The organism is Gilliamella sp. ESL0232, from assembly GCF_013346885.1.
In the GTDB taxonomy this organism is placed as follows: domain Bacteria; phylum Pseudomonadota; class Gammaproteobacteria; order Enterobacterales; family Orbaceae; genus Gilliamella; species Gilliamella bombi.
Map to the genome: position 1 here is coordinate 1 of NZ_JAAEDW010000009.1, position 57671 is coordinate 57671.

At 34.4% G+C, this 57671-nt stretch carries 55 protein-coding genes, 3 tRNA genes and 3 pseudogenes (1 of these 61 running past the window's edge); 28 read left to right on the top strand and 33 right to left on the bottom strand.

Translation table 11 applies throughout. From position 1 onward, the window contains the following. Nucleotides 1-594: 594 nt before the first annotated feature. Nucleotides 595-1053 (top strand): annotated as a pseudogene (locus GYW75_RS12810) (DUF4184 family protein); the annotation flags it as partial. Between the two features lie 221 nt (nucleotides 1054-1274). On the opposite strand, the gene gmhB reads toward GYW75_RS12810, so the two are convergent. Further along, complete coding sequence (gene gmhB, locus GYW75_RS09725) at nucleotides 1275-1811, bottom strand: D-glycero-beta-D-manno-heptose 1,7-bisphosphate 7-phosphatase (protein WP_174799254.1); 537 nt, start codon at nucleotides 1809-1811, stop codon at nucleotides 1275-1277. 118 nt (nucleotides 1812-1929) lie between these two features. Between gmhB and metN the strand changes: the two genes are divergently transcribed. From metN to tsaA, 4 genes are all read left to right on the top strand, one after another. Beyond that, the gene (gene metN / locus GYW75_RS09730; protein ID WP_065590426.1) at nucleotides 1930-2961 is read left to right on the top strand and encodes a methionine ABC transporter ATP-binding protein MetN; all 1032 of its coding nucleotides are present in this window, start codon (nucleotides 1930-1932) and stop codon (nucleotides 2959-2961) included. Between the two features lie 112 nt (nucleotides 2962-3073). After that, a complete protein-coding gene (locus GYW75_RS09735) occupies nucleotides 3074-3715 on the top strand; it encodes a methionine ABC transporter permease (RefSeq protein WP_174799305.1) in 642 nt (213 codons plus the stop codon). 14 nt (nucleotides 3716-3729) lie between these two features. Then, nucleotides 3730-4632 (top strand): MetQ/NlpA family lipoprotein, encoded by a 903-nt coding sequence (locus GYW75_RS09740; protein ID WP_065590425.1) that lies wholly within the window; start codon nucleotides 3730-3732, stop codon nucleotides 4630-4632. 122 nt (nucleotides 4633-4754) lie between these two features. Next, on the top strand, nucleotides 4755-5468 hold the full coding sequence (tsaA, locus tag GYW75_RS09745; protein ID WP_411578423.1) for a tRNA (N6-threonylcarbamoyladenosine(37)-N6)-methyltransferase TrmO: 714 nt from the start codon (nucleotides 4755-4757) through the stop codon (nucleotides 5466-5468). Between the two features lie 221 nt (nucleotides 5469-5689). Here tsaA and hslO read toward each other — a convergent pair whose 3' ends face one another. The 3 genes from hslO to GYW75_RS09760 all read right to left on the bottom strand — a co-directional run bounded on the left by hslO (nucleotide 5690) and on the right by GYW75_RS09760 (nucleotide 8596). Continuing rightward, nucleotides 5690-6562: an Hsp33 family molecular chaperone HslO gene (gene hslO / locus GYW75_RS09750; RefSeq protein ID WP_174799307.1), complete on the bottom strand. Its 873-nt coding sequence runs from the start codon at nucleotides 6560-6562 to the stop codon at nucleotides 5690-5692. After that, nucleotides 6555-6950 carry a ribosome-associated heat shock protein Hsp15 gene (gene hslR / locus GYW75_RS09755; RefSeq protein WP_296301292.1) on the bottom strand — a complete coding sequence of 132 codons (396 nt, stop codon included), beginning with the start codon at nucleotides 6948-6950 and terminating at the stop codon, nucleotides 6555-6557. The genes hslO and hslR overlap by 8 nt, the downstream gene beginning before the upstream one ends. 101 nt (nucleotides 6951-7051) lie before the next feature. Beyond that, nucleotides 7052-8596 (bottom strand): hypothetical protein, encoded by a 1545-nt coding sequence (locus GYW75_RS09760; protein ID WP_174799256.1) that lies wholly within the window; start codon nucleotides 8594-8596, stop codon nucleotides 7052-7054. 304 nt (nucleotides 8597-8900) lie between these two features. On the opposite strand from GYW75_RS09760, the gene greA reads away from it, so the two are divergent. After that, nucleotides 8901-9377, top strand: a complete 477-nt coding sequence (greA, locus tag GYW75_RS09765; RefSeq protein WP_034910774.1) for a transcription elongation factor GreA — start codon at nucleotides 8901-8903, stop codon at nucleotides 9375-9377. A 62-nt stretch (nucleotides 9378-9439) separates the two neighbouring features. On the opposite strand, the gene yhbY is transcribed toward greA, so the two are convergent. Further along, nucleotides 9440-9733, bottom strand: a complete 294-nt coding sequence (gene yhbY / locus GYW75_RS09770) for a ribosome assembly RNA-binding protein YhbY (RefSeq protein WP_174799257.1) — start codon at nucleotides 9731-9733, stop codon at nucleotides 9440-9442. 96 nt (nucleotides 9734-9829) lie between these two features. On the opposite strand from yhbY, the gene rlmE reads away from it, so the two are divergent. The 5 genes from rlmE to GYW75_RS09795 all read left to right on the top strand — a co-directional run bounded on the left by rlmE (nucleotide 9830) and on the right by GYW75_RS09795 (nucleotide 14467). Further along, nucleotides 9830-10456, top strand: a complete 627-nt coding sequence (rlmE, locus tag GYW75_RS09775) for a 23S rRNA (uridine(2552)-2'-O)-methyltransferase RlmE (RefSeq protein WP_174799258.1) — start codon at nucleotides 9830-9832, stop codon at nucleotides 10454-10456. 76 nt (nucleotides 10457-10532) lie between these two features. Then, a complete protein-coding gene (gene ftsH / locus GYW75_RS09780; protein WP_065590421.1) occupies nucleotides 10533-12398 on the top strand; it encodes an ATP-dependent zinc metalloprotease FtsH in 1866 nt (621 codons plus the stop codon). A 187-nt stretch (nucleotides 12399-12585) separates the two neighbouring features. Next, a complete protein-coding gene (gene folP / locus GYW75_RS09785; protein ID WP_174799259.1) occupies nucleotides 12586-13428 on the top strand; it encodes a dihydropteroate synthase in 843 nt (280 codons plus the stop codon). Nucleotides 13429-13672: 244 nt separating this feature from the next. Continuing rightward, complete coding sequence (locus GYW75_RS09790) at nucleotides 13673-14245, top strand: DUF2975 domain-containing protein (protein WP_065590420.1); 573 nt, start codon at nucleotides 13673-13675, stop codon at nucleotides 14243-14245. A 12-nt stretch (nucleotides 14246-14257) separates the two neighbouring features. Further along, on the top strand, nucleotides 14258-14467 hold the full coding sequence (locus GYW75_RS09795; protein WP_034910784.1) for a helix-turn-helix domain-containing protein: 210 nt from the start codon (nucleotides 14258-14260) through the stop codon (nucleotides 14465-14467). 4 nt (nucleotides 14468-14471) lie between these two features. Here GYW75_RS09795 and GYW75_RS09800 read toward each other — a convergent pair whose 3' ends face one another. Further along, nucleotides 14472-15161 (bottom strand): aspartate/glutamate racemase family protein, encoded by a 690-nt coding sequence (locus GYW75_RS09800; protein ID WP_174799260.1) that lies wholly within the window; start codon nucleotides 15159-15161, stop codon nucleotides 14472-14474. A 582-nt stretch (nucleotides 15162-15743) separates the two neighbouring features. Then, nucleotides 15744-16127 (bottom strand): autonomous glycyl radical cofactor GrcA, encoded by a 384-nt coding sequence (gene grcA, locus GYW75_RS09805; RefSeq protein WP_034910787.1) that lies wholly within the window; start codon nucleotides 16125-16127, stop codon nucleotides 15744-15746. 204 nt (nucleotides 16128-16331) lie between these two features. Between grcA and ung the strand changes: the two genes are divergently transcribed. Together ung and gntR are read left to right on the top strand one after the other, a co-directional pair. Next, nucleotides 16332-17021: a uracil-DNA glycosylase gene (gene ung, locus GYW75_RS09810; protein WP_065590418.1), complete on the top strand. Its 690-nt coding sequence runs from the start codon at nucleotides 16332-16334 to the stop codon at nucleotides 17019-17021. After that, on the top strand, nucleotides 17018-18022 hold the full coding sequence (gene gntR, locus GYW75_RS09815; RefSeq protein ID WP_174799261.1) for a gluconate operon transcriptional repressor GntR: 1005 nt from the start codon (nucleotides 17018-17020) through the stop codon (nucleotides 18020-18022). Before ung ends, gntR begins: the two co-directional genes overlap by 4 nt. 68 nt (nucleotides 18023-18090) lie before the next feature. On the opposite strand, the gene GYW75_RS09820 is transcribed toward gntR, so the two are convergent. After that, nucleotides 18091-18441 (bottom strand): DUF805 domain-containing protein, encoded by a 351-nt coding sequence (locus GYW75_RS09820; RefSeq protein ID WP_174799262.1) that lies wholly within the window; start codon nucleotides 18439-18441, stop codon nucleotides 18091-18093. Between the two features lie 248 nt (nucleotides 18442-18689). Between GYW75_RS09820 and upp the strand changes: the two genes are divergently transcribed. Continuing rightward, the gene (gene upp, locus GYW75_RS09825; protein ID WP_174799263.1) at nucleotides 18690-19316 is read left to right on the top strand and encodes a uracil phosphoribosyltransferase; all 627 of its coding nucleotides are present in this window, start codon (nucleotides 18690-18692) and stop codon (nucleotides 19314-19316) included. A 102-nt stretch (nucleotides 19317-19418) separates the two neighbouring features. Then, nucleotides 19419-20678 carry a uracil-xanthine permease family protein gene (locus GYW75_RS09830; protein ID WP_411578422.1) on the top strand — a complete coding sequence of 420 codons (1260 nt, stop codon included), beginning with the start codon at nucleotides 19419-19421 and terminating at the stop codon, nucleotides 20676-20678. A 315-nt stretch (nucleotides 20679-20993) separates the two neighbouring features. On the opposite strand, the gene lysS is transcribed toward GYW75_RS09830, so the two are convergent. From lysS to recC, 13 genes are all read right to left on the bottom strand, one after another. Further along, a complete protein-coding gene (gene lysS, locus GYW75_RS09835) occupies nucleotides 20994-22511 on the bottom strand; it encodes a lysine--tRNA ligase (RefSeq protein ID WP_065561673.1) in 1518 nt (505 codons plus the stop codon). 30 nt (nucleotides 22512-22541) lie between these two features. Beyond that, nucleotides 22542-23640 (bottom strand): peptide chain release factor 2 gene (gene prfB, locus GYW75_RS09840; RefSeq protein ID WP_174799264.1). Its coding sequence is split into 2 segments (ribosomal slippage): nucleotides 22542-23564 and nucleotides 23566-23640, totalling 1098 coding nucleotides; the frame shifts between segments, so codons are not numbered across the junction. A gap of 189 nt (nucleotides 23641-23829) precedes the next feature. Further along, nucleotides 23830-24456 carry a Fe-Mn family superoxide dismutase gene (locus GYW75_RS09845; protein ID WP_174799265.1) on the bottom strand — a complete coding sequence of 209 codons (627 nt, stop codon included), beginning with the start codon at nucleotides 24454-24456 and terminating at the stop codon, nucleotides 23830-23832. 121 nt (nucleotides 24457-24577) lie between these two features. Further along, nucleotides 24578-25420, bottom strand: a complete 843-nt coding sequence (locus tag GYW75_RS09850; protein ID WP_065590684.1) for a VanW family protein — start codon at nucleotides 25418-25420, stop codon at nucleotides 24578-24580. 34 nt (nucleotides 25421-25454) lie between these two features. Next, complete coding sequence (locus GYW75_RS09855) at nucleotides 25455-26183, bottom strand: type 1 glutamine amidotransferase (protein ID WP_174799266.1); 729 nt, start codon at nucleotides 26181-26183, stop codon at nucleotides 25455-25457. 211 nt (nucleotides 26184-26394) lie between these two features. Continuing rightward, nucleotides 26395-26470: transfer RNA gene (locus tag GYW75_RS09860), tRNA-Asn, on the bottom strand. Nucleotides 26471-26567: 97 nt separating this feature from the next. Next, entirely contained in the window at nucleotides 26568-27143 is a 576-nt protein-coding gene (locus tag GYW75_RS09865) for a YiiX/YebB-like N1pC/P60 family cysteine hydrolase (RefSeq protein ID WP_174799267.1), read from the bottom strand. Further along, nucleotides 27127-27714: a biotin transporter BioY gene (locus GYW75_RS09870; RefSeq protein WP_174799268.1), complete on the bottom strand. Its 588-nt coding sequence runs from the start codon at nucleotides 27712-27714 to the stop codon at nucleotides 27127-27129. The genes GYW75_RS09865 and GYW75_RS09870 overlap by 17 nt, the downstream gene beginning before the upstream one ends. A 156-nt stretch (nucleotides 27715-27870) precedes the next feature. Next, a complete protein-coding gene (locus tag GYW75_RS09875) occupies nucleotides 27871-28503 on the bottom strand; it encodes an MBL fold metallo-hydrolase (protein WP_065561679.1) in 633 nt (210 codons plus the stop codon). A gap of 4 nt (nucleotides 28504-28507) precedes the next feature. Then, complete coding sequence (locus tag GYW75_RS09880) at nucleotides 28508-29911, bottom strand: DHA2 family efflux MFS transporter permease subunit (RefSeq protein WP_174799269.1); 1404 nt, start codon at nucleotides 29909-29911, stop codon at nucleotides 28508-28510. 128 nt (nucleotides 29912-30039) lie between these two features. Beyond that, on the bottom strand, nucleotides 30040-31005 hold the full coding sequence (gene panS, locus GYW75_RS09885; RefSeq protein ID WP_174799270.1) for a ketopantoate/pantoate/pantothenate transporter PanS: 966 nt from the start codon (nucleotides 31003-31005) through the stop codon (nucleotides 30040-30042). 67 nt (nucleotides 31006-31072) lie between these two features. Beyond that, complete coding sequence (locus GYW75_RS09890; RefSeq protein WP_174799271.1) at nucleotides 31073-31852, bottom strand: TatD family hydrolase; 780 nt, start codon at nucleotides 31850-31852, stop codon at nucleotides 31073-31075. A gap of 14 nt (nucleotides 31853-31866) precedes the next feature. Then, the gene (gene recC, locus GYW75_RS09895; protein ID WP_174799272.1) at nucleotides 31867-35076 is read right to left on the bottom strand and encodes an exodeoxyribonuclease V subunit gamma; all 3210 of its coding nucleotides are present in this window, start codon (nucleotides 35074-35076) and stop codon (nucleotides 31867-31869) included. Between the two features lie 159 nt (nucleotides 35077-35235). On the opposite strand from recC, the pseudogene GYW75_RS12815 reads away from it, so the two are divergent. After that, nucleotides 35236-35693 (top strand): annotated as a pseudogene (locus GYW75_RS12815) (transposase); the annotation flags it as partial. Nucleotides 35694-35941: 248 nt separating this feature from the next. On the opposite strand, the gene rnhB reads toward GYW75_RS12815, so the two are convergent. Genes rnhB through fabZ form a run of 4 tightly spaced genes read right to left on the bottom strand, consistent with a single transcriptional unit; the run spans nucleotide 35942 to nucleotide 38978 of the window. After that, nucleotides 35942-36532: a ribonuclease HII gene (gene rnhB, locus GYW75_RS09905; RefSeq protein WP_174799273.1), complete on the bottom strand. Its 591-nt coding sequence runs from the start codon at nucleotides 36530-36532 to the stop codon at nucleotides 35942-35944. Nucleotides 36533-36565: 33 nt separating this feature from the next. After that, nucleotides 36566-37708: a lipid-A-disaccharide synthase gene (gene lpxB, locus GYW75_RS09910; protein ID WP_174799274.1), complete on the bottom strand. Its 1143-nt coding sequence runs from the start codon at nucleotides 37706-37708 to the stop codon at nucleotides 36566-36568. Then, nucleotides 37708-38487, bottom strand: a complete 780-nt coding sequence (lpxA, locus tag GYW75_RS09915) for an acyl-ACP--UDP-N-acetylglucosamine O-acyltransferase (protein WP_174799275.1) — start codon at nucleotides 38485-38487, stop codon at nucleotides 37708-37710. The genes lpxB and lpxA overlap by 1 nt, the downstream gene beginning before the upstream one ends. Nucleotides 38488-38531: 44 nt before the next feature. Further along, the gene (gene fabZ, locus GYW75_RS09920) at nucleotides 38532-38978 is read right to left on the bottom strand and encodes a 3-hydroxyacyl-ACP dehydratase FabZ (RefSeq protein WP_174799276.1); all 447 of its coding nucleotides are present in this window, start codon (nucleotides 38976-38978) and stop codon (nucleotides 38532-38534) included. A 228-nt stretch (nucleotides 38979-39206) separates the two neighbouring features. Here fabZ and fkpA point away from each other — a divergent pair, with 228 nt between their 5' ends. Genes fkpA through tusC form a run of 3 tightly spaced genes read left to right on the top strand, consistent with a single transcriptional unit; the run spans nucleotide 39207 to nucleotide 40733 of the window. Next, nucleotides 39207-39995: an FKBP-type peptidyl-prolyl cis-trans isomerase gene (fkpA, locus tag GYW75_RS09925; protein WP_174799277.1), complete on the top strand. Its 789-nt coding sequence runs from the start codon at nucleotides 39207-39209 to the stop codon at nucleotides 39993-39995. 4 nt (nucleotides 39996-39999) lie between these two features. Beyond that, complete coding sequence (gene tusD, locus GYW75_RS09930; protein ID WP_366941233.1) at nucleotides 40000-40365, top strand: sulfurtransferase complex subunit TusD; 366 nt, start codon at nucleotides 40000-40002, stop codon at nucleotides 40363-40365. Nucleotides 40366-40379: 14 nt separating this feature from the next. Further along, complete coding sequence (tusC, locus tag GYW75_RS09935; protein WP_174799278.1) at nucleotides 40380-40733, top strand: sulfurtransferase complex subunit TusC; 354 nt, start codon at nucleotides 40380-40382, stop codon at nucleotides 40731-40733. A 255-nt stretch (nucleotides 40734-40988) separates the two neighbouring features. On the opposite strand, the gene nagE is transcribed toward tusC, so the two are convergent. Beyond that, nucleotides 40989-42479, bottom strand: a complete 1491-nt coding sequence (gene nagE / locus GYW75_RS09940) for an N-acetylglucosamine-specific PTS transporter subunit IIBC (RefSeq protein ID WP_174799279.1) — start codon at nucleotides 42477-42479, stop codon at nucleotides 40989-40991. Nucleotides 42480-42728: 249 nt separating this feature from the next. Between nagE and nagB the strand changes: the two genes are divergently transcribed. From nagB to GYW75_RS09960, 4 genes are all read left to right on the top strand, one after another. After that, a complete protein-coding gene (gene nagB / locus GYW75_RS09945) occupies nucleotides 42729-43535 on the top strand; it encodes a glucosamine-6-phosphate deaminase (protein WP_034910836.1) in 807 nt (268 codons plus the stop codon). An 11-nt stretch (nucleotides 43536-43546) separates the two neighbouring features. Next, nucleotides 43547-44689 carry an N-acetylglucosamine-6-phosphate deacetylase gene (nagA, locus tag GYW75_RS09950; RefSeq protein ID WP_065590749.1) on the top strand — a complete coding sequence of 381 codons (1143 nt, stop codon included), beginning with the start codon at nucleotides 43547-43549 and terminating at the stop codon, nucleotides 44687-44689. Nucleotides 44690-44725: 36 nt separating this feature from the next. Beyond that, on the top strand, nucleotides 44726-45955 hold the full coding sequence (locus tag GYW75_RS09955) for an ROK family protein (protein ID WP_065561627.1): 1230 nt from the start codon (nucleotides 44726-44728) through the stop codon (nucleotides 45953-45955). A 117-nt stretch (nucleotides 45956-46072) separates the two neighbouring features. Then, a protein-coding gene (locus GYW75_RS09960) for an IS1182 family transposase (RefSeq protein WP_238786467.1) occupies nucleotides 46073-47532 on the top strand; the annotation gives its coding sequence in 2 pieces (ribosomal slippage) (nucleotides 46073-46646 and nucleotides 46646-47532; 1461 coding nt in all). 39 nt (nucleotides 47533-47571) lie between these two features. Here GYW75_RS09960 and asd read toward each other — a convergent pair. The 5 genes and pseudogenes from asd to GYW75_RS12820 form a co-directional block, all read right to left on the bottom strand. Beyond that, nucleotides 47572-48675 (bottom strand): aspartate-semialdehyde dehydrogenase, encoded by a 1104-nt coding sequence (gene asd / locus GYW75_RS09965; protein WP_085165501.1) that lies wholly within the window; start codon nucleotides 48673-48675, stop codon nucleotides 47572-47574. A 377-nt stretch (nucleotides 48676-49052) separates the two neighbouring features. After that, nucleotides 49053-49129: transfer RNA gene (locus tag GYW75_RS09970), tRNA-Pro, on the bottom strand. A 22-nt stretch (nucleotides 49130-49151) separates the two neighbouring features. Continuing rightward, a tRNA-His gene (locus GYW75_RS09975) sits at nucleotides 49152-49227 on the bottom strand. A gap of 133 nt (nucleotides 49228-49360) precedes the next feature. Next, the gene (locus GYW75_RS09980; RefSeq protein WP_238786468.1) at nucleotides 49361-49570 is read right to left on the bottom strand and encodes an L-serine ammonia-lyase, iron-sulfur-dependent, subunit alpha; all 210 of its coding nucleotides are present in this window, start codon (nucleotides 49568-49570) and stop codon (nucleotides 49361-49363) included. A gap of 22 nt (nucleotides 49571-49592) precedes the next feature. Then, nucleotides 49593-49845 (bottom strand): annotated as a pseudogene (locus GYW75_RS12820) (serine dehydratase subunit alpha family protein); the annotation flags it as partial. A gap of 329 nt (nucleotides 49846-50174) precedes the next feature. Here GYW75_RS12820 and GYW75_RS09990 point away from each other — a divergent pair. Together GYW75_RS09990 and GYW75_RS09995 are read left to right on the top strand one after the other, a co-directional pair. Further along, the gene (locus GYW75_RS09990) at nucleotides 50175-50855 is read left to right on the top strand and encodes a response regulator transcription factor (RefSeq protein ID WP_034910896.1); all 681 of its coding nucleotides are present in this window, start codon (nucleotides 50175-50177) and stop codon (nucleotides 50853-50855) included. 18 nt (nucleotides 50856-50873) lie between these two features. After that, nucleotides 50874-52169: an ATP-binding protein gene (locus GYW75_RS09995; protein WP_174799280.1), complete on the top strand. Its 1296-nt coding sequence runs from the start codon at nucleotides 50874-50876 to the stop codon at nucleotides 52167-52169. Between the two features lie 13 nt (nucleotides 52170-52182). On the opposite strand, the gene GYW75_RS10000 is transcribed toward GYW75_RS09995, so the two are convergent. Continuing rightward, nucleotides 52183-52917: a M15 family metallopeptidase gene (locus tag GYW75_RS10000; protein WP_238786469.1), complete on the bottom strand. Its 735-nt coding sequence runs from the start codon at nucleotides 52915-52917 to the stop codon at nucleotides 52183-52185. Between the two features lie 175 nt (nucleotides 52918-53092). Between GYW75_RS10000 and GYW75_RS10005 the strand changes: the two genes are divergently transcribed. From GYW75_RS10005 to GYW75_RS10015, 3 genes are all read left to right on the top strand, one after another. Continuing rightward, a complete protein-coding gene (locus tag GYW75_RS10005; protein WP_034910857.1) occupies nucleotides 53093-54226 on the top strand; it encodes a bifunctional tRNA (adenosine(37)-C2)-methyltransferase TrmG/ribosomal RNA large subunit methyltransferase RlmN in 1134 nt (377 codons plus the stop codon). Between the two features lie 29 nt (nucleotides 54227-54255). Beyond that, on the top strand, nucleotides 54256-54870 hold the full coding sequence (locus tag GYW75_RS10010) for a hypothetical protein (RefSeq protein ID WP_065560204.1): 615 nt from the start codon (nucleotides 54256-54258) through the stop codon (nucleotides 54868-54870). A gap of 61 nt (nucleotides 54871-54931) precedes the next feature. Continuing rightward, nucleotides 54932-55507: a manganese efflux pump MntP gene (locus GYW75_RS10015; RefSeq protein WP_065560205.1), complete on the top strand. Its 576-nt coding sequence runs from the start codon at nucleotides 54932-54934 to the stop codon at nucleotides 55505-55507. Nucleotides 55508-55650: 143 nt separating this feature from the next. On the opposite strand, the gene GYW75_RS10020 is transcribed toward GYW75_RS10015, so the two are convergent. Then, a protein-coding gene (locus GYW75_RS10020) for an AAA family ATPase (protein WP_065560206.1) crosses the window boundary here: on the bottom strand, nucleotides 55651-57671 show its 3' portion. It continues 109 nt past the right edge of the window; 2021 of the gene's 2130 nt are visible here — the last part of the coding sequence; the start codon falls outside the window, past its right edge — the gene reads right to left on this strand; the stop codon is at nucleotides 55651-55653.

Below are 57671 nucleotides of genomic sequence, written 5' to 3' on the forward strand. Positions count from 1 at the left end.
TTAAGCCTGCCGCCAGCGTTCAATCTGAGCCATGATCAAACTCTTCAATTTAAAGTTTGATGCTCAATAACTGTCTCTGACATATTCAAATGAATCTTCAGTGTCACTTATCAAGACTTAATTTTTTAGTCCGTAGACTTTAATCTTTCGTCTCGCAAGTGCCCACACAGATTGTCTGTTTCTTCTTTTTAAAGAGCTAACAGCTTATATCCCTCATCAACCTTCGTTGATTTAGTTCGCTGTCTCAAGGGTTGCGTATACTACGCTAACCTTTTTTATTCGTCAAGATCTTTTTTAAAATTTTTGATCTCACTTAATCACCAACTCTTCGTCTGCTTGTCGCTGACTGCGTGTCAGTGGATGCGTATTATAGGGGTTTAAAAAAATTATACAAGAGATCATTACGCATTTTTTCTTGTTTGCATTTTTTTTGCTCAAGACGAGCTAAAAACAAACTAAGTTGAATTGTTGTAAAACCAAATTCTAATATTTAATATCTTTGGTAGGTCGATTATATTTCTTATAACAAACAAAATAGCTTTAAATTAAACACTCTTTATTAAGTTAGAATAAAAAGTACTTTTTACATTCGCTCATCCAGCTATCATATTACCTTTATATAAGAAACCTCATCTTTCTATGACGGCTTTGATTATTGATAGTATGGCTCTTGATTTTGAGTACTTCTTAATAATGGAGGTAAAAAGTGCTTTAAGTCATAGTCTAGCTGGTATTTTTCTATTTGATTTACCAATGACTTTAGTTATTGCTTATATTTTTCATTTTATCATTCGAAATGTTTTAATTAAAAATTTACCTAATTTCTTTTATAAGTGATTTGCTAATTATTTAACTTTCAACTGGAATAAATATTGCTGTTAGCATTGGTTAAGTTTTTTAACATCGGCAATTATTGGCATAATTTCTCATATTAGGTGGGACTCTTTTACTCATCCGTCAGGTTGTTTTGTTCAACTTTTTAGTTTATTACAACATGGTAGTTCATTAATTGGTATGAGTTTTGTGGGACTATTTATTATTTACCGATTGTAACATCTAAACAAAATAAAATTGGTTTTCCATACTGGAGCTTAGTAACACTTATTACTTTGCTTATTTTTGGCAACTATTCTTTTTCTACAAATCAGCTAGATATAACTGTTGTTACTTTTATTAGTGCCTGTTTTATTGGATTAACCATTACTCCACTGATACTTAAAAGTATAACTTTAATACAGCGTTTAATCTAAACACTGTATTAGTTAAAACAACAATCAAGATTGGTTTTTTATTCTTTTTGGTAGATCAGCCAAACTATCAATAATCAAATCAGCTTGTTCTAATGCCTCTTCTGTTATGGTATCACCCGTTTTTACTAACACAGTTTTTTTAACGCCAGCTTTTTTACCCGATAATAGGTCAGACACTCTATCTCCAACCATATAGGAATTAGCAATATCAATTTTTAGTTCTTTAGCTGCTGTTTGAATCATACCTGGACTTGGTTTGCGACATTCACAAGTATCCATTAACGGATCGTGAGGGCAATAATAGACACCATCTAAATCAACACCACGATCTTGCAAAGACCAATCCATCCATTCAGTCAAAGTATGAAATTGTTCTTCTGTAAATATATTTCTAGCAATACCTGATTGATTGGTTGTAATGACTAATAAAAAACCCATTTTCTTGAGCTCTTGCATTGCCTCAATAACACCGTCAATAAAGTGGAACTTATCAATTGTATGTACATAATTATAATCTATATTAATAGTACCATCTCGATCTAAAAAAATTGCTGGCTTCATATTTACTTTTTTTCCTTTTAATTTTAGATATTACTCTAATTCATATAGCATATTATTGATTGACTTAGATGTCTAGACGTCTTAATATTCATTTATTCATCTTTTGTTTTTATATATTATGATACAACTACAACATATTTCGAAAACATTTGAGCATAATAAAACCCCAATTTATGCTTTAAAAGACATTAATATCCATGTTCCCCAAGGGGGAATTTACGGTGTTATTGGCAAATCAGGGGCTGGGAAAAGCACACTTATTCGCTGCATTAACCTACTAGAAAAGCCGACTAGTGGGAAGATCTTCTTTGATAATCAAGAGATCACTAATCTATCTAATAGAAAATTAATTGAAATACGCCGAAAAATTAGTATGATTTTTCAACATTTCAATTTACTTTCCTCACGTACTGTATTTGATAATATCGCTTTCCCTCTAGAACTCAATAAAACGCCTAAAATAGCAATTAAGCAGAAAGTAAATGAGCTTATGGAATTAGTCGGATTGACAGAGAAAGCGAATGTTTATCCAACTAATTTATCTGGAGGACAAAAACAACGTGTTGCTATTGCGAGAGCTTTGGCAAGTGACCCCAAAGTATTATTATGTGATGAAGCAACCAGTGCGCTTGATCCTGAAACAACACGTTCAATTTTGTCATTACTAAAAGATATTAACCAAAAATTAGGATTAACAATTTTATTAATTACTCATGAAATGGATGTAGTAAAACAAATTTGTGATCAAGTAGCTGTTATAAGTGATGGCGAACTAGTTGAACAGTCATCAGTAGGCGAAATGTTTTCTCATGCTAAAACAGATATTGCACGACAATTTATTCAATCAACCTTACACCTTAGTATTCCAAATGATTATTTAATAAGGCTATCATCTGAACACAAAGAAGGACTCAATCCGCTATTACGTTTAGAATTTACAGGAGTCTCCGTTGATTTACCATTATTATCTCAAATCGCTAAAGAATTCGAAATTGATAGTAACATTATCAGTGCACAAATGGATTATGCTGGAGGAGTCAAATTTGGCTTAATGTTAGCAGAAATGAAAGGAAAACAAAAAAGTATGGCATCAGCAATTCAATTCTTAGAAAAAAATAATACTAAAGTAGAGGTGCTCGGCTATGTTTGATTTTATTCCTTCATTTAAACCTTTTGAATCATTATTTCGATATTTAACTCAATATAATTTTTGGGCTGACTTTGTTGCTTTTTGTTCATCATTTAATGGTTTTAATGAAGCAATGCTGTTCAAAATGGCACAAGCAACAGATGAAACTCTATTTATGGTCATCTTATCAGGTTTTTGGGGAACGATAATTGGATTACCCGTTGGTATATTACTTTATACGACGCGTAAAGGACAAATATTGGATTGTTATGTCGCTAATAGCATTATTTCTTTTATTACTAATGTATTTCGTTCAATCCCTTTTATCATATTAATTGTATGGATTATTCCTTTCACCACAATTTTAATGGGCACCTTTATAGGTAAACAAGCTGCAGTGGTACCATTAAGTATTGGTGTATCGCCATTAATTGCACGTATGATAGAAAATGCATTATTAGATGTTCCCAAAGGATTAATAGAGGCTGCACGCTCAATGGGTGCAACACCACTACAAATTATATATAAAGTTTTATTACCTGAGTCATTGCCTATAATTGTCAATAGTATGACAATTACTTTAATTACTTTGACAGGATATATTGCAATGGCTGGAGCTGTTGGCGCAGGAGGCCTTGGGCAACTTGCTATTCAATATGGTTACAACGGCTACAAGCCAGCTATAATGAATACTGTTTTAGTTATATTAATTATTATTGTCTTTATTATTCAATTTATTGGCAATATGATTGTTAAACGCGTCACGCATCATTAATTTTGGAGAAATATATGTCTATTAAAAAGCTAGCACTTATTACCACATTGGTAAGTGCATTTTTTCTAACTGGCTGTGATAATAATAAACAAACAGCCACAACAGATAACAAACCAACAGAACCAACTAAAGTAAACGTTCTAAAAGTCGGAGTAATTTCAGGCCCTGAACAAGAAGTTGCTGAAGTAGTTAAACAACAAGCAAAAGATCTTTATAATCTAGATGTTGAACTAGTTATTTTTAACGATTACGTAACCCCAAATCAAGCATTAAATGATGGCTTAATTGATGTAAATGCTTTCCAACATAAACCTTATTTAGATGAACAAATGAAAGAACGTGGCTATAAATTAGCTGTAGTAGGTAATTCATTTGTTTATCCTATTGCAAGCTATTCTCATAAACTAAAACCAATTGATGAATCAATAGAAACAGGCGAAGGCGTAAAAGTCACTTCACCACGCGGTGAAGCGTTTTTCATTCCAGCTAACTCAACGATTGCTATTCCTAATGACCCTACAAACTTAGGACGTGCATTACTATTATTACAACATGAAGGGATGATTACGGTTGATAAATCTAAAGGTTTACTACCAACTGTACTTGATATTACAAGTAACCCTTATAACTACAATATTTTAGAACTTGAAGCTCCAATGTTACCTCGTTCATTGGATGATGCCCAAGTTGATCTTGCAATCATCAATAACGCATTTGCAGGACAAGCAAACCTAACACCAAGTAAAGATGGTATTTTTGTTGAGGATAAAGAATCACCATATGTCAACATTATTGTTTCGCGTGAAACGGATAAAGATAATGAAAATGTGAAAAATTTTGTAAAAGCATACCAAACCGAAGCTGTTGCACAAAAAGCTGACCAAATTTTTAATGGTGGAGCTATTCGCGGTTGGTAATAATTTATAAATAGATATTAGCCTAATATTAAATCCGCCGATCTTTGTATCGATCGGCGGAAATAGAGATAGTAATTAAATGACTTAACAAAACTGCTACTCATAAACAAAATTATCGACCAATAATGACATATCAAATTGAACCAATCGGTATTATCCGCTCACCGTATAGTGAAAAATTTGCCGTTCCAAGACAACCCAATCTAGTTAGTGCAGGACAAGGGGAACTTTATTTATTAGCACCTTATAATGACCCTATCAGTGTAAAAGGATTAGAACAATTTTCACATTTATGGCTATTATTCCTATTTCACCATGTTGCCCCTGAAAAATGGAGATTAACCGTTCGCCCTCCTCGTTTAGGCGGTAATAAAACAATGGGGGTGTTTGCTACACGATCGCCATTTAGACCTAATCATATTGGGCTTTCAGCAGTAGAGTTAAAAGATATCATCATAGAAAATAAGCAAGTAGTCTTAAAATTAGGAAGTCTCGACTTAGTCGATGGCACACCAATTATTGATATCAAGCCTTATCTCCCTTATTCCGATAGCTACTCAGAAGCACTTGCAGGATACGCACAATCTACTCCTGAAAAAAAAATAACAGTAGAGTTCTCACAAAAAGCACGATTATCTTTGGATTTACAAAAACAAAGTTATCCTCAACTCGCCGAATTAATTACACAAGTAATATCCCAAGATCCAAGACCAGCCTATAAACAAAAAAACATTAATGAACAAGCATACGGACTTGCACTTTACCATTTTAATATTAAATGGAGAATCGTAAATCAACATGCCATTGTTGAAGATATTTATGTAGAAAGTAAATGAAAATAATTTTTATGAATTTCAAAAAGTTAAGGCTAAAAAATTTTTTATTAATTTCAATGTAAAATAGTTTTGTAAATTTACTTTACAAAATTTTTATATAAAACCGATAAAATAAATTGGTATCTTTTTTCTATTCTGTTAAATTGAATACGGGTTTAATTCCCTATATTTCACTTTACCACTAAGGTGTTAATAACCTTAGTGGTATTTTTCTATTAAGATCAATGATAATGTAGGTTACTTGTACTTCTAATTTCAGCAATATCAATTGCATCAAACAGATAATGCTTTCCACAATAATCACAATGGATATCAATCTTTCCCTCGTTTTCCTTTAGGATTTCATCAATCTCATTAGCTGGTAAAGTCATTAAACTATCTTCACAACGTTGACGTGAACATCCACACTTAAAAGTAATATCATGCGTTTCAAAAAGACGTACTTCTTCTTGATTATATAAACGATATAAAATCTCATCAGTAGAAAGTTGAAATAACTCATCACTAGTGATTGTCTCAGTTAAAGTGCTAACATGCTCAAATGATTCAACTGTATTTTCATTAGCAGGTAAAACTTGCAATAAAATACCTGCTGCTATTGGTTTATTATCATGTACACCTATTTTTACAAATAGACGAGTAGGGAGCTGTTCTGATTGTATAAAGTAATTTTCGATACAACCAATAAGTGTATCTTTTTCCAGACCAACGATACCTTGATAACGCTCACCATTTTTAGGGGTAATAGTAATAACGACATAGCCATTACCCACCATCTCTTTAAGTGTTGCATTATCAGCGATTTCACCGCTAACCCGAGCAACACCGCGTAGCTGCTGTTGATCATTACCATTAACAACCGCTAAAGATAACGCTCCATCACCTTGTAACTGAACAGCAATATCGCCTTCAAATTTTAGTGTTGCAGTTAATAAACTAGTTACAACCAATAATTCACCAAGCAATTTTTGCACTGCTATTGGATAAGTATGATTATCTAAAATCGCTTGATATGTCTGTTCCAGTCGGGTAATTTCACCACGAATAGGGTGATTATCAAATAAAAAACGGTTCAAAGTATCCATATTAATCATTGCCATCTTTTTGCCTATCATATTTAAATTTAATCAAATTACGCCGTTCCTTTTTATCAGGCCGTCTATCTGGATGCGGCATTGTCAATGCATTAAGTTTACGCGCTTGCGCTATTTTTTCTCGTTTTGTAATACTGTCAGGAGTTTCTTGATAAAGTTGCTGGGCTTCAATGGCAGTTTTTCGTTGTTCACTAATGGCTAAAACCCGAACTGTTTTTTGATCAGAGCCTTGGCGAAGCGTTAAGATTGCACCGACTTCAACAAGCTTACTTGGTTTGGTACGTTGGCCATTATAATGCACTTTGCCACCATCAACCATTTCTCGTGCTAACGATCGAGACTTATAAAATCTTGCCGCCCAAAGCCATTTATCTAATCTTATAAGCACTATTACTACCTCATATTACTTATTATTGAGTTTTTTAAGCTCAAATGAACATAATAACTTAAACATCTTAACGATGTTATATAAGGATGCTTTTGTAAAAATCAATGCGCAAGATTAATGATATACTCATTCCCATTTGCCGAAAATTTACCTGAGAAATTAAATGGTTGTAATTTACCATGTAAATTAGCTGAGTAATTCGTAGCATTTGGCGGTTGTTTTATCAATTTCCAATTTTCTAGTAGTGAACTTGTTACACCATAAGCATCAAATTGCAAAGATAGCGGTTCATTTTGCGATAAATCAACTTTTGCTCTCGACTCAATTATTCCTCCATTAGTTAAAGAACTAAAAGTTAATGAAGGATGGTTATCAGAATCAAATTTGAGAACAAGATCTGGATAACGAATATCTATTCGATTTAACGAAGCTTTTTCAGATTTCAAAAAAACAGTTCCTGAAAATAGTCCTAATTTTTGCGCTTTTGCTAAAGTGATATCTTTACCTGAAGCTTGAAAATTATATAAACTAAAAGGAAAATCGCTCTGCTTTCTAATTATCAAACTCTGAAAAACATTCAGCTTATCAAGCTTAATATTTCTAAAAATATTAGGTAACAGAGTCTGTCCCAAATTTTCAGGAATCTCATAGACAATATCCGCTAACATTAATTGATCTAGATGTAAGGTATTATCTTTCCACTTACCAGAAAAATTTATACTACCTTTATTCCATTTTGCTAATACTTTTTGAATTGTCGCTTCTTGGTTTTGAAATGATAATTGTGCTAATACCGACGAAAATAACTGATTATGCCAAACTAGTTCCTCGGCAGTAAAAATAAAGGAGCCCTGTTCGAAATGCCATTGCCCATCATAACGAAGATTCGTCGCTTCAATATTGCCTTTTTCCATTAAAAAACTAGGCAACTGAATACTACTTTCCTGTATTGATAGTTGTTTGATTGTTAGCTTTGGCAGGACATGAGAATCTTTATCAAAAAAATCATCATCGGTTGATTGAAAATGTATATTATGCAACTTTAATTGTTCGATATCTAAAATATTGTCGGCCTGTATTTTTAATTTACTGACAAAAAATCCGTCTTTAATATTTCCACCTAAATTAGTAATCGTAGTAATACCATCTCGATGGAAACCTTGAATAAGCAAGGATTTCATTGGTATTTGATTTACCAAAGCTTCTTGAGAAGTAAAATCAAATTGATATTTATCTCCCCCTGATGAAAAAAAAGGTTGAATCCCTCCATTGATTTTGAAGAAAGAAAGTTTGTCTTTTCCATTATTAGCCAGAATATTAATGGTTGAATTAACAAATTTTAGTGTGTTTGTTGAAAAAGCATATTGACTAGATTGAGTATTATTAATAGTGCCATTAATAACAGTAATATATTTAAAATGATTCAATTGCCATAAATCACTTTTATCAAGCCCTACAACTAATTTAGGGACATTAACAATCTCTTGATTATTATCATTGACAACAACATCATCAAAAACCAATTCATAAAAATTTGAAAAAGAGTGATGAACACTGCCGATTGAGATTGTATATGAACTTAATTTAGATAACTGATAACTAACTAATTTTGCTCCGAACGAAGTTTGTAAAACAAAATAAGACAACAATAAAAAAAACCAAACGATGGACAGAGAAATGATTATATAAAATCGGAATTGCCGCATAAATAAATGTAATTATTATAATGAACTACTAAATAGTTATATTACGATAACCGATTTTTATAAAAATATCATCTCATTTTCAGTATAAATAATTTGTTATTAAACTAACTTTACAGTTAATATATAAATATTCACTTTAACGTTTTTAAATAAACAAAAAACAATTAACTTTCTCTTTCTTTTGATTAAGATAAGGGATAATTATTTTTATTTACTAAAATAAGTAAAAACGGGAGATACCTAGATGAAACAAATCCCAATGACAGTAAAGGGAGCTGAACTATTACGAGCCGAATTAGAAGAGTTAAAGAATGTCAAAAGACCACAAATAACGGCAGCAATAGCAGAGGCAAGAGCTCATGGCGATTTAAAGGAAAACGCTGAATACCATGCAGCAAGAGAACAGCAAGGTTTTTGTGAGGGTCGTATTCAAGAAATCGAAGGTAAATTATCACAAGCTCAAATTATTGATATTACCAAAGTAAAAAATACTGGTCGTATTATTTTTGGTGCTACAGTAACAGTAATAAATATTGAAACGGACGAAGAGACAACATATCGCATAGTGGGTGATGATGAAGCTGACTACAGACAAAATCTTATTTCAGTCAACTCACCTATTGCCAGAGGGTTAATTGGCAAAGAAGATGGTGATACAGTACAAATTAAAACCCCAGGGGGTGATGTAGAATTTGATATTGTTAAAGTTGAATATATCTAATTATTAAATAAACCACTTACAAAAGCAGATGATAAATGCAACAGGGCTAAGCCCTGTTACATTTATTTAGGTAGGGAAATTTTCTTATCTTCGCTTGGTCTAAAAATAGTGAAATTAGAACCAACCAATTGCACTGCTAACGCTTTTGTTTCGCGTACAATTGCATCACAAATAAGCTTTTTTGTTTCACGATCTTCAGCAGAAACCTTAATTTTAATCAACTCATGGAAATTTAAAGCGTTGTCAATCTCGGCAAGTACACCCTCGGTAAATCCATTAGCCCCAATCATCACTATAGGTTTTAAATGATGAGCTTCACTTTTTAAATACTGTTTTTGTTTATTCGATAAATTCATTAAATTTTTATCACATTAAGTTGTAATTTTGCTATTCTACCCTTATATATGTTTGTAATCAATGAAGTGACCTTTTACATTAAGGATTTATTAGTTGTGAGTAATAAAAAACGCTCAGCAAGTTCAACGCGCTGGCTCAATGAGCATTTTAATGATCGCTTTGTACAACAAGCACACAAAAAAGGGCTCCGATCTAGAGCTTGGTTCAAACTTGAAGAAATTCAAAAAAGTGACAAATTATTTAAGCCCGGAATAACGGTTGTTGATTTAGGTGCAGCCCCAGGAGGTTGGTCACAATATGTCGCATCGCTTATCGGCAATAAAGGGCGTATTATTGCCTGTGACTTACTTCCCATGGATCCCATTGTTGGCGTTGACTTTCTTCAAGGCGATTTTCGGGATGACGCAGTTTTAAAAGCATTACTTGAACGAGTTGGCGAAGAAAAAGTCCAAGTTGTCATGTCAGACATGGCGCCCAACATGAGCGGTCAACCTGCAGTTGATATACCTAGAGCAATGTATTTAGTTGAACTAGCGTTAGATATGTGTAAAGACGTACTTGCTCTTAATGGTAATTTTATTGTTAAAGTGTTTCAGGGCGAAGGATTTGAAGAGTACCTAAAGCAAGTCCGTTCAATATTTAAAACGGTCAAAATTCGTAAGCCTGAAGCCTCACGAACACGATCTCGAGAAGTTTATATTGTTGCAATGGGTATGAAGTAGCCAGTTGTATAATTTTGTAGTACCATACTTTGTTAAATTTAGTCGTAACTGTTAATTTTTATGAGAGGTTTTTCTTTTGAACGACATGATAAAGAATTTACTGATCTGGGGAATTATCGCTGTAGCATTGATTGTTGGATTTAGCCAATTCAGCTCAATATCTAATAGTGGACCTCAAGTCAATTATACCCAATTTAATTCCGATATCGCAGCTGGTAATCTCCAAGAAGTGCATATTAACGGACGAGAAATTGTTGCCACAACTAAAAATAAAGGCAATTACACTACATATATCCCTTACCTTGATGGAAAATTAATGGATGATTTATTGGCCAATAAAGTACCTGTTTATGGTAAACCCGATGAAAGACCAAACTTAATCACCAGCATTCTTATCTCTTGGTTTCCTATGATTTTGCTTATTGGTTTTTGGCTCTTTATGATGCGTCAAATGCAAGGTGGTGGTAAAGGTGGACCAATGTCAGTTGGTAAAAGTAAAGCAAAAATGCTAACGCCAGACCAAGTCAAAACAAAATTTACCGATGTTGCCGGAAGTGAAGAAGCAAAACAAGAAGTCACCGAAGTTGTCGACTTTTTACGCGATCCAGGCAAATATCAAAAACTGGGAGGACGCATACCAAAAGGGATTTTAATGGTAGGACCTCCAGGAACAGGTAAAACTTTACTAGCAAGAGCTATTGCAGGTGAAGCCAATGTGCCTTTTTTTAGCATTTCAGGTTCTGACTTTGTTGAGATGTTTGTGGGAGTGGGGGCTTCGCGAGTGCGAGATCTCTTTGAACAAGCACGTAAGCACGCACCTTGTATTATCTTTATTGACGAAATTGATGCCGTCGGACGCAAGCGTGGTGCTGGCTCAATGGGAGGTCATGATGAACGAGAACAAACATTAAACCAAATGTTGGTTGAAATGGATGGGTTTGAGGCTAATAGCGGCATTATTATCATCGCAGCAACTAACCGAGTTGATATTTTAGATTCGGCGTTACTCCGTCCTGGTCGTTTTGACCGCCAAGTGCAAATTGGTTTACCAGACATGAAAGGCCGTGAACAAATTCTTGCCGTTCATGTACGCAAAGTTCCGTTAGGTTCTGATGTCAACTTATCGGTATTAGCTCGTGGCACACCAAATTACTCTGGTGCAGAACTTGCTAATTTAGTTAACGAAGCAGCTTTATTTGCTGCACGTCGAAACAAACGAGTAGTTACCATGGAAGAATTTGAGGAAGCCAAAGACAAAATCAATATGGGAACTCAACGCCGTTCATTATCTATGACGAAAGAACAATTAACTAATACTGCTTATCACGAAGCTGGACATGCGATTGTTGGCTATCTTGTGCCAGATCATGATCCACTTCATAAAGTAACTATTATCCCTCGTGGGCGCGCATTAGGTGTAGCATTCTTTTTACCTGAAGGTGACCAAATTAGCCAAAGCCGAACTCAATTAGAATCAAAAATTTCTACCGCTTATGCAGGCCGAATTGCTGAAGGATTAGTCTTTGGTGAAGATAAAATTACGTCGGGGGCATCAAGTGATATTCAATATGCATCTAATGTTGCTCGAGCAATGGTAACCCAATGGGGATTCTCAGAACGTTTACCACCTGTATTATTTGAGTACGAAGAATCATCTTATGGGCCATTGAAAAAAATCTCAGATAGTACAGCTCAAATTATTGATGAAGAAGTTGACGCTATTATTCAACGTAACTATCAACGTGCAAAAACGATCCTAACTGAAAATATTGATATTCTTCACGCTATGAAAGATGCACTATTAAAATATGAAACAATCAATAAACAACAAATTGATGAACTTATGAATCGTCAACCGGTCACACCACCTGATGATTGGACGGAAAGCGATGAAAAAGCAGCAAATGGAGGTAGTGATACACCACTACAATCAAAAAGTTAATTTGCTTTAATAAAATATAACGCGCTTACAGCGCGTTTTTTATCGGTAAACTAAAAATAGCTTATCAATAAATTTGCAGGAATAAAGCAACGATTATATTGAAAATTTTACTTTAATTATGCTTAATAATTTTGAAGATCATTTAAACAACTGCATCATTAATTTTAATCAAATAAGGCTTTTAATCATGGAAATACATTTTCAAAATCATGTGATGGATCTTTCATTCCCACAAGTGATGGGCATCGTTAATATGACGCCAGATTCATTTTCTGACGGTGGTAATTATAACAACCTTGATGATGCTATGCGTCGAGTTGACAGTATGATCCAAGCTGGTGCAACATTTATTGATGTCGGCGGCGAATCAACACGCCCTGGTGCAACTGAAGTGTCTGTCGATGAAGAGCTTAACCGTGTTATTCCATTAGTTGAAAAAATTGCCCATTATTTTGATGTTTGGATTTCGGTTGATACATCAAAACCACAAGTCATGACCGAATCTGCCAAAGCAGGAGCCCATCTAATTAATGATATTAGAGCTTTAACAGAACCAGGTGCGGTTGAAGCAGCTGCACAAACAGGATTACCTGTTTGCATTATGCATATGCAAGGCGCTCCTAAAACTATGCAAAATGCGCCATACTATGAGCTAGATATCTATCAAGAAGTCGATAATTTTTTTACAAAACAGATCCAACGTTGCATAAACGAAGGCATTGACCGTCAAAAAATCATACTCGACCCTGGTTTTGGGTTTGGTAAAACACTAATGCACAATTACCGGCTATTAGCAACACTTGAACGGTTTCACCACTTAAACCTTCCTTTATTAGTAGGCATGTCCCGAAAATCCATGATAGGACAAGTATTAAATGTACCACCGCAAGAACGTACACTCGGTAGTATTACATGTGCAGTAATTGCGGCAATGAAAGGAGCAAAAATTATTCGCGTACACGATGTAAAGGAAACTTTCAATGCACTAAGGATTGTACAAGCAACCCTTGCAGAACAAGATTCCTTTTGAGATTGTAAAATCGTTGTATTTTTTCGAACAAGCTTTTTCATATATAACATTGATTTTAATTAATTTATATCTAATTATTTTTTAGTGAAATCAAATGATTATAAAGTAATTTTATTTAATATTTAGTTTTTATAATTAAAAATAATAAAATAAAAAATTATCGTTTTACTTTAATTTTTTATTGTTTAATTAATTTCCCAATGCTATACTGTGTTCACTTTTTATAAAACGAAAGGATTTAAAAATGAACACAGATACGACTAAAACACATTCTCGATTGAATCAATATTGTCGAATTATGGCATTACTAACATTAATTCCAATTCTAATTTTGTTAATTGGCGCAATATCTCCATTCTTATATTATTTTTTTGATAGACAAGATATTGGACTTGTAGGGTTTACTTTCTCCTCTGGTGGGTGGGAGAATGTTGATCCTGTATCTTTATCTGGATGGCAAGCGGCTATTGCAACATTAATGGATACTTCATTAATACTTCTTTTAGTTTATGCGTTTTATCAACTTAGACTACTGTTTATCAATTACAGTCAATCCGAATATTTCTCAGTAAAATCAGCCAACCATTGTTACATCTTTGGCAAATTGCTTGTTTGTTGGGTGGTTATAAGTTTTTTATCTGAACCGTTATTAACAACGATCTTAACTTATAATCAAGAGGAATCAGCACGTTACTTTTCTATTTCTTTTTCTAGTGATGAAATTATAACGTTATTTCTTGCGATTAGTATTATGCTCATTGGTCAAATACTAAAAAAGGCCTGCCAACTAGCTGAAGAAAATAAACAATTTATTTAAAAGGAGTCATATGTGCCAATTATAATAAATTTAGACGTAATGCTTGCTAAACGTAAAGTTAAATCAAAAGATCTAGCGGTAGCAGTTGGTATTACAGAACAAAATTTATCATTACTTAAGCAAGGTAAAGTAAAAGGATTTAGACTAGCAACACTCGAAGCAATCTGCAAACATCTAGATTGCCAACCAGGTGATATACTAGAATATACCAACGAAGAATAACTTATTAACTTATTGCAAGTAATGCTGCCTCTTGCGCGTGAATTAAGGCTGTATCAAAAAAAGGGATATTACGATCGGATTGAGAGATTAATAACCCAATTTCCGTACAGCCTAAAATAACACCTTCTGCGCCATTTTTAATGAGTTTATCAACAATATTAAGATAGGCTTGCTTAGAATCAGGCTGAATAATACCTTTGCAAAGTTCATCATAAATGATCTCATTAATAATATTTCTGTCTTGAGATTCAGGAATAAGCACATTTAAATTTTTATCGATCAGTTTAGATTTATAAAAGTCCTGCTCCATTGTATATTTAGTACCTAACAAAGCGACCGATTTAATATTTTGTGCGAGTAAATGTTTAGCTGTCACATCGGCAATATGAATAATCGGAATATTAATTGCTTTTTGAATTTGATCTGCAACTTTATGCATAGTATTGGTACAAATAACAATAAAATCTGCACCAGCTAATTCAACTCTTTTAGCCGCATCAATTAAAATTTCTGCGCTTTTGTTCCACTCATTATTAGCTTGGCAACTTTCAATTTCTTGAAAATCAACGCTATATAAAATCGTTTTTGCTGAATGCAGGCCTCCTAATGATTTAGCAATAGTTTGATTAATAACTTGATAATAAGTTGTTGTACTTTCCCAACTCATACCCCCGATTAAACCAATTGTTTTCATTCTAAAAATTCCTTATAGAAAGTTTATGATTTTTGATATTAAAATAATTTTATTCTTAACTATATTGTAGAATGTGTAAAGTTATTTCAATTGTGGTAGAGTTAGGTGGAATTTAATTAGTACTTGTTTAAGCAATCAATGGTTAATTATCGCTATGAAGGTATTGTGTTTTTACTTAGCAAGCAAAAACATCTACTAAATTTTATCTTTAGAAAAAAATTTTATTAACAAAATAAAGAAATATTGTTCAATATAAAACAGTTTAAGGAATAAAAAGTACGGTTGGTAGCGTAAACACATCCACCAATACCTAACTTAAGTAACCTGCTATGACTTTAATGGCGATAATAGCTACAATAGCAACTATTTATATTCTTGAGCAAGAAAATTCTTTTTCTTATATTCATGTCAACTACATAAAAAGGACTAACGCATCGAAATTAACTGAAGTATTGCTGAAATGTTTAACATCACTAGGATAAAATAGTTAATCTGATAAGATGAAAAATTAAATTCGGAATAAATATCTTATTTATTATAAAAAACCCAGCAAATGCTGGGTTAAAAACTTTTGTTATTTTATTAAATTTTAGTTGTAAACGTACGAGCAATAACATCACGTTGTTGTTCTGCTGTTAATGAGTTAAAACGTACTGCATAACCAGAAACACGAATTGTTAATTGTGGGTATTTTTCTGGGTGTTTTACAGCGTCTTCTAAAGTTTCACGACGAAGAACGTTCACATTTAAATGTTGACCACCTTCAACTTTTACAGTTGGAGCAACATCTAATGGAACTTCGCGATATTCGAATTGACCAAGTTCTGCAGTAGGAATGATTTGATCTTCTTTATAAACTGATTTAGCAGCTACACAACGAGCTTCTTTTGTAGAGTCGTCTAATAACCAGAAAGAGTTTAGAAGTGCTGAGTTGTCTGCTTTAGTAATTTGGATACCTGTAATCATTTTAAATCCTCCTAACGGGGCCTTATTGCCCTAAAATAATTATGGTTAATATAGCACTTTAAAAATTTGATAAAAGTCAAAAAAAACTATTGCTTCGATAAGTAATACCTTTAATTTCTATTTTCTTTTGTGATAGGTTATTATGTAGAAATATATTAGTTATTGCCCAGAAACACTGGCATTATTGATGAGTGATATCAAAATATGACAACAAAATTGACTTGGCATGAAGTTATTGGTGCAGAAAAACAAAAACTTTATTTTCAACAAATAATGCAATTTGTAAAGACTGAGCGTGCTAATGGCAAGATAATTTACCCGCCTCAGCATGATGTGTTTAATGCGTTTCGTTTTACACCATTTGATCAAATCAAAGTGGTGATTTTAGGGCAAGATCCTTATCATGGTCCTAATCAAGCTCACGGTCTTTCTTTTTCTGTTTTACCCGGAGTTAAGACACCACCATCGTTAGTTAATATTTATAAAGAACTGGCAACCGATATTGATGGTTTTACAATTCCTTCTCATGGCTATTTAGCTTCTTGGGCTGCTCAAGGTGTATTACTATTAAATAATGTATTGACTGTTGAAGCGGGGCAAGCGCATTCTCATGCAAAAATAGGTTGGGAAACTTTTACTGATAATGTGATAGCAGCAATCGATGAGTATCTTGAAGGTGTGGTTTTTTTATTGTGGGGATCTCCTGCACAAAAAAAGGGACAGTTTATTAATCGCCAAAAACATCATGTATTAACATCGGTGCATCCATCACCATTATCAGCTCATCGTGGATTTTTTGGCTGTAAGCACTTTTCCAAAGCGAATGATCTTATTATGCAACAAGGTAAAAAAGCAATAGATTGGCAACCAAGACTAGCGGAAAAACAAACATGAGTAATAATAAAAGACGCCGAACAAGTTTGCAGGAAATTGCAAATTTAATCGGGATTAGTAAAATGACAGTGAGTCGTTTTTTACGCGATCCCAATCTTGTATCTAAACCACTTCAATTACAAATTTCAGCCGCAATAGATAAGTTAGGATATATTCCTAATAAAGCTCCCGATATGCTGTCTAACGCTAAAAGTAATGCCATTGGTATTGTGTTCCCTTCTTTAACCAATCAGGTTTTCGCCGATATTTTAAAAGGTATTGAGATGGTGACTGATATAAGAGGATATCAAACCATGATCACTCATACCGGATACAGTGCTGACAAAGAAGAGTTACGCTTACGCTCATTACTTTCTTATAATATTGACGGATTAATTTTAACGGAAAGAACGCATACTCCAGCAACATTAAAGATGATTGAAATTTCGGGTGTTCCTGTGGTTGAAATTATGGACAGTGTTTCGCCTTGTCTTGATATGGCTGTAGGATTTGATAATTTTACTGCAACCAGAAATATGATTCATCGTATGATAGATAGAGGTCGTCGTAATATTGTCTATTTTAGTGCAAGACAAGATCAACGAAGTATTATTCGTCAAAAAGGGTATGAAAAGGCTATGGAAGAAGCTAGATTGACACCTCGGACGCTAGCGACTAAAGAAGCATCATCTTATGAATTAGGGGCAAGATTTTTACATCAAATTTTAAAAGAGTTTCCTTGTGTTGATGGTATTTTTAGTACCAATGATGATTTGGCTTTAGGGGTATTACTTGAATGCCAACGGGTGGGGATTGAAGTGCCAAAACAGATAGCGATTGTTGGATTTCATGGACACCAAATTGGTCAATTTATGAATCCCAAATTGGCATCTATACAAACACCGAGAATTGAAATGGGAAAAATTGCAGCGGAGCTGTTATTAAAACGGATTAATGGTGAACAAATTGATAAAAAAGTGATTGATTTACCTGTTGAGTATTTAAACGGAGAAAGTATTTAATAAAGTAGAAGATGACATTGATAATGATTTAACCTTACCACGTTTAGTGATAAGGTTATTAGTAATAATTACAACCCTTTAGGGTTTTCACCGTATTGGTTGCTGCCTGGTGTTGAGTCCATTACGCAGAATACTAATATAATAATACCACCAATGTATGGAATAAATTGTAACAAAATCCACCAACCTGATTTACTTATATCATGTAAGCGGCGTACAGTAACAGCTAAACTAGGAAGGAATAATGCCAACACTAAGATAGCGGTTATAGCTAAGGGACTTCCAATCATTTTATCAATGATTATCGTGATGAAAGTTAAAATAATATAGAATAAAACGAACATCCAATATTCTTTACGACGAGCTCGACCATTAAAATTTGCATAATTTTTTGTAATACAATCAATAAACCAATTCATTCCTATATTCCTTTTTTTAATTAATTACTGAAATAAATTATTTGGGGCCGCTATTTTAATGAAAAAAAAACGAAAATAAAACTGATTTTTATCGTTAAATTTTTTTATTTTTATTTTTTATCAATATTTACATTGCCTATAAGGCTGTTGATTTCAGGTTTTCATAAAGTGATAACTATGTTAGAATTATCGCTCAGTGGTTATTTATACCAGCTAACAGATTATAGAAAATAACACTGAGGCCATCCATGAAAATAGTTGAAGTAAAACACCCTCTTGTACGCCATAAAATTGGATTAATGCGTGAACACGATATTAGTACCAAAGAATTTCGTGCTCTTGCCAGCGAAGTTGGCAGTTTATTAACTTATGAAGCAACTGCTGATCTACCTACCGAAACAGTAACAATAGATGGTTGGTGTGGACCTGTTCAAGTAGAACGTATTAAGGGTAAAAAAATTACGGTTGTACCTATTTTGCGTGCTGGCTTAGGTATGATGGATGGTGTGCTTGAGCATGTGCCAAGTGCCCGTATTAGCGTTGTTGGTTTTTACCGTAACGAAGAAACGTTAGAACCTGTTCCTTATTTTCAAAAACTAACCTCGGATATTGAAGATCGAATGGCTTTAGTTGTTGATCCAATGTTAGCTACAGGTGGCTCAATGGTGGCGACAATCGATTTGCTTAAAAAAGCAGGTTGTAAAAATATTAAAGTATTAGTTTTAGTTGCTGCACCAGAAGGTATTAAAGTGCTTGAACAAGCTCACCCTGATGTTGAACTTTATACTGCATCGATTGATGAGAGGTTGAACGAAAAAGGCTACATACTACCTGGACTGGGTGATGCTGGAGACAAAATCTTCGGCACAAAATAAAATCTCAAAATTTAGACCGGTTAATCCGGTTTTTTTATGCCTGTTAATCAGGCAAGTTATACAATAAATTTCGTTAAGTAAGAGAGGCGAGATGTGAGCAATATCACAACAGATAAAACAAAAAATATAACATCACTGCATAAACATTCTTGGCAAGATATTTTTACTGGAGCGCAAATGTTATTTGTCGCATTTGGTGCATTGGTGTTAGTTCCACTATTAACAGGGTTAAACCCAAATGTAGCTCTTTTTACTGCTGGAGTAGGTACTTTATTATTTCAATTGACAACTAAAGGTAAAGTTCCTGTATTTTTAGCTTCGTCATTTGCTTTTATTGCTCCTATCTCATTTGGTGTTGCTCAATGGGGGATTCCTGCTACTTTAGGCGGTTTAATAGCTGCGGGATTTGTATTTATGTTTTTTTCTTTTTTAGTAAAAATAAATGGTAAACATGTTATTGATAGTATCTTACCGCCAGTTGTAACTGGACCAATTATTATGGTTATTGGTTTATCATTGGCGCCTGTTACTATAGGTATGGCAATGGGTAAAAACAGTGGACTGCAAGCTGAAAATTATCAATTGATTATTATTTCAATGGTATCATTATTAACAACTTTAGTGGTTGCCATTTGGGCAAAAGGTTTTTTAAAATTATTACCTATTATTTCGGGTATTGTAGTTGGTTATACGCTCTCTTGCATGTTTGGTATTGTCAATTTCCAGCCTATTATTGACGCACCATGGTTTAAAGTTCCCGATTTCACTTTTCCTGAATTTCACTGGCAAGCCATTTTGTATATGATCCCGATTGTAATTGCGCCAACCATTGAACATGTTGGTGATATTATGGCGATTGGTTCGGTAACAGGTAAAGACTATACACGCGATCCCGGTTTACAGCGTACATTACTTGGTGATGGGCTAGCAACTTCGATGGCAGGATTTTTTGGTGGACCACCGTGTATTACTTATGCAGAAGTGATTGGTGCAGTAACGCTAACTCGCAATTTCAAAACTCGAGTAATGACATGGGCAGCTTTTTGGGCAATTTTAATGTCTTTTATCGGAAAAATTGGTGCATTTTTAAGTTCAATTCCAACTGTAGTAATGGGGGGGATTATGGTATTACTGTTTGGTTCTATTGCATCAGTGGGCATTAATATCTTAGTGAAACATAAAGTCGATCTATCTGTACCGCGTAATATGTGTATTGTTTCATTAGTTTTAGTTTTTGGTATTGGAGGGATGATCTTTGATTTTGGCTCTTATACACTGCAAGGTATTAGTTTGTGCGGTATTTTAGCTATTGTGTTAAATCTTATCTTGCCACATCAAGTCAAATCAACTAATAGCCACTAAATTAACTGCTATATCGTTGGTTATTTTTATAGCCAACGATATTTATAATATAACTGTATTAATCTATCACTCTTTTTAGCCTTTCTATTTTTTTGGTGGTAAACCTATTTTTGCATTTTTAATCAATACGGTGGTTATCAAACTTCACAGTTAGCTCAAAATCCATGTATAGAATTATGCAGTATTTATATTCAATGGATTTTTTGTTTTTATATGCTTATCGCTGTTTTTTGTCAAAAAGTTTCAGGTAAGCATGTGTTTGAGTATAAAAACACACTTATCCAAAAATAAATGTGTTTTTAATGATAAACCGTTTTATTTGATTGGACGCATGGTTGGGAATAAAATTACGTCACGAATTGTATGGCTGTTGGTAAATAGCATCACCGTACGGTCAATACCAATCCCAAGTCCTGCTGTAGGCGGTAAACCGTGCTCCAGCGCTGTAATATAATCTTCATCATAAAACATCGCTTCATCATCACCCGCATCTTTTTGTGATACTTGATCAGCAAAGCGTTGAGCTTGATCTTCAGCATCATTAAGCTCTGAGAATCCATTGCCAATTTCACGACCACCAATAAAAAACTCGAATCTGTCTGTTACAAATGGATTTTCGTCGTTACGGCGAGCAAGCGGTGATACTTCTGCTGGGTATTCGGTAATAAAAGTTGGTTGAATTAAGTTCGATTCAGCCACTTCTTCAAAAATTTCAGTCACAACACGACCAAGTCCCCAACCTTTTTCAATTTTAATGCCAATTGACTGTGCAATAGCACAAGCTTTATCAAAATCATCTAAGTCTGCATTATTGGTTTCAGGGCGGTAATGGCAAATGGCTTCACGCATGGTCATTTTGATAAATGGTTTACCAAAATCAAACGTATGTTCACCATATTGCACAACAGCATCACCTGTTACCGCAATAGCTAAACGACGGAATAATGTTTCTGTTAATACGATCAGATCTTTGTAATCAGCATAAGCCATGTACATTTCCATCATGGTAAATTCTGGATTATGTCTTGGTGATACGCCTTCATTTCGGAAGTTGCGATTAATTTCAAATACCCGCTCAAAGCCGCCTACAACTAATCGTTTTAGATAAAGTTCTGGCGCAATACGCATATACATATCTAAATCAAGCGCATTGTGATGCGTAATAAATGGTTTAGCTGATGCACCACCCGGAATTACCTGCATCATTGGTGTTTCGACTTCCATAAAGTGGTTTTCAATCATAAAGTTGCGGATTTCACTGACAACTTTGGAACGCGCTTTAAAAGTCTCTCTTGATTCTTGATTTGTGATAAGATCCAAGTAACGTTGACGGTAACGCATTTCTTGATCGGCAAGTCCATGAAACTTATCAGGTAATGGGCGAAGAGCTTTAGTTAATAAACGAATTTCTTCACAGTGGATAGAAAGCTCACCAGTTTTAGTCTTAAATAGGTAACCTTTAGCGCCGACAATATCTCCCAAATCCCATTTTTTAAATTGCTCGTTATAAAAACCTTCAGGGAGATCATCACGAGTAACATAAAGTTGGATTTGTCCAGCAACATCTTGTAGAGAAACAAACGAAGCTTTACCCATTATACGACGCATCATCATACGGCCAGCCACAGTTACAATAATTTTCTTTTCAATCAGTTCTTCGTTAGTTTTATCGCCATATTGTTTATGGAGATCACTAGAAATCGCATCACGGCGAAAATCATTAGGGAAAGCAATACCTTGTTCGCGAAGATGAGCGAGCTTTTCGCGACGTACTTTTAGTTCATTATTTAACTCTTCAATTTGGTTTTGTTGATCTTGCTGCTCTGTTGACATAGTTTTACCTTTTATTTATAACCAAGCGGTTTATAAACCTGCTTTTAAGCTTTCTTCAATAAATTGATCTAAATCGCCATCTAATACGGCCTGTGTATTACGAGTTTCAACGCCAGTACGCAAATCCTTGATACGCGAATCATCAAGTACGTAAGAGCGAATTTGGCTTCCCCAACCAATATCAGATTTAGTCTCTTCCATTTGTTGTTTTTCAGCATTCTTTTTTTGCATCTCAAGCTCATACAGTTTTGCTTTTAACTGTTTCATTGCTTGATCTTTATTGCTGTGTTGTGAACGGTTATTTTGACATTGAGTAACAATACCCGTAGGAATATGAGTGATTCGTACAGCAGACTCAGTTTTATTTACATGTTGACCACCAGCGCCTGACGCACGGTATACATCGATACGGAGATCGGCAGGGTTAATGTCGATATCAATATCATCATCAATTTCAGGATAAACAAATACAGAAGCAAACGAGGTATGGCGTCGATTGCCTGAGTCAAATGGACTTTTGCGAACTAGGCGGTGTACTCCAGTTTCTGTGCGTAACCAACCGTAAGCATAATCACCCGATACTTTAATCGTTGCCGATTTGATACCAGCAACATCACCATCCGATACTTCCATCACTTCAGTTGCAAAACCTTTTGATTCAGCCCAGCGTAAATACATCCTAAGTAACATTTCTGCCCAATCTTGTGCTTCAGTTCCCCCTGAGCCTGATTGGATATCTAAATAACAATCTGCACTATCATATTTACCAGAAAACATTCGTCGGAATTCAAGTCCAGCCAGTTTTTTCTCTAACTGTTCAAGTTCAAAATTAGTTTCATCGAAAGTATCTTGATCTTCAGCTTCAATAGCAAGTTCAAGCAAGCCTTCAACATCGTCAAGACCTTGAGTTAATGAATGAATGGTATTGATTATTTCATCAAGTGCAACGCGTTCTTTACCTAACGCTTGTGCTTTTTCTGGATCGGCCCATACTTCGGATTGCTCTAGCTCGGCATTGACTTCTTCGAGCCGTTCTTTTTTTAGATCATAGTCAAAGATACCCCCGAATCACGGCTGTGCGTTCGGTAAGTTCTGCTATCTTTAATTTAACTGGATTAATTTCAAACATGATTTAAATGGAGTTGCTCTGTTTTATGATTTATTAAACAAGCGTCCATTGTAGCGGATTTGGGCATAATTTAGCAATTGCCAATTACTATTTTTGACTTTGACTCAGTAAATAAAGCATTGCTCAAAAAGAAAAGATGGCGCACTAGGCGCCACTTTTTAAGATGAAAAGGATATGAGTACAATCGAGTTATTTTTTTGCTTCAGCGTATAGCTCAGCAACTTTATCCCAATTAACTACATTCCAAAATGCACCAATGTAATCAACACGGCGATTTTGATATTTCAAATAATAAGCATGTTCCCAAACATCTAGTGTTAAAATCGGCGTACCAGAAACACCAGCAAATTTTTCGCCCATTATCGGTGAATCTTGATTGGCTGTAGAAACGACTTCAAGTTTACCATTTTGTAATACTAACCAAGCCCAACCTGAACCAAATCGAGTTGCTGCCGCTGCTGCAAATTTTTCTTTAAATGCATCAACTGAACCAAAATCTTTTTCGATGGCCGCTTTTAGGTCGCCTTTTAGTTTAGTACCAACTTTTAATAGTTCCCAGAAAAGAGTGTGATTAACATGACCACCTACGTTATTTTTAATACCCGTAATTTTGTCAGCAGGTACTTTATCTAAATTTTTTAACAAAGTGCTAGGGCAAAGTTCTTTTAATTCAGCTGGCAAAGTTTCAAGAATGGCATTTGCATTGTTCACATAGGTTTGATGATGTTTATCGTGATGCAGATGCATAGTTTCAGAATCAATATAAGGTTCTAATGCATCATAAGCATAAGGTAATGGAGGTAAAGTATAAGCCATGAAATTTGCTCCTTTCATATATTAGGTATTATTAACTACTTTATTTCATGAGTATACGGGCTATTAGTATAGCTCTCAAACTATCACTTAGATAGCTAGTGACTATCTGTTATCAGAATGACTATTGCTTTTTCAATTCGTCTTCATTATTTGCTATAAATGGGGTATACATCATAATTGCGTGGTTTTCGCTGATGAGCTTTTCTTCAACATGGTTATCAATTAAATGTGTTTTACGTTGCCATATTTTATTATGTCTGGTATAACCTCCCCACCATTGTTGTTCAATACGATGATCGGTTTCTAGGATTTCATAATGATTACTTAAGGGGGTATCAGCAAGTAATTCGCCATGTAAATATTGATCATCAAGCCAAAGATTAAGCCGGTAAGTGCTATTGGTTTTATTGATTAACTGTAAATCTACATAGTTATAAGATAAGGTGGCGCCACAAGCAAAAGGAATCGTTCGATTAATATCGGGAAAAACATCAAAACTATGACGCCAACGTTCTATGATTGTAAGATCGGAGTGTAATACAATCCAATAAATCAAATTACCTAATTGGCATAATCCTCCACCAATATCTTTGCCTATCTGTCCATTATGTAATGATAGTCCTTCTAAAAATCCCCTTTTTTTGGATGGGCGTCCTACTTTTTGCCAGATCGAAAAACGTTGATTAGGCTTAATGATTGAACCATTAAGTTTTTCAATTGCTAATCTAAGATTAGTGATTTTGTTATATTGTAAATACATATCAACATCTTTTAGTTGTCTTAATAAAACAGACTGATGTTTTTTGTGTGAATAACAACATGTATTATTATTTATGTCGACAGTGCAATATGCGTTACGATGTCGCCACCAATCAAATTTTCGTTTTAAGATAAAATATTCTTTGCCTAATTTTAGCCTTAATTTACTGCGTTTTATCGGTTTATCGATAATAATATCCTGCATATTTTCCATTCCCTTATCGACAAGATATAATCAGTTATTTTTCTAAAGGTGACAGATAGCGTTGGCTTAACTTGTCGAGAAAAGTGAAAAGTTTTTGATTCATTTCAGTGTAATCATGAGAGCGAAGCTTATCAGGTGTATCGACAAAGCGGTATTTTTCTGCTTGGCTAAGTTCCTTTTGTGAATGGGTAATTAATAATTCGACTACTTCAGGTGTTAACTCCATATGGCATTGGAAACCATAAACAAATTTACTGTATGCAATGATTTGACGAGGACACCCTTCACTATACGCAATAATTTGAGCATCTTTGGTTAAACCTGGCATATCATTGTGCCAATGACCGACTTCTAATGTACTACCAAAATCAGTAAACAAAGGATTTGTTTTACCGATTTGAGTTAACATAATAGGGAATTTGCCAATTTCTTTTTCTGGGCTGTTGCTATAATTTGCCCCTAGAGCTTCGCCGATTAATTGTGAACCAAGACATACACCAATGACTACTCTCTCTGCTTTTATTGCTGATAAAATAATGGCTTGTTCTGCTTTAGAATCAAAATGAGCACATTCTTGTTTGGTCGTTGATGGTGACTGTGGACCGCCCATAACAATAAGAAAGTCGATATCATCAATGCTATTAGGAAGTGGTTCATTAAGGTAAACGCGAGAATAAGTTATAGTGTGATGATTATTTATCGCCCATTGTTCATAAGCTCCGGGCGCTTCAAAATCCTCATGAATAATAAAATGTATATGCATTAATAACTCCTCCTTGTCTATAAATATCATTATTAACATTATGATTTGATAAAATTTATATCAAAGGATATAAATTTATTTTTGAGTTATTATGAATAATTTATTTGCAATTGCAATACAGAATTTTGAACTAACACGATAAAAAATAGGTAAAAAGAAATCACTTAAAATATGAAACAACAGGGAAAGATAAATATGAAAATCTGAAAGTTGGCTCCTCCAACAGGACTTGAACCTGTGACATACGGATTAACAGTCCGCCGTTCTACCGACTGAACTATGGAGGAACCGAAATGTAGCGCGCATATTATAGATTTAATGGCGCTATGTCAATAGTTAAATTATTTTAAATGTTTTTTTGTGTAAAATTTCCTCCTTTTATTATCATTCAAGTGTTAGGATTGTCTTGAATAAATGGCGTTGTCTAAGTAATTGCTGTGGGTGCGATCCTAGTTCATGTTGTGGAATAATCTGATTTAGATCGCGATAATAATCAACCCAATAAGATAAAATCTCATTTGTCGCTAAATCTTTAAAATTCATTGGATATAATGCGAAATAATTATTACCTTGCTCAGTTTTAAAGGCATAAGTAATTAGTTCACTGCAATAAAACCCATCTGCATTGGGATGAAAGCTGTGATTGTAAGGTGAACCCAAGCATTTCTTTACCCGTCTTAATGCATTTTGAATAACAACTAAATCATGGATTCTACCAATGATATTGTGCTTAGCTGCACAAATAAAATTAGTAAACGATTGTTCAATCACGCCATAGTTTTGCGTTGCTTCAATAACGGTATTATTTCCAATATATAAACCAACATGATTAATACTTTTGGTTATTTCATCTATCTTTGACAATGCACCTGAAAGGCTTACAGCGCCATTAAAAGCATTATTTTTTTTTAGGCTTTGGAAGATAATATCTCCACATTGGATATTATTGTTTTTTAGCACGATAGCGCCATAGCGAAAACATTACACAAGTTGCAATAATAAATTTAAGCGCATCCACACCAACAAATGGCAGATAACCCACTTTTAAAGCATCAATTAGCGTGATGTGTAAATAGCCCATTAAATAGACAACGCCAAATACAAATAACAATTGATGCGCACAAGCGAATGCAATTAAACCTAAAATAAAGTGACGATCATAACCTCTTTCTGCTGCAAACCCTGCTAAATAGGCACTAAATACATAGCCATATAAGTAACCTGAAGATGGTGATGCTAACGCCATAATTCCACCACTACCATTGGCAAATAGCGGTAACCCAATTGCACCTAAAATAAGGTATTGGAGTATTGCTAATGCACCTAGTTTACGACCTAAAAAAGCACCAGTTAACAATACAGCCAATGATTGTAATGTAAATGGAACAGGGTAAGTTGGAATACTAATGTTAGCGGCTAATCCTAAAAGTAATGCTGCACTTGTTGTGGTTAATAATTTACGTTGCCAAGAAGATAAATTTACAAGTGTAGTGATAAATGTTGGATAATACGAAGTCGGTTGAAGTTTCATTATTTTCTACCTTTTATATAAATAGTAGAACTATAATAGCGCAATTATTATTGTTGTAAACTTTTTTGTTTTTAATTTGTTTACATTGGAGTGGAATATAGGATATTTTTATCACACTCTAAAATAAAGAGTGTGATAATTAAAATAATTTGTTACTTAAACTAAGTAAGGATTACTAACTCGTTCATGACCAAAACTAGACATAGGTCCGTGGCCTGGTACAAAAATAAAGTCATCCCCAAGTGGTAATAATTTATTAGTGATTGATGAAATTAAATCGGCATGGTTGCCTCGTGGAAAATCAGTTCTTCCTATACTACTTTTAAATAATACATCGCCGACAAAAGCCAGCTTATCCAAATGGTTAATAAAAACAATATGTCCCGGAGTGTGACCCGGGCAAAAAAGTACATCAAGGCTAATATTACCAACTTGAATCTGCTCACCTTCTTTTAACCAACGATCAGGCAAAAAGCTATCAGTATAAGGAAAACCGAATTGTGTACTTTGTTGTGGTAAACTTGTTAATAGAAATTCATCTTCTTGGCTTGGTCCAATAATCTTCACATCATAATGTTTAGCCAATATAGTTGCAGCACCGACATGATCCAAATGTCCATGGGTTAATAAAATCTGCTTAATATTAACGCCTAGCTTTTCAACCGCTTTTATAAGCAGTTCGGGTTCACCTCCGGGATCAATAAATGCACCTTCCATGGTTTGATCGCACCAAATGATGCTACAATTTTCTTGGAAAGCTGTAACTGGGATGATTTGGTACTGGAACATAGATTTATCTCCTTATTTCTTGCTGATGATTGGTTAGATTTTGTCCGTCTTCTTTTTTTAATTGTGCAAAAATAATGCTTGATAAAACGGTAATCATACCAAGTATAACAAATGTTAACTGAAATGAGTGAATAGTACTTGTTGTGGTGCTAATTAAGCGTAATAAAACAGCACCCAATCCGGTACCAAAACTAATTGCTAATTGTTGATTTACTGCCATTAAGCTATTGCCACTACTTGTATTGTCGTTTTCTAGATTAGCTAAGGTTATGCTATTCATGGACGTGTATTGCATGGAGTTGATTCCACCGATACAAAATAGCAATAAACTGATAAGAATAAGTGGTGTCGATAAATTTAATACGGACATTAAAATAATCATTATGCCAGCTAAAATTGTATTAGTAACTAGTACGAAACGGTAACCTAAACGTGCTAAAATACGTGGAATAAAGATTCGAGTACAAATTGAAGCAATGGCCATTGGCATCAACATAATGCCGGCAAAAATAGCTGAATAACCAAATCCCACTTGTAATAATAGTGGAATAAGAAAAGGCACTCCTGATATACCTAATCGGCAAATTAAATTTCCGATAATTCCTATTTTGAACGTACGGATTTTAAATAGCGATAGTGGGAATAATGGAGTTTGTTTCTTTTTTGCATATTCACGATAAATAAATAAAAAAAGTAGACTAATTGTCGCAAGTAGTAATGGACAATAATATGTCTGATTTTGGTTTAAAATCTCTACACTCAAAGTGGCGCTAATAAAGCTAATAACAATAAATATAAAGCCTAATAGATCAAAAGGCATGTGTTGGCCTTTTAAGTTAGGCATGTATTTCCAACTAATTATTATACCTAAAATACCAATGGGTAAATTAATAAAAAACACCCAGTGCCAACTTACCATATCAACTAGATATCCTCCCAATACTGGCCCTAAAACGGGACCAATTAATCCAGGAATCGTGGCTGTATTTAACGCAGCTAAAAAATCACTACGCTTAAAAGATTTTATCAATACTAAACGTGATATAGGCACCATCATCGAGCCACCAACACCTTGGATCACTCGTGATATATCTAAAAAAATTAATGAATTAGATAAAGCGCAAAGTAATGAGCCCAGTGTGAATAGTGAAACGGCCATGACAAAAATATTTCTAGTGCCAAATTTATCTGATAAAAAACCACTAACAGGAATAAATAATGCAAGGGTCAAAGCATAACTTATCACGGCTGATTGCATATTTAATGGGGACTCATTGAGGTCGTTAGCCATAGTGGGGAGAGCTGTATTTAATATCGAGGTATCAAGTGATTGCATAAAGAATGCAAACGCCGCAATCCACGGTAATATACGATAGACAAACGGTGGTAACTGTAATTCGCTATTCATTTTAATTTGGCCTAAAATTAATTTAAATGCTAGTGGAGCGGTTGGATATAAGCTCAGAAAATTAAGCTCTCTTACTTAGAGTTGATTAAGAAAGAGAGCTGATGAATGCTATTTTACAATATTATTTGTTAATGATTGGATTTTTTCTTATTCTTTACTGGTTTACCTTGCCAATAACCAGCCAGTAATGAACCTGAAATATTGTGCCAAACAGAAAATACTGCAGCAGGTAGAGCTGATAAAGCTGAAAAGTAGGTGGTGCCTAAAGTAGCTGCAAGGGCAGAGTTTTGCATTCCTACTTCAAGTGACATGGTTCTGCAGGTTGATTCATCAAAACCAAATAAACGTCCTCCCCAGTAACCACCAAGCAATCCTAACGCATTATGAATCACAACTGCAAAAATAACAGTGCCCCCCACTTGGCCAATTTGAGTATGGCTACCTGCTACTACAATACAAATAATTAATAAAATACAAATCATTGATAAAAGTGGTAAAAATTGCTCACATTTTTTAACAATAGCATTTAAGAAATGGTGAACAATTAATCCTAATATAATCGGTATTAGTACAATCTGTACAATATGTACAAGCATTCCCCAAACAGGGACTTCAACTGTTGTTCCAACTAATAGTAGTGTTATCAGTGGTGTTATAACTACCCCCACAAGTGTCGAAACAGATGAAATTGTAACAGACAATGCAACATCACCTTTGGCAAGATAAATCATCACATTTGATGCTGTTCCGCTAGCTACGCTTCCAACTAACACCATGCCAACCAATAGTTCTGGTCTCATTGTAAACAGTTTTGATAAAATTAGAGCAGTTAACGGCATAACAATGTAATGTAACAAAGTACAAATAACCACCGCTTTAGGTTTGGTGACTACACGTCTAAAATCATCAATACTTAATGTAACTCCCATGGTGAACATCACAAACATGAGTAATTGTGATGTATAGGGACGTATAGGTGTAAAAGTATCAGGAGAAAAATAGGCCATAACCGCACACAAAACTGCCCACAAAGGAAATAATCGGGTGAGGGAGGAAATAGATTGAGCAAATAGTTGATTCAATTGTCTAGCCATATAAACCTACTGTCGTTGGTTTACTAAAATAACTTCATAATAATAGTAAATTTATTTTAGTTGCTTGTTAAATTTTTATTCTATTGATTCCACTAAATAGCGTCAAGGTATTTGCTAAAATTGTGTTAAGTATGTGTTCTGGTGATTCAGTGCGTAATTGTGTCAATATTTTAAAAACCTCAGTGATATATTCAGGGCGATTTGCTTGACCTTGACGCCCACTTAATGGCATGTCGGGCGCATCTGTTTCAAGTACTAGGCTGCTAAGTGGTAATTGAGCAATTGTATTGCGAGTTTTATTCGCACGTTCATAACTAATTACGCCACCTACACCAATATAATAACCCAGCTTAACAAATTGCATGGCTTGTTGATAGCTACCTGAAAATCCATGTATGACGCCACGACAAGGTAAATTGGCCTTGTGTAATTCACGGTACATAATATCGTGCGCTTTGCGTGAATGTATTAAAACGGGCAAATCAAACTGTTTGGCAATTGTTAATTGCGACCTAAAAAATAATAATTGTTGTTGCCAATCGATACTTAAATCGTAGCGATCGAGCCCGATTTCACCAATGGCAACTAATTTTTTAGGTTTTGTTTTAACAATATTGGTTAATAGTTCTAAATCAGCCATAGTATGTTGATAGATAGGATGCAACCCCAAAGCGGCATAAAGTTCATGGTATTTATTCGTAAGTTGTAAAACAGCATCAAAATAGTTAGCACTAACTGCGGGTATAATTAACCCAACGATATTCGCTTGGCGAATCTTATTTATTGAATCAGCAAGAAAATCACTAAAAGGTGGAAAATCAAAATGACAATGTGTATCAATAAACATAATGCTAATGCCTCTTATTCTGCCGTTGTTTGATGTAATAAAATTGGCAATAAAAATCGCTCAGCAGTAAATATAATTTGTTCAATCAGTGTATCGGTTAACTCAGGATAAAGACGAGTATAATAACTGTCACACTCGGCGGATTGGTTAAATCCGCCTTGCCATGAATTTAAAAGTTGATTGATAGCTCTTTCACTAGCGATAATCTGACCTGTTTTTTTATCATAAGCTGTAATTAACCAACTCCACGAACTTTTTAATGGCATTAATAATGGTTCATTGATACCTTGCAGATAGCCTTCAACTAAATTAGTTAATATGGCTAAAGCCTGATCTGCATTTAAATGTGAAAATCGCCATTCATTATCGTCCCGACCATACATACGACTTTGACTATCAATTTTATCAGGATTTAAAATGCAATAAATCAAATGATCAATCCACAACGAAATACCATCGCGAATCGAAAGCTTTGACGGTCGCCATGTCAATATACCATCGTCTTGAATGTGAGTTAACCAACCTTGTAATTGGTAATGTTGATCATTAGATGAAATGGTTAAATTAACTTCTTGCGTTGTCATAACTAAACGTTCTTGCTCAACTTTATTGGCCAAAGGTTGCAGTGATTCAAGTTGATTATCATAAATAATTTCACCAAACGCACCATCTGGTAAGTCACCTGTTAACGCTAATCGTTGATAGAAATCATCTGATTGTTGCGATCTATTGGCAATTAATTCATTTAAAATCTGTAAGTTTAATTGATAGCGCTTTAAGCTATCAAGATTAAAGTTTTCGGCATCTGGTAAGGTATCATCCAGATAATTTATATAAAAATTAAACCGTTTTTGTAAAAATAGCCTAATAGAGTGCTGGTAAAATCGTTTTAATTCATCAAGATTAATATTATCTATACTAATAATTGGTATTTCACTAATAAATAACTGACTTTCACCTTGTTGCAATGCTGCAGGTAACCACTCATCGGCATAGCTTTTGGGTTCTTGTAAAAAATTTTGGGGATTAAACGGTGTGCGTGTATGGTTTACACGTAAAAAATCTAAGCTATTTGTAGTGCCATCTGTATTATTTTTAGCCTTGCCATAATATTGGCCAATATATTCCCAAAACTCATCAACAAGTATAGAAGGATAACGTTCACTATTATCTTTCATATCGCGACCAATATAACTGATATACAACTGTTTTTGCGCAGATAAAATTGCTTCTAAAAAAAGGTAACGATCATCTGTGCGACGGCTACGATCCCCTCGTCTTGGATGTTGTGCGATTAAATCAAAATCAAGTGGAAGAGACGTTCTTGGATAATCGCCGTCATTCATACCAAGTAAACAAACAACTTTAAATGGAATAGAACGCATTGGCATCATGGTACAAAAATTTATCTTACCAACTAAAAAACGATGCGCTAAATGATTTTGCTCTAAGCGTGATTGCATAGCATCATGTAGAATAGTGATAGAAATATTATCTGTATAACAAGCCGATAATCCACTATTAATCAGTTCTTGCCATTCTTCTTCGATCATCAATAAAATGGATTCACGTTGAACATTACTTACAAAAAAGTCATTGATTAATTCAAGGCAACAAGGTTGCCAATTAATTAGCGGTTTTTCTTCATTTAAGATAGCAAACCACTTACTTACAACTTTAATAAATTCGGCTAATTGGCCTATTAATTCGGCATCTAAACCTGTTGCACCCTCATAAGGTAATATTTGTTGCCAACCGCCTTGTTCACTGTTCATCGTGTAACCGAGTAATAACCGCTCAAGCCCAAATAACCAACTATGTGCACTATCAAGTCCAAAACGAATGCCTGACTCAACAATCCAAGTTCGCAACAAGGTTAATTGAGATTCGTTAATAGCGAATTTTTCGGCAATAGCAGGGATTTCAAGTAAATTAAATAGTTCTTCTGCTTTAAATCGACTATTTGGAAAATTTAAAATGGCAAAAAAGCCTTGAACGATAGGATCGATATTTCGTGCTTTTTGATCTGAAATAGTAAAAGGTAAATAGCGCTTTTCAACAGCATTACCAAAGACGGCTCGAATATAAGGAACATACTTATCAATATCTGATACCATAACTATGCAATCGCGCAACTCCAGCGTAGGATCTGCATCAAAAACCGATAGCAGGTAGTCATACAATACCTCAACTTCACGTTGTTCACTATGGCAGGCATGAAACGAAATCGACTTATCTGTTACGGCAAAAGTTTTATTATCAAAATCGGTTTGATACAGTTCTAAAATATCTTGCTGAATAGCATGTAATAGACAAGAACGATCCTGATCGGCAAACGCTTCAATATCTTGCTTATTATTAAATTCTTGTAACAAAAATAGATTATCACGCCCAAGTTTTCCCCATGAGGTTAACAGAGGATTGGGTATTTTATCGGGTGTATTTAATATATCTGACAACTGTTTTTCAGCAATATCGCCCCAATACCATTTACACGGATTATTAAACATTAAATGGACATCAATATGTTGGCCAAGTGCTGAAAGTAGCGAAAGATAAATAGGAGGAAGAGAAGTAATACCAAAAATAAAAATACGGTTAGGTAATGCATCTAAACGTGAACGTTCAAAGTTATTATTTAATAACATTTCAAGCATTTGTTGATAAATATTAGCGCGATGATAAGGTTGGCTAATTGATATTAGTTTTCGCCACAACTCCGCTTGCCACGTTTCATCAGAATGATGATTCAATTCGGCAACAGTCTGGTTTGCCTCCCATTTTGCTAGCCAATCTGGACGGTAAACTAAATATTGGTCAAATAATCGTGCAATACGCGTTGCAAGCTGATACCGTTTTTTATCTTGCTTATCAATATCAAGATAATGTTTAAGCGCGCTAAACTCAGGTTGTTTAATAACTTGAGGTAACAAATAATACAAACGCCAACTCATTGATTCAACATTAAAGCTATTTTCAATTGGCGCCTCTGGTAACAAGACTTGATAAAGTTGCCAAATAAACTGAGTTGGAAAAAGAAAATCAACATTAGCCACGATACCAAGTTCATCCGCTAACGCAATTTGCAACCATTGTGCCATACCTTGGCTTTGCACCATGACTATATCAGGTGTAAACACCTCCTCTAATGGTTGCCTGCGCATCAATTCACTCAATAATGTTTTGAGTAAATCGACTTGATTTGAATGATAAATGGTAAACATAACAACACTAATTATTAGTAAGATTGGGTTAAGATTATCGCTGATCGTTATTAATAAATCTAGTTGCTATTCTAGTATCAATTTTATAAGTAAGATAGCCATTAACGAGTAATAATGAATGGGGAGGTTATCTTTGATGGTAATTTTTTAAATGGCATAATGACATTTGAAGGAATACGATTCCGAATGAGAACGGGTATTCCTTGGCGAAATTAATCAACTATATTTGGTTAATGGAATACAGTCTATAGACGTTTTAATTTATGGTCTAGAAAAGGCATATTAATATATTATCAAAAAATTATTAAGTATAGCTAATCTCGAATGGGCTTTCCTCGATGATTCTATTATGTGAGCGCATCAACATAGCTCAAAATTCACCAACTCAGCATTAAGAACAGATAGGAAAAAACTATGGAGGAAACTCAACTAAAATCCACCTTTCTGTTAATAGCATGGATTGATATATGTATAAATATCGCCATTTAATTAAAAATACGTTTGACATAATTAAGCAGTATCGTTCAATATCAAAAAGATATGATAAATTAGAAAGCAATTATGCCTGCATGTTATTGCTGGCATTTATACTTATGTGGCTACCAATGTATTATTGATTAATATATGAACACAAAAGATCAACAGACCCTAATAGCGAAATTGCTAAATTAAAGCAATTAGTTTGGAAAATAATTTATGATAAGGCACTTAAATTGAAAATTGGCCAATTACAAACCATCAAAGATTTTAATCTTTCATCGTCTGCCGTGAAATGGAAACAAAATTCCTTATCAAGAAATGGTCATTTTACCAGTTTCTATTTTTAACTCACAATTGCTGACAACGCTTGATAAACAATGGTGAATTAAAATAATATTAAACTCTTAACTGGTCCAAAACTTTTACGGTATAAATGATTAATACCATGTTCCTTTATTGCAGCTAAATGCGCTTTAGTTGGATAACCTTTGTGTTTAGCAAGTCCATACTGTGGATATAATTTATCAAGCTCAACCATTTCACGATCGCGTGTAACTTTAGCTAAAATAGACGCAGCACTGATTTCTGGCACTAATAAATCGCCTTTAACTACAGCTTGTGTTTGTATACCAAAATCGGGGCAACGATTGCCGTCAACTAATACAAAATCGGGGTTAATAGGTAATTTAGATACAGCTCGCTGCATAGCAAGCATGGAAGCATGTAATATATTTAATTTATCAATTTCGTCCACAGATGCTCTTGCAACACTCCAAGCTAAAGCATCTTGTTTGATAATATCAAATAGATGTTCTCGTTTTTTTTTGGTTAGTTTTTTAGAATCAGTTAAGCCTTTAATGGGCTTGTTAGGATCTAAAATAACTGCAGCCGTAACAACATCGCCACAAAGTGGACCTCGTCCAACTTCGTCGACACCAGCAATTAATGTAGCATCGGGGTAAGTAAATTCTAACAACAAGGTAAATCCTCTAACATTATCATTAGGATATCATTTATTTAAAACATCCAATACAGCTTGTGCAGCTTGTTCATCAGCATTACAACGGATTTGTTTATGCAAAGATAGAAAGGTGTCTTTCAATACTGAATTATCCCCTTCTAAAAAAGGGATAATACAGTTGGCGATATTTTCTGGTGTGCAATCTTGTTGCAACAATTCAGGTACAATCTCTTTACCGGCTAAAATATTAGGTAAAGACACATAAGGCGTTTTAATTAATTTTTTAGCTAACCAAAAAGTGAATGCTTTCATTTTGTACCCAACTACCATTGGACACTTAGTTAACATACATTCTAATGCCACAGTCCCCGATGCTAAGATTGCTGCATTACTTGCAATCATCGCTTCACGGGCTTGACCATGTAGTAACTGTATTTTAAGTTCTGGTGCAACTTGAGCTTTGATTTGTTCAAATTCTTTTTGTCTTTTAGCATTAACTAAAGGCACTAGAATATGTATATTAGGATAACGCTCTCGCAATAGCTTTGCTGCTTTTAAAAAAGGTGCTGATAATAATGTCACTTCAGCATGACGGCTACCTGGTAATAATGATAAACAAAGGCTATTTAAGGGAACACCTAATTGTTGACGCATAGTTGTTTGATCTGGATTTAAAGGAATATCATCCGCCATCTTATGCCCAATAAAGCGACAAGGAACATCAAACTTATCATAAAAGACTTTTTCAAAAGGTAAAAAGGCTAAAATAAGATTAGTATTACGCTTAATTTTGAAAACGCGTTTTTGCTTCCAAGCCCAAACAGATGGACTAACATAATGAATCGTTTTAATGCCAGCTTGCTTTAATTTTCCTTCTAGGGAAAGATTAAAATCGGGAGCATCAACACCAATAAATATATCGGGTTTGAGTTTAACTAGGCGTTTAGTGATATCTCGGCGAATAGATAAAATACGGCGTAATCGACCCAATACTTCAACAATTCCCATGACCGATAATTCATCCATTTCGTACCAAGCTTTACAGCCTTCGGCTTGCATTTTCGGACCCGCTATACCTACAAATTCAATATTAGAATGGTAATTTTTTAGCGCACGAATCAATCCTGCTCCAAGAATATCGCCCGAGGCTTCTCCTGCGACTAATGCAATGACTACTGTTTCATTAGCCATTAACGGATGATGCCACGCGTTGAACGGGCAAAAAAGTCAATAAACAATTGGATTTCAGAGTGTTGCTTGGCAATGGTTTCAATTTCAACTTTTGCCTCTTCAAACGATAAGCCATTTCGATAAAGGATTTTATAACTATTGCGAATCGCCTGCAAAGCATCTTTGCTAAACCCTCTACGTTTTAAGCCTTCATAATTTACGCCATGAGGTGTTGCATGATTACCTTGGGCAATAACATAAGGTGGAACATCCTGAGCAACACCTGAACAACCACCAACCATAACATGTGATCCGATCACACAAAATTGATGAACGGCTGTCATTCCGCCAATAATTACATAATCATCTAATTGAACATGCCCACCTAAAGTGGCATTATTTGCTAAAATACAATGATCACCAATATGACAATCGTGAGCAACATGTGCATTAATCATCAATAAATTATCACTACCAATTCGCGTTAATTCACCACCTTGAATAGTGCCACGGTGAATAGTTACGCTTTCACGAATCATATTACGATCACCAATTTCAGTGCGTGTTGGCTCTCCACGATATTTTAAATCTTGGTTTACCTCACCAATCGAAACAAATTGATAGATTTGGTTATCTTTACCAATTTTTGTGTGACCATTGATAACAACGTGTGATTTTAAAAAAGTACCGTCACCAATTTCAACATTCTCACCAATAAAGCAAAACGGACCAATTCTGACGTTATCGCCAATTTTTGCTCCCTTTTCAATCACTGTGCTTGGATGTATCTCCATTGCCATAGTTATTCCTTAATACTGTTTTGGGGGGAAATGCTAAAAAACGATTATTTACGGGCACACATCATTTCAGCTTCACAAACTAACTTACCATCGACAGTTGCAACACCATGGAATAATGCAATACCACGACGTTCTTTAATATATTCAACATCTAGAATAAGTTGATCTCCTGGTACAACAGGACGTTTAAAACGAGCTTTATCAATGGAAGCAAAATAATAAAGTTGACCTGGTGATAGCTCTTCAATGCTTTTGAAAGCCAATATTCCTGTCGCTTGGGCCATTGCTTCTAAAATCAAAACACCAGGAAAAATGGGTTTATTTGGAAAGTGCCCCTGAAAAAATGGCTCATTCACAGTAACATTTTTTATCGCTTTTAGTGTTTTACCTTTCTCGTAACTAAGAACTCTATCAACCATTAAAAACGGATAACGATGAGGTAACAGGCTGATGATTTCTTCAACATCAAGGGTATTAAGTTCGGTAGTCAAAATAGCTATCCTTATACATTATTACTATAAATTTTTAACATTATAACTGAGGATACCACTTTCACTCAAGGATGATTTAAATTGCAAAAGATGCTTTCCTTAATATATTATCTATGGATTACTATAGATTTATAAAATAAATGATTTGTAAACCCTTATTATCTTATATCAAATCAGATATAATAACTAAGATAATTACCCAAAAAGTTTATAATCTGGAGAAGTAGAATGAAATCATTGATTAAAATGACGTTAGTAAGCAGCGCAATTGTATTAACATTAGCTGGTTGTGATGAAAAAAATTCATCAAATAAAGTAACAATTTCAACTGATGCACAAAAGGAAGCATATGCATTAGGTTCATCATTTGCAACATACATGAAGTCAAATTTAGAACAAAATGAAATTAAACCAGACCAAGAATATTTAATCAGTGGCTTTAATGAAACTTTCCGCGATGCCTCTCAACTTTCAAAAGATGAAGTGAAAACCATCTTAGATGAATTTGGTAAAAGAATCCAAAAAGAAAACAAAGAGCGCTTTGAAAAAGAAAAAACTGAAAATACAGCATCTGGTGAGAAATTCCGTGCAGAATTTGCTAAACAAGATGGAGTAAAACAAACAAAATCAGGGTTACTTTATCAAATCACTCAAGAAGGTTCAGATCGTCATCCAACAACTCAAGATACAGTTATTGTTCATTATACAGGAACACTAACTGACGGACGTAAATTCGATAGTTCTTATGATCGAGGTGAACCAGCAACATTTCCACTAAATGCTGTTATCAAAGGTTGGACAGAAGGAATTCAGTTGATCGGAATTGGTGGAAAAATCAAACTTGTTGTACCACCTGATTTAGCTTATGGTGACCAAAGTCTTCCAGGTCAAGAAGGTAAAGCTGGAATCCAACCTGCATCAACTTTAATTTTTGAAGTTGAATTGCTTGGCATTGATGGGGATAAAAATGATAAAAATCAAGAGCCAGCTCAAAATCAAGAACAACAAGTTAACTAACTTGATTGATTCATTGAGTTATACTCTTGTTGTTATGGGTCCTGCTTATGGGACCCAATCTGCTTATTGTGCATATCAATTTGCACAAGTTTTACTGTCACAGACTCCCCATACCATTAAAAATATCTTTTTTTATGCTGATGGTGTTTATAATGGCAACAGTTATACTGATCCCGCTAATGATGAATTTGATTTAATCTCTGCATGGCAGGAATTAGCAAAAACATACCCTTTAACTTTAACTGTTTGTGTTGCTGCCGCTCAGAGGCGTGGCGTTATTAAAAATAATCTCGCAGATTATTTTCATTTAACGGGCCTTGGAGAACTAAGTGAATCAATTGCAACAACAGATCGAACTATTCAGTTTTAACTTAAGATACTGAAATGAAAAAATTAGCAATTATTATTAGCTCACCACCTCACGGAAATGCCAAAGGCCGAGAAGCTCTTGATATAGCATTGGCCATATCAGTCATTAACCACATTTCTGTTTTTTTTATTGATGATGGTGTATTCCATTTATTACCAGAACAACAACCCCATAAAATTTTAATGCGTAATTATATTGCAACTTTTAATATGCTTGAGCTTTATGATATTGATGATGTGTACGTATGTGAATCTTCACTCAAATCGAGAAATCTAATTCAAATACCTCATAATATTCCTAGTAAAGTCATTAATAATCAGTTATTAACTCAATTATTAACTCTTCAAGATGTAATTTTTCGATTCTAATTCTAGACTAAAATACAACATATTACACTGCAATAATAGGCATTATACCTAAATAAAAATCGTTCAATAAGACTATTTGTTTTATTTATTTTATCTGATTTTTCTGATTATTTATAAATACATTCTAGTATTTATAAATAAGCTAATAGTATTTTGTATATGATTAAATCAAATAAATAATCCACTCTATTTTTTCATTATACTTAAATAGGAGTAGATTATGGTTTAATTTGATTTAACTCTTATTTTAATTAACTAAACTAACTTTTTCATTTGATCTGCAATCTTTTCTGCTTGCTGACCAACCACAATTTGTACCCCTGTTTTACCTAATTTTATTACTGCCATTGCACCAAGGGCTTTAGCAGCTTGTTCATCAATAAGCTCCGAATCATTAACGCCTAAACGCAAACGTGTAATACAAGAATCAATATTGGTTAGGTTTTCTTTACCGCCAACAACTGCTAAATATTGCTCTGCAATTTTTGTTGTATCTGTATTACCTTGCGTTGATTTTTTCGTTTCACTTTGGGTTGTTTCCACTTCATCTTCACGACCTGGTGTTTTAAGATTAAATTTCACAATAACAAAGCGGAATGCAACATAATAAACAACAAAGAACACTAAACCCTGAAGTATAAGCATATACCAATGTACAGCAAGTGGATTACGACTAGAAAGTAACATATCAACTAAGCCAGCACTAAAACCAAATCCTGCAATCCATTGCATCGCTGCGGCAATATAAAGTGAAATACCAGCTAAAATAGCATGTAAAACATAAAGTAATGGCGCAACAAACATAAACGCAAATTCTAATGGTTCAGTAACGCCAGTAAAGAATGCAGCAAATGAAGCGGCTAACATAATTGAAGCTGTTTTATCCTTATTACCTTTTTTTGCTGTATGATACATAGCTAACGCAGCTCCTGGTAAGCCAAACATCATAATTGGGAAGAATCCAGCTTGGTAACGACCCGTAATACCAATTGTAGCTAATCCATCATCAATTGACTTTTGTCCACCTAAAAAAGTTGGAATATCATTAATACCTGCAACGTCAAACCAAAAAACAGAATTAAGTGCATGATGTAAACCAACAGGAATTAATAGACGATTGAAGAACCCATAAATACCAGCACCCACTGAACCTAAATCTTTAATATATTTACCAAAAGCAACTAATGCATCATAAATAGATGGCCAGATAAAATATAAAACAGCAGAAACCAATAACATAACTATCGATACGATAATAGGCACTAGCCTTTTACCACTAAAAAATGCTAATGCTTTATGTAATTCCACTTGACTAAAACGATTGTAAAGTTCAGCTGAAATAATACCAACGAGAATACCAATAAATTGGTTATTTATTTTTTGGTATGCAGCAGGAACTTTTTCTAACCAATTTTCTGCTTTTGTATCAATACCACTAAATAGTGCAATCGAACTAGGAGACAGTAAAGTTGTAACCACTAAAAAGCCAACTAACCCAGCAAGTGCGGCTGCACCATCTTTATCTTTAGACATACCATAAGCCACACCAATAGCAAAAAGTATTGGCATATTATCAATAATTGCTCCGCCAGATTTAATTAAAAAAGCGGCTACAATACTATTTTGCCCCCAACCATTAGGATCGATCCAATATCCAATTCCTAGTAGTATTGCAGCAGCTGGTAGAACTGCCACAGGTACCATCAATGAACGCCCGATACGTTGCATATAAGCTAAAATTCCCATAAGTTTAACCTCATATAGTTATTAGGGGTATATAATAAAAAGTAATAAAATTTTACATCTTTAAGTGATGATAATTAAGTATTATTATTCCACTCTATATTATTTATTTTACTTCGCAAATTAATTATTCTCTTTTTGTGATTTAAATCACCATTTTTTTTGATTAATTAGTTTAATATAGTAAAATAAAGACAACATATTTTATTTCAAGAAAAAAGTTTTTAATTATATCACAAGAGGTAACAGCACATGAGACTTATTCCCTTAGAAAATGCACAAGAAGTCGGTGCCTGGGTTGCACAGCGCATTGTTAATAAAATTAATGAGTTTAAACCTACCGCAGATCGTCCATTTTTATTGGGGCTGCCAACAGGTAGTTCACCATTAGTTATGTATCAACAATTGATTAAACAATATAAAGCAGGTAACGTCAGCTTTAAACATGTTGTAACCTTTAATATGGATGAATATGTTGGTATTCCAGAAGAGCATCCACAAAGCTACCACACATTTATGTACGAAAATTTTTTCAATCATATTGATATTGATAAAAACAATATCCATATATTAAATGGTAATGCGCCAGATATTGATCAAGAGTGCCGTCAATATGAAGCCAAGATCAAAGCTTACGGCAAAATTAATATCTTTGTTGGGGGGGTAGGTCAAGATGGACATATCGCTTTTAATGAACCAGGATCTTCACTTTGTTCACGTACACGCATCAAAACATTAACTGAAGATACACGCATTGCTAATTCTCGCTTTTTTGATAATGATGTGAATCAAGTACCAAAACATGCGTTAACCATTGGTGTTGCAACTTTAATGGATGCACAGGAAGTTATTTTATTAGTTTGTGGTCATAACAAAAGTTTAGCATTACAAGCTGGTGTTGAAGGATCTGTTAATCACCTTTGGACTGTCACTGCACTACAAATGCATCCTGCATCAATTATTGTTTGTGATGAACCAAGTACTGATGATCTTAAAGTGAAAACACTAAAATATTTTAAACAAATGGAAGCTGATAATCTTAAAGTGACCGTTTTATAAAGGATAATTCAATGTATGCATTAACAAATTGCCGTTTTTATACAGGCTATGAGATCCTTGATAACCACGCTGTTATTATTGATGGAGATAAAATTACAAAAGTCTGTAAACAAAACGAATTACCTACAGATATCAAAATTGAAAATTTACAAGGTGCACTTGTTGCACCTGGATTTATTGATATCCAAGTTAATGGTTGTGGTGGTGTGCAATTTAATGAAACGTTTGATGCACTGAGCGTTGAAACATTAGAAGCCATGCAGGCCACAAATCTTATTTCTGGCTGTACTAGCTATTTGCCTACATTAATTACATCAACTGATGAATTTATGATAAAGGCAGTTGAAGTGATGCGTGAATACTTAGCTACGCATCCTAATCAAGCACTTGGATTGCATCTTGAAGGACCTTATATCAGCCCTGAAAAAAAAGGAATTCATGACGAAAATATTATTCGACAGCCGTCAAAAGAAATGATTAATTTCCTTTGCGAAAATGCTGATGTAATTAAAATCATTACTTTAGCGCCAGAAAGAGTTGAAAGCCATTTCATCAAGCAATTGGTTAATGCAGGCATTCATGTTTCGGTTGGTCATTCAAATGGTCATTATGATGACTGCCGTCGTGGCTTTAATGATGGCATTCGTTTAGGAACGCATCTATTTAATGCTATGCCTTATATTTCAGGGCGAGAGCCTGGTGTAGTTGGCGCAATTTATGATGAACCAGAAGTTTATGTTGGTATCATTGCTGATGGTCAACATGTTAGTTGGGCAAATATTCGCAATAGTCACAAAATAAAACAAGATCATTTAATTTTAGTTACTGACGCTATGCTACTTGCCGCTTCTAATTTAGAGTCGGGAGTATTTGCAGGTAAAACCATTTATTATAAAGATGGTCGCTGTGTTGATGAAAATGGCACATTGGGTGGTTCATCATTAACCATGATTGAAGCCGTAAAAAACACAGTTGAATATGTCGGTATTGCACTAGATGAAGCGTTAAGAATGGCAACGCTATATCCTGCCAAAGCAATCGGTGTGGATAAAGATCTTGGTAGTATTAGTGAGGGTAAAATTGCAAACCTTGTTGTATTTAATCGTGACTTTACAATAATTAAAACTGTTGTTAATGGAGAAGTGAGTCGCTAGAATATCAGATAGTTAATGAAAAATATTGAGTAATATATGAAATTTAATTATCTGAACTTAGTTGGCAACGCTGAATTAATCAAACAGCTAAATTATGCAATGATTTACCGTTTGATTGTTCAGCAAGCACCTGTTTCTCGTATTCAATTGGCCGAAATCAGCCAATTAGCTCCTGCAAGCATTACCAAAATAACCCGTCAACTTCTTAAAAAAAAATTAATTAAAGAAGTTGATGCACAACAATCAACGGGGGGACGACCTGCAGTTTCAATCGAAGCTAAGTTTGGACATTACCAAGCAATTGCCGTACAATTAAGTCGATCCCACGTCACAATAGAGCTTTTTGATTTAGGGGCTAAATGCCTTACATCAAAAAGATGCTCACTTATCAATTTTACTCAACAACAAGTTCAAGAATATCTAATTGCATTGATTAAAGAATTTATTCAGGTAAACAGCAAAAAAATAAAATATTTAGTTGCAATATCTATTGTACTCCCAGGCTTGATTGACTCAGTTAATGGCATTGTCCGATACACTCCACATATTCAAGTAAAAGAGTGGGCTTTAGGTGAGATACTACAAAAGGAATTCAATGTATCTATTTTTCTAGGAAATGATATTCAAAGTCTAGCATTAGCCGAAAGTTATTTTGGTTCAACACAACATGTTGATGATTCTATTTTAATCCGAGTACATCGCGGGGTAGGCTCTGGTGTTATCGTTAATCAACAGTTGCTTACTAACCACAATCAAAGCGCTTGTGAAGTTGGGCACATTCAAGTAGATACATTAGGTGAACGTTGCCATTGTGGTAACTTCGGTTGCTTGGAAAACCGAGTTGTAAATAAAGCAATTGAATACCGAGCTAAACAGATGATTGAGCAAGGTTATATATCGAAGTTAACATTAGAACACTGTGATATATATCATATCTGTCAGTATGCTAATCAAGGCGATGAACTAGCTACTAAGTTAGTTAAGGATGCAGGTGAAAATCTTGGTAGAGCAGTTGCAATTATGGTTAACATCTTTAACCCACAGCGAATTGTGTTAGCAGGAGAACTTACCAAGTCGCCCGAAATACTATTAACTGCTGTTAATAGTGCATTAAATGCTCAAAGCTTAGAGGGATTACGGAAAAACCTAACTATCACTTGTTCTTCCCTTAACGACAGCTCAGCAATTGGCGCATTTGCATTAGTGCAGCAAGCTTTATTTAATGGATCACTATTAGTGACGTTATTGAATGAAAAAGAACCATAATCTATTGTTATAAAAAACCCGATAAATCGGGTTTTTCCAGATTGATGACAAAGAACTCGCTTTTTGGCGAGTTTTTTGATCTAATAGAGAAGAGTCCATGATAAGAGGAATTCTTCTATGCTAAAAAAACTAACGCCAGCGACACCCGAAAAAATAGAGCAAATCTCGTTAGATGCGCTTGTCCCTCAAAATCACCTTGTTCGTAAAATAGCTAAAGTCATTGATTTTGAATTTATTCGAGAAGCGGTAGCACCACTTTATTGCCCTAATAACGGTCGTCCGGCAGAAGATCCGGTCAGACTGTTTAAAATTATGCTATTGGGGTATCTTTTTGGTATTCCCAGTGAGCGTCGTCTGGTTCAGGAAATTCAGGTCAATTTAGCTTACCGTTGGTTTCTGGGAATGGGATTAACCGAAAAAGTGATTGACGCCTCAACACTCAGCCAAAATTGTCGCCGTCGGTTTAATGACAGTGAAATCTATCAACAGATTTTTGATAATATTGTTGAGCAAGCCATTGCCAAAGGGTTGATAAGTGGTCGGGTTTTATATACGGACAGTACTCACCTAAAAGCAAATGCCAATAAAGGCAAGGCACGTAATGAGCAGCGTATTGTTGAGCCCAGTCAATATGTTGATGCGCTTAATCAAGCCATCAACGAAGAAAGAGAATTAAACGGAAAAAAGCCTTAAAGCCATCGACGGTAGAGAAATATAAGGATGTCAAAGTCAGTACTACCGATCCGGATAGTGGCTTTATGCATCGGGAAGGTAAGCCTAAAGGGTTCTTCTACTTAGATCATCGAACGGTTGATGGCAAACATAATTTAATTACCGATACCTATGTTACAGCGGGAAATGTCCATGATTCTCAGCCTTATATGGCTCGATTAAAACGCCAGTTAGAGCGATTTGGCTTTAATCCGGTTGGTGTGGGTCTTGATGCAGGCTATTTTACAGCGCCCATTTGCCATTTACTACTGGCAGAGCAGATATATCCGGTGTTGGGTTATCGCCGTGCCAGTCATGGTGCGAATCCTATCAGAAAAAAGCAGTTTATCTATAATAGTCAAACCGATACTTATACTTGCCCAAACGGGAAATCATTAATATATAAAACTACCAGCAGAGAAGGTTATCGTCATTATCATTCTGATGCAGCAACCTGCAAAGTCTATCCGTTATTGTCACAGTGTACACAGAGTAAAAATACACAGAAAGTCATCACACGCCATATCTGGGAAGCATATAAAGAGAAAGCCAATGAGATTCGTTTAAGTCAGTGGGGTAAAAAAGTCTATGCTCGGCGAAAAGAGACCGTAGATCGCAGTTTTGCTGATGCTAAACAACACCACGGACATCGCTATGCAAGATTTAGGGGAAGAGCACAGGTTCAAATGCAGTGTTTATTGGCCGCAACGGCTCAAAATATCAAGAAAATAGCGATAAAGCTATTTTTGTTACATTTTTTTAGGCCATTTTTTAATTTATTTAATAAAATCCAAATTAAAAATCCTGTTTATGGTTTAAATAAAAAAATAAACCCCGAATTATATCGAGGTTTGTCATCAATCTGAAAAAACCCGATAAATCGGGTTTTTCTATTTTATTTCTAATTAGGCTAAAATGCGTAACATTCTACGTAATGGTTCAGCCGCACCCCATAATAATTGGTCACCAACCGTAAAAGCAGAAAGGTAATCTTTGCCCATATTCAATTTACGTAAGCGCCCAACAGGTGTTGTTAAAGTGCCTGTTACTGCTGCTGGGGTAAGTTCACGCATCGAAACATCACGATCATTCGGCACGACTTTTACCCAATCATTGTGTGCAGCAAGAAGCTTTTCAATTTCTGGCACACTAATATCTTTTTTCAATTTAATCGTAAACGATTGACTATGACAACGCAAAGCTCCAATACGAACACAAAGTCCATCAACAGGAATAATCTGACTTGTTCCCAAAATTTTATTGGTTTCGGCTTGCCCTTTCCACTCTTCTTTACTTTGTCCATTATCTAGCGCTTTATCGATCCAAGGAATTAAACTTCCTGCTAATGGCACACCGAAATTATCAGTAGGTAAACTACCATCACGCATTTTTTGTGTCACTTTACGCTCAATATCCAAAATAGAGGAATGCGGATCTTGTAACTCTTTTGCTACTTCGGCATTTAGCATACCCATTTGAGTTAATAGCTCACGCATATGGCGAGCACCACCACCAGATGCCGCTTGATAAGTCGAAACAGAAACCCAATCTATAAGATTTTCAGCAAATAACCCACCTAATGACATTAACATCAAACTAACCGTACAATTACCGCCTACAAAAGTTTTAATACCTCTATTTAAAGCAGCATGAATATTAGCTTTGTTTACAGGATCAAGAACAATAATTGCATCATCTTCCATGCGTAACGTTGAAGCTGCATCAATCCAATAACCCTGCCAACCTGTTGCACGTAATTTTGCGTAAATCTTTGAGGTATAATCACCACCTTGGCAAGTCACAACAATATCTAATGCCCTTAATGCATCAATATTATCTGCACTTTGTAATGTACCTGTTTTACCACCGAAGATAGGAGCTGCTTGACCTGCTTGAGAAGTAGAAAAGAATACAGGATTGATATAATCAAAATCATGCTCTTCAACCATACGTTGCATAAGAACAGAACCCACCATTCCACGCCATCCTACAAAACCAACATTTTTCATAATTTATTCCCAATAAATAGAGGTTATATAAAGAGATATTTTTATCTATTAAAACAAAATATCACCATAAAACAAGTAAGATAAGAATAATTTTTGTAGGTAGGAATATAATAACATGCCGTTATATATTAAAAAGACAAAACAACCACAATAACGAACGGAAAAACAAATTATCATAACACAATGATTAATAATCAGTATTTTATTTTTTGAAATAATTGGATTATTAGTCAACTTATTTATAATAAGTTATATGTTCTCAACACTTTCTTCTTAGTTGGATCACTTCGTTGTGCATATTGGAACAAACAGATGAAAAAATAGTCTATTTTGAAACAAAAAATCTCAACTAAATGAACGAGCTTTTTATTTAAAAATGGTCGGCGAGAGAGGATTCGAACCTCCGACCCACTGGTCCCAAACCAGTTGCGCTACCAAGCTGCGCTACTCGCCGTTAGCTTTTCTATTTAATAAAATGGGGTGGCTAATGGGATTCGAACCCACGACAACTGGAATCACAATCCAGGGCTCTACCAACTGAGCTATAGCCACCATAGAATCAGGACGAAATATTACGCATAAAAAATAACATTGTCCAGTAATTTTTTTAAAAATATGCTGATTGCTTATATTAAAATCGCTAAAAGCCTAATATTTTATCATAAAGCAAATATTCATGCTTTGACTACAATGGTACCAAGATTATTGATTGATGTTTCCACGCTATCAAAAAACAATTCCTTCCTTCTTTATCTATCACTCTAATTTGGCTTAATGCCATTAATACTGCTTTAAATCCAGAAGACACTGAAGTTGATACTTTCATTACGCAACTGCTTGAAGCACCATCACAAATAATACCAGATAAATCACGAATCATACTACAAATAGCCATATCAATAGGCTCATAATACCCAACCACCGATTGCGCCAATGGCAGCAGCAACAGGTAATCCAACCATACCAGTACCTGGCACAGTTACCACCTTACCATTTTTTATTAAATTAGGCGAAACATAAGCATCAATTTTTTCAATGTTTGTTGCTACTATGTTGCATCGCAATAGCTGCAACCAAAGCTAAAGATATGGGCTCTGTACAACCAACTGCAGGTAAAACATCATGTTTTACCAATTGAATTAATTGTTGCCAGATTACTTGTTGTTCTATTTTTTATCTCCATATTAACTTTAGTAATGTTAAATGATGGAACATTTAGTGTTAAGTAAACTGACTATTTTAGTCTATCTTAATTAAGATTTGAATAATACCTACTTATAACCATTAGAAAGTAGCATAATGGTTATGGTGGTTATTGTGAAAAAATATATTAATACATATAGTTATGTCTTAAACCTTTTTACATTATTTAATAGTGAATTAAATAATCAGGAATAGTTTAAAATATGTAATATTTTAGTAAAAGAACCTGACTTTTTTTTTATTATTGCAATAATGTAAAAACCTATAATTAGATAACAATGGCGATTGCGATTATGATAAATATTTTATTAATAGATGATGATATTGAATTATCACAAATGCTTAGCGAATATTTGACTAATGAAGGTTTTAATATCAAAAGTGTTTATTTAGGTAAAGATGGTATTGATGAAGCGCTATCAGGTAAATATCGTGCAGCAATCTTAGACGTGATGTTACCAGATATTAATGGTATTGATGTCCTGAAAAGCATCCGTCAACAATGTAATATGCCTGTTATTATGTTAACTGCTAAGGGTGATAATATTGATCGCGTTTTGGGTTTGGAATTAGGTGCTGATGATTACATTCCAAAACCATGTTATCCGCGTGAATTATTAGCAAGATTACGTGCAGTTTTACGACGTTTTGATGAGCGTTCGGTCGAAATGGTTGATGATAAAAAATACCATTTTAATGGTTTAATGTTAGATCTACCTCAACGGCTTTGTACGTGGAATGGACAAGTGATTGATTTGACATCAACCGAGTTTAATTTATTAGTTCTATTAGTGAAGCATAGCGAACGAGTGGTAACTAAAGAAGAATTATCTGAAATTGGACTTGGTCGAGCAAGAGAACTTTATGATCGTAGTGTTGATGTCCATATCAGCAATATTCGCCAAAAATTACATCAAGTTGCACAAAATGATGTGACAATAGAGACGATTAGAGCCGTCGGTTACCGTATTCGTTAACAAACAAATAGGCTTGACATGAATCATCGATTATTCTGGAAAATACTTATCACGTTTGGGGTAATCTTTTATCTTACCTTCCAATTGACTTGGATTGCATTTTCTATTTATGTAGAAAATAAAAATCAAAGATTTCTCAATCATATGCCGACGAAAGTCGATATGATTGCCCAGTTATTACATGTAGCTGGTGAAGATGAAACACTTAATTTTATAGCACATTTACCTGAGCGAGAAAGAACGTTACTGTCAATAAAATTAGTTTCTCCACTGAATGATCAAGTTAATATTTTAACCGATGAATTAGAAACACCTACATATGCTTATCAACGCATGACCGTCGCTCCTGACGGAACTCTTTATTCTGTTTCATTTAAAGAGGATAAAGAGGATCATGTTAAAAAGGCATTGTTCAACATGCCCTTGCCCATTGTATTAATGGGCATATGTGTTGGACTTGTTTTTAGCCTTTTTCTAGCATGGAATTTAACTAGACCGATGAGGTTATTAAGGCAAGGTTTTTTCAAGGTATCTCAGGGAGATCTTTCTGTTAGATTATTCAATAAACTAAAACCTAGGCGTGACGAACTTAGTGAATTAGGTAAAGATTTTGATATGATGGTTGAGCAACTTAATATATTACTTTCTGATCGTCAGTCTCTCCTTCATGATGTTTCCCATGAGCTTAGAACTCCACTTGCTCGATTGCAACTAGCAATTGGACTTGCTCAACAAAATAAACAAAATATTGATACATCTTTAGCTAGAATAGAGTTAGAGTCAGAACGTTTAGATCAGTTAATTGGCGAAATTCTAAATTATTCTCGTGCTGAAATGAATAATCGCACTGATGAATATTTTGATTTAAAAGACTTAATAAGTGTAGTAATCAATGATGCTAATTATGAAGCTAATCACCAGTTAATTGAAGTACATTTTACTTTATCATCTATTACTCATCCAATTGTTAAAGGTAATTCAGAACAAATACGTCGTGCTATTGAAAACATTATTCGCAATGCTATTCGTTTTTCAAAAGCTAAGCAAGCCGTAGAAGTTTCATTAAAAGAAACTGGTAAGTATTTACAAATTGAAGTTAAAGATCGAGGTCCTGGAGTTGAAGAAAACAAGTTATCAAGTATTTTTGAACCCTTTGTCCGTATTCAATCTCCACAATTAGGTAAAGGTTATGGCCTAGGACTGGCTATTGCTAGAAAGACCGTCATTATGCATAACGGTACTATCCAAGCATCTAACCGTGATGGTGGGGGCCTTATTGTAACAATATGTTTGCCTTATTGGAGAAAACATTAATAATAAAAATATATTAATAACAATCAGCATTCACAGTTAATACATACTCTTTAACTAGACTTTCTAGCTTGATTTTATCGTGTCCTATGAAACTTAAAGCTTTCATGATAACTTCTGGATCTCTTTCCAATACAGTTTTGTATTGGTCAATATATTGACTAGCAATAGGTCTATATGACCAGTGCCATTCTTCAGGTTGATATCCTCCTTTGCGTCCTTCATTAAAAGCTTGGCAAAATCCATATTTAGGCAGATTTTTTTGAAGCCATTTATATAGAATAATACCTTTTTTATCATCCTTAAAATATGTTGATGAAACGCTGGTAATATCAATATCTGTCCCCCAATGATGCCTTGATGTGCCAGGCATAGACGAAAATTTTAGAATTTCTTCAGCAATTTTTTCTGGGTCATTTATTTTAGCTGATAAAGCATCCCATTTCCGTTGCCAAATACCGTTTTGGTAAGTATAATTTCGCGTTGCACTTACTATGATAAAAGGAATATCTGGATGAACTTTTTTAAAGTCATTGTAGGCTTTTATAAGTTGTTCGGTTGGTTCTTTTTGTAGATACATTCCTTTTTTATTAACAGGTAGTATAGTTGAGTCTAACGCAATAAAATCATTATCTTTTTTTTCGTCAAACTGTCCAATCAGTTTATTTAATGTGATCTGTTGTGCCATGGTAAAAGTAGGAAATAGAAGTAAAGATAATTTTAAAGTCAAACCACCTATTTTTTCTAACATTGTTGATTTCTTCATCTTTCAAGCATTGCCAATATTCTATATAGCCAGATTAAGTTAAAAACAGTATAATCCTTTTCCTAAAAAAAGAAATAGCCATAATGTGTAAAAACGAGGCCTTATGTTAACAACATCTACATCTAATACGTCTCAAAATTGTTTAGACGCTGCCAATACAATGAATCTTAATACAACTAATTCCATAAACGAAAGAATAAATTTACTAAACTTCACACGCCAACAATTAAGAGAGTTTTTTATATCACTTGGTGAAAAACCGTTTCGAGCTGATCAAGTAATGAAATGGATCTATCATTTTGGTGTAGATAATTTTGATCAAATGACCGATATCAATAAAAAACTACGTGAACAACTAAAGACTTTAGCAGAAATTAAAGCTCCGAAGATTGCCATAGAACAGCGTTCTTCTGATGGCACAATAAAATGGGCACTTGATGTTGGTAATAACCAACTGATTGAGTCTGTTTATATTCCTGAACGTGATCGTGCAACATTATGTGTTTCATCTCAAGTTGGTTGCGCATTAGAGTGTAAATTTTGTTCTACAGCCCAACAAGGATTTAATCGTAATTTAACCGTTTCTGAAATTATTGGCCAAGTATGGCGTGCATCAAATGCAATTGGTGTCACCGGAAAATTAGCAGATAGGCCCATTACTAATGTAGTTATGATGGGTATGGGTGAACCGCTACTTAATTTATCTAATGTTGCACCAGCTATGGAAATTATGTTAGATGATTTTGGCTATGGTTTATCCAAAAGGCGTGTAACACTATCGACATCAGGAGTTGTTCCCGCTTTAGATAAGCTAGCCGGTATGATTGATGTGGCGCTAGCGATATCACTTCATGCACCTAATGATACTATTCGTAGTGAAATTATGCCAATTAACCTAAAATACAATATGTCTATGCTGCGTGATTCAATTCTGCGTTATCTTTCATCTTCAAACGCAAATCACGGAAAAGTAACTATTGAATATGTATTACTTAATCAAATTAACGATGGCGTTGAACATGCTCATGAGCTTGCTCAATTCCTAAAAAATGTACCTAGCAAAATTAATTTAATTCCTTGGAATCCGTTCCCTGGTGCGCCTTATTCAAGATGTTCAAATACACGAATTGATCGCTTCATGAAAACATTAATGGGATATGGATTTACCGTAATAGTTCGTAAAACACGGGGGGATGATATCGATGCTGCATGTGGCCAGTTAGCTGGAGAAGTTGTTGACCGCACTAAAAGGACTCTTTATAAAAAGCAGAACCTTGTTAAGCAAACAGCATAAGGATAAATCTTTATAAAAAGGAGAGGTAGATGAAGAAATTGTTAGTTATAACTAGCTATTTTTTGATGATAGTACTAGCGGGTTGCCAAATGAAAGACAACAATGAATTTGATCCAGAAAAAGCAGCTTTGGCTAGAATGCGACTTGGATTAGGATATCTTGCTAAAGCAAATGAGTCAGAAGAAAATATCAAAATAGCGCATTATAATCTAAAATTAGCTGCACAATACTCTCCAAATAATCCCCAAGTTATGTTAGCCATGGCAATGTTTGATCAACATGTTGGTGAATACAACGAAGCCGAGATGATTTACAAACGTATTACTCTAATGCAACCAGGTAATGGATTATATCATGTCCATTATGGTTCTTTTTTATGTGGTCGAGATCGTTATCAAGAAGCAAAAAAACAATTTGAACAGAGTATTGAGTTCGATCGTCATCGTTGGAAAGCTGATGCTTATGAACAATATGGTTATTGTGCAATCCAAAATAATGATAAAAAAATAGCTGACTTAATGTTTAAGCAACTTTTTCAATATGATGCTAATCGTCGAGACAACGTTATAAAAACAGCTGAACTTTATAAAAATAAAGGTGATAAAAAAATAGCAAATTATCTATTTTCAGTAACAAATAAATAAATCATCACCCATTATTATAATAGTAATAAATTTTTAATAATTATAAGCAAGAGTATATGTCATGAATTTTTGGGCTATTTTATTATTAGCACTAGCAATGTCAACCGACGCCTTTGCTGTCGCCGTTTGTCGTGGGATTTCACTTAAATCAACACCAATTTTAGGCGCATTCAAAATTGGTATTCTATTTGGTGTTGTTGAGGCTATTACCCCATTGCTTGGCTGGTTAGTTGGTTATATTGCATTGCAATATATTGAACAATGGGATCATTGGGTTGTATTTGCTGTCATGCTATTTTTAGGCATTAATATGATATATAACAGCCAGAAACAATCAGATGGAAATTGCCAAGAAGATGAATTAACATCATCAAAAAAATCTTTTCTAATGCTAATTTTCACAGCAATTTCAACCAGTATAGATGCATTTGCCGTTGGTGTTGGCTTAGCATTAGCAAGTGTTAATATCTTTTTTGCTGCATCAATGATTGGACTCGCTACCTGTACAATGGTTACTATTGGGTTATTATTAGGTAATAAAATTGGTTGTTTAATTGGTAAACGGGCTGAGCTTTTGGGCGGGTTAGTACTTATTTCTATTGGAGTAATAACTCTTTATCAACATCTTTCAGTTTAATATTTCAAATAAAAATACTTTTTATACTGTTAGGTTTCGAACGTTTTATTGATTGATATATTTTATCCAAATTTAAATAACGTCCGAAACCAATCACTTTCCTTAATAAAGGTTACAGAAAACTAACTCTATCTTATCTTCCTTTAATTTTTGTAAAATTCCATATCAAAACTATGTGTCTGCTGGTTATAAATTGCTTTAAACACTCCTTGATCATGAGGATTCTGCAAAATATGATTAACAATAAATGGCCTAACATTGGTTTTTATATAACCCGGCAATCCTCGGGCACCACGAATGATATCATAATGATCGTGACAGAATGTACTGATACAAGAATCTTTTATTTCGATAGTGTAGCCACGATGACTATATGATTGATTTAATTTGTCAATTTCTCGACGAATAATCCGTTCAATAACTTCCATTGGTAGACGTTTAAAATGAAGAATATTTTCTCGTCCATTAAAACGATTAAGCAGTTCTGAACGATAAGTATTATTCAGTTCATTTGTCGCTAATTCACATGCAGCCTCATCAGAAAGATTAGGATCCAAATAGTAAGATTGTCCAATATTTGAGGTCATAATAATCATGATATCAGAAAAATCGACAGTTCGACCTACATTATCGGTTAATCGTCCGTCCGATAAGATCTGTAAAAAGATATTAAAGACATCAGGATGTGCTTTTTCAATCTCATCAAATAAATAGATTCCAACCGGTTTTGTTCTAACTGAGTTTGTTAAAATTCCACCTGCTTCAAATCCTTCATATCCCGGAGGTGCACCAATTAATTTAGCAACAGCATGTTTTTCCATGTATTCTGACATATCAAAACGAACCAACGATTTTTCGTCACCATAAACATATTCCGCTAAAGCTTTGGCCATTTCAGTTTTACCTACACCAGATGGACCTAAAAATAGGTAAGACATTGCAGGGCCTGATTCTTCAAGCGTGTCAACTTTAGCCACCTTTACCGAATTGGCGACATGTTTAACAATGTTATCTTGACCAAAAATTCGCGATAATAAATTTGCCTCCAAATTAATCAAGTTTTCAACTTCATTCTCATCTAATTTGTTTGCTGATATACCTGAAACTTTGCTAAATTCAGCAATCACTTCTTGGCGATTTAATCGCAAATCTTTATTGGCTAGCATCACCAATTTTTGATGTTGTTCATTATTTTGTGCAATTTCAGCATCAATTTGTCGAATTTTTTCCTTTAATTTAGCGACTGCTGGAGAGTCAAATCCTCCAGCCGTTAATTGCGCGAATGTCTTTATAGCAACTGATTCTGAATTTTTATTATTGTCCTCTTCTTCTTGTAACTGAGTGATTTCATCTTGCAGTTTGAAGCGTAACGTTTCAGCATCACGTTGATATTGATATGTTTTACTAATTTCAGACTTTAAATTCTGCCAATCTTGCTGCCATTGTTCAAGCTGCTGCCGCAAATCATATTGTTCTGTTTCACTGGTACTTTTTTCGATCTTACCCAGTAACTCAGCAATTTTTGGATGCTGTTTATGTGTAAGTTGACGATAACTAGCAAGCGCACGATCAAGTAATGAAATAGCACGTTGAGGCTGTGCCCCACCTAAACCTAAACTATCACGATATTTACAGGTTAAATGTATCGCTTCATCAATAGCATCTTGATCCACTTCAATTTTGTGGTATCCAGATAACTCCTTTGCAACAGTAGTAACAATGGAATTTAAATTATCCCCAGTAGGTTCTTTGACATCGTAAAGTGTGTAAAGTTCAGGCATATTCGTGCTAGCCTTTAGCACACTACTAAGTTTATCATCACGAACTTCGAGGATAACTTGAAAATTATTTGATTTATCGGCGTTATTTAGAGCATTAATAAAATGAGCATTACCTGTATTATGTGCTGCTTCTAAAAAATTAGCCGTATCAGTAATAATCAGCACTGACTCAGGAGTTTGCATTAGCTTTTTTAAAATACTTTGAAACTCATTATTTATCTTAGTACTATCACCGCTAGAAAAAAGAGCATCACAATTTAACCAAAATAATTTTTTTACAATCAAATCAAATGGTGTATCTGGGTTATTTTTAGCCGCCTGTAAACCAAGACTAAGCATTGAAACACCTACACCTGCAGGCCCTGTCAACAAAAGAGAATTTG

Coding starts and splice junctions, on each gene's coding strand:
- GYW75_RS10000 (WP_238786469.1), bottom strand. CDS start 52,917: ATGTTAGAAAAAATAGGTGGTTTGACTTTAAAATTATCTTTACTTCTA.
- yhbY (WP_174799257.1), bottom strand. CDS start 9,733: ATGAATTTATCGAATAAACAAAAACAGTATTTAAAAAGTGAAGCTCAT.
- lysS (WP_065561673.1), bottom strand. CDS start 22,511: ATGTCAACAGAGCAGCAAGATCAACAAAACCAAATTGAAGAGTTAAAT.
- nagE (WP_174799279.1), bottom strand. CDS start 42,479: ATGGGAATTTTAGCTTATATGCAACGTATCGGGCGTTCATTGATGGTA.
- hslO (WP_174799307.1), bottom strand. CDS start 6,562: ATGATTAATATGGATACTTTGAACCGTTTTTTATTTGATAATCACCCT.
- metN (WP_065590426.1), top strand. CDS start 1,930: ATGATACAACTACAACATATTTCGAAAACATTTGAGCATAATAAAACC.
- lpxB (WP_174799274.1), bottom strand. CDS start 37,708: ATGGCTAATGAAACAGTAGTCATTGCATTAGTCGCAGGAGAAGCCTCG.
- GYW75_RS09955 (WP_065561627.1), top strand. CDS start 44,726: ATGAAATTTAATTATCTGAACTTAGTTGGCAACGCTGAATTAATCAAA.
- folP (WP_174799259.1), top strand. CDS start 12,586: ATGGAAATACATTTTCAAAATCATGTGATGGATCTTTCATTCCCACAA.
- GYW75_RS09790 (WP_065590420.1), top strand. CDS start 13,673: ATGAACACAGATACGACTAAAACACATTCTCGATTGAATCAATATTGT.
- ung (WP_065590418.1), top strand. CDS start 16,332: ATGACAACAAAATTGACTTGGCATGAAGTTATTGGTGCAGAAAAACAA.
- greA (WP_034910774.1), top strand. CDS start 8,901: ATGAAACAAATCCCAATGACAGTAAAGGGAGCTGAACTATTACGAGCC.
- GYW75_RS09875 (WP_065561679.1), bottom strand. CDS start 28,503: ATGTTCCAGTACCAAATCATCCCAGTTACAGCTTTCCAAGAAAATTGT.
- lpxA (WP_174799275.1), bottom strand. CDS start 38,487: ATGGCAATGGAGATACATCCAAGCACAGTGATTGAAAAGGGAGCAAAA.
- nagB (WP_034910836.1), top strand. CDS start 42,729: ATGAGACTTATTCCCTTAGAAAATGCACAAGAAGTCGGTGCCTGGGTT.
- gmhB (WP_174799254.1), bottom strand. CDS start 1,811: ATGAAGCCAGCAATTTTTTTAGATCGAGATGGTACTATTAATATAGAT.
- GYW75_RS09890 (WP_174799271.1), bottom strand. CDS start 31,852: ATGTTTATTGATACACATTGTCATTTTGATTTTCCACCTTTTAGTGAT.
- recC (WP_174799272.1), bottom strand. CDS start 35,076: ATGTTTACCATTTATCATTCAAATCAAGTCGATTTACTCAAAACATTA.
- GYW75_RS09980 (WP_238786468.1), bottom strand. CDS start 49,570: ATGGCTATTTGTAGTATGATTCGTGATTTATCTGGTATTATTTGTGAT.
- GYW75_RS09855 (WP_174799266.1), bottom strand. CDS start 26,183: ATGCATATACATTTTATTATTCATGAGGATTTTGAAGCGCCCGGAGCT.
- GYW75_RS10005 (WP_034910857.1), top strand. CDS start 53,093: ATGAATCTTAATACAACTAATTCCATAAACGAAAGAATAAATTTACTA.
- GYW75_RS09880 (WP_174799269.1), bottom strand. CDS start 29,911: ATGAATAGCGAATTACAGTTACCACCGTTTGTCTATCGTATATTACCG.
- gntR (WP_174799261.1), top strand. CDS start 17,018: ATGAGTAATAATAAAAGACGCCGAACAAGTTTGCAGGAAATTGCAAAT.
- grcA (WP_034910787.1), bottom strand. CDS start 16,127: ATGATTACAGGTATCCAAATTACTAAAGCAGACAACTCAGCACTTCTA.
- GYW75_RS09995 (WP_174799280.1), top strand. CDS start 50,874: ATGAATCATCGATTATTCTGGAAAATACTTATCACGTTTGGGGTAATC.
- GYW75_RS10010 (WP_065560204.1), top strand. CDS start 54,256: ATGAAGAAATTGTTAGTTATAACTAGCTATTTTTTGATGATAGTACTA.
- asd (WP_085165501.1), bottom strand. CDS start 48,675: ATGAAAAATGTTGGTTTTGTAGGATGGCGTGGAATGGTGGGTTCTGTT.
- GYW75_RS09850 (WP_065590684.1), bottom strand. CDS start 25,420: ATGCAGGATATTATTATCGATAAACCGATAAAACGCAGTAAATTAAGG.
- GYW75_RS09800 (WP_174799260.1), bottom strand. CDS start 15,161: ATGAAAACAATTGGTTTAATCGGGGGTATGAGTTGGGAAAGTACAACA.
- GYW75_RS09870 (WP_174799268.1), bottom strand. CDS start 27,714: ATGAAACTTCAACCGACTTCGTATTATCCAACATTTATCACTACACTT.
- upp (WP_174799263.1), top strand. CDS start 18,690: ATGAAAATAGTTGAAGTAAAACACCCTCTTGTACGCCATAAAATTGGA.
- GYW75_RS09735 (WP_174799305.1), top strand. CDS start 3,074: ATGCTGTTCAAAATGGCACAAGCAACAGATGAAACTCTATTTATGGTC.
- tusC (WP_174799278.1), top strand. CDS start 40,380: ATGAAAAAATTAGCAATTATTATTAGCTCACCACCTCACGGAAATGCC.
- nagA (WP_065590749.1), top strand. CDS start 43,547: ATGTATGCATTAACAAATTGCCGTTTTTATACAGGCTATGAGATCCTT.
- GYW75_RS10015 (WP_065560205.1), top strand. CDS start 54,932: ATGAATTTTTGGGCTATTTTATTATTAGCACTAGCAATGTCAACCGAC.
- GYW75_RS09740 (WP_065590425.1), top strand. CDS start 3,730: ATGTCTATTAAAAAGCTAGCACTTATTACCACATTGGTAAGTGCATTT.
- panS (WP_174799270.1), bottom strand. CDS start 31,005: ATGGCTAGACAATTGAATCAACTATTTGCTCAATCTATTTCCTCCCTC.
- fkpA (WP_174799277.1), top strand. CDS start 39,207: ATGAAATCATTGATTAAAATGACGTTAGTAAGCAGCGCAATTGTATTA.
- GYW75_RS09845 (WP_174799265.1), bottom strand. CDS start 24,456: ATGGCTTATACTTTACCTCCATTACCTTATGCTTATGATGCATTAGAA.
- GYW75_RS09820 (WP_174799262.1), bottom strand. CDS start 18,441: ATGAATTGGTTTATTGATTGTATTACAAAAAATTATGCAAATTTTAAT.